The 57671-nt window shown below is 39.8% G+C and carries 56 protein-coding genes; 24 read left to right on the top strand and 32 right to left on the bottom strand.

The features are described from left to right. Position 1 precedes the first annotated feature (1 nt). From FTU34_RS11760 to FTU34_RS11725, 8 genes are all read left to right on the top strand, one after another. Positions 2-271, top strand: a complete 270-nt coding sequence (locus FTU34_RS11760) for a YARHG domain-containing protein (RefSeq protein ID WP_078188510.1) — start codon at positions 2-4, stop codon at positions 269-271. 31 nt (positions 272-302) lie between these two features. After that, complete coding sequence (locus FTU34_RS11755; protein ID WP_078188511.1) at positions 303-716, top strand: HIT family protein; 414 nt, start codon at positions 303-305, stop codon at positions 714-716. Positions 717-1026: 310 nt separating this feature from the next. Beyond that, positions 1027-2106: a porin gene (locus FTU34_RS11750; RefSeq protein WP_078188512.1), complete on the top strand. Its 1080-nt coding sequence runs from the start codon at positions 1027-1029 to the stop codon at positions 2104-2106. 522 nt (positions 2107-2628) lie between these two features. Further along, on the top strand, positions 2629-2820 hold the full coding sequence (gene cydP, locus FTU34_RS11745) for a cytochrome oxidase putative small subunit CydP (protein ID WP_078188513.1): 192 nt from the start codon (positions 2629-2631) through the stop codon (positions 2818-2820). Continuing rightward, entirely contained in the window at positions 2820-4406 is a 1587-nt protein-coding gene (locus FTU34_RS11740; protein ID WP_078188514.1) for a cytochrome ubiquinol oxidase subunit I, read from the top strand. Before cydP ends, FTU34_RS11740 begins: the two co-directional genes overlap by 1 nt. After that, on the top strand, positions 4403-5548 hold the full coding sequence (gene cydB / locus FTU34_RS11735; protein WP_078193913.1) for a cytochrome d ubiquinol oxidase subunit II: 1146 nt from the start codon (positions 4403-4405) through the stop codon (positions 5546-5548). The genes FTU34_RS11740 and cydB overlap by 4 nt, the downstream gene beginning before the upstream one ends. 24 nt (positions 5549-5572) lie before the next feature. Then, positions 5573-5674 carry a cytochrome bd-I oxidase subunit CydX gene (gene cydX, locus FTU34_RS11730; RefSeq protein ID WP_002120988.1) on the top strand — a complete coding sequence of 34 codons (102 nt, stop codon included), beginning with the start codon at positions 5573-5575 and terminating at the stop codon, positions 5672-5674. Positions 5675-5677: 3 nt separating this feature from the next. Further along, positions 5678-5980, top strand: a complete 303-nt coding sequence (locus FTU34_RS11725) for a cyd operon YbgE family protein (protein ID WP_078188516.1) — start codon at positions 5678-5680, stop codon at positions 5978-5980. 20 nt (positions 5981-6000) lie between these two features. Here FTU34_RS11725 and FTU34_RS11720 read toward each other — a convergent pair whose 3' ends face one another. The 7 genes from FTU34_RS11720 to FTU34_RS11690 form a co-directional block, all read right to left on the bottom strand. Next, the gene (locus FTU34_RS11720; RefSeq protein WP_373686498.1) at positions 6001-6675 is read right to left on the bottom strand and encodes a hypothetical protein; all 675 of its coding nucleotides are present in this window, start codon (positions 6673-6675) and stop codon (positions 6001-6003) included. Positions 6676-6738: 63 nt separating this feature from the next. Further along, positions 6739-7875, bottom strand: coding sequence for a rod shape-determining protein RodA (gene rodA / locus FTU34_RS11715; RefSeq protein WP_078193916.1), 1137 nt, complete (start codon positions 7873-7875; stop codon positions 6739-6741). Between the two features lie 85 nt (positions 7876-7960). Beyond that, a complete protein-coding gene (ispD, locus tag FTU34_RS11710) occupies positions 7961-8686 on the bottom strand; it encodes a 2-C-methyl-D-erythritol 4-phosphate cytidylyltransferase (protein ID WP_180035776.1) in 726 nt (241 codons plus the stop codon). Further along, positions 8649-9041, bottom strand: a complete 393-nt coding sequence (locus tag FTU34_RS11705) for a septum formation initiator family protein (protein ID WP_078188520.1) — start codon at positions 9039-9041, stop codon at positions 8649-8651. The genes ispD and FTU34_RS11705 overlap by 38 nt, the downstream gene beginning before the upstream one ends. Positions 9042-9057: 16 nt before the next feature. Then, positions 9058-10347 carry a phosphopyruvate hydratase gene (gene eno, locus FTU34_RS11700; RefSeq protein ID WP_078188521.1) on the bottom strand — a complete coding sequence of 430 codons (1290 nt, stop codon included), beginning with the start codon at positions 10345-10347 and terminating at the stop codon, positions 9058-9060. 64 nt (positions 10348-10411) lie between these two features. Next, positions 10412-11269, bottom strand: coding sequence for a 3-deoxy-8-phosphooctulonate synthase (kdsA, locus tag FTU34_RS11695; RefSeq protein ID WP_078188522.1), 858 nt, complete (start codon positions 11267-11269; stop codon positions 10412-10414). 31 nt (positions 11270-11300) lie between these two features. Further along, positions 11301-12941, bottom strand: a complete 1641-nt coding sequence (locus FTU34_RS11690) for a CTP synthase (RefSeq protein ID WP_078188523.1) — start codon at positions 12939-12941, stop codon at positions 11301-11303. A gap of 229 nt (positions 12942-13170) precedes the next feature. Between FTU34_RS11690 and FTU34_RS11685 the strand changes: the two genes are divergently transcribed. Then, on the top strand, positions 13171-13584 hold the full coding sequence (locus tag FTU34_RS11685; RefSeq protein ID WP_078193919.1) for an internalin: 414 nt from the start codon (positions 13171-13173) through the stop codon (positions 13582-13584). A gap of 110 nt (positions 13585-13694) precedes the next feature. Here the strand turns inward: FTU34_RS11685 and FTU34_RS11680 are convergent, their stop codons facing one another. Further along, positions 13695-14579, bottom strand: a complete 885-nt coding sequence (locus FTU34_RS11680) for a LysR family transcriptional regulator (RefSeq protein WP_180035798.1) — start codon at positions 14577-14579, stop codon at positions 13695-13697. Positions 14580-14689: 110 nt separating this feature from the next. Here FTU34_RS11680 and dkgB point away from each other — a divergent pair, with 110 nt between their 5' ends. Together dkgB and FTU34_RS11670 are read left to right on the top strand one after the other, a co-directional pair. Then, positions 14690-15496, top strand: a complete 807-nt coding sequence (dkgB, locus tag FTU34_RS11675; RefSeq protein ID WP_218950075.1) for a 2,5-didehydrogluconate reductase DkgB — start codon at positions 14690-14692, stop codon at positions 15494-15496. A gap of 1 nt (position 15497) precedes the next feature. Further along, positions 15498-16673, top strand: coding sequence for an MFS transporter (locus FTU34_RS11670; RefSeq protein ID WP_180035777.1), 1176 nt, complete (start codon positions 15498-15500; stop codon positions 16671-16673). 38 nt (positions 16674-16711) lie between these two features. On the opposite strand, the gene FTU34_RS11665 is transcribed toward FTU34_RS11670, so the two are convergent. The 3 genes from FTU34_RS11665 to FTU34_RS11655 form a co-directional block, all read right to left on the bottom strand. Beyond that, a complete protein-coding gene (locus FTU34_RS11665) occupies positions 16712-17803 on the bottom strand; it encodes a YheT family hydrolase (RefSeq protein ID WP_180035778.1) in 1092 nt (363 codons plus the stop codon). 203 nt (positions 17804-18006) lie between these two features. Then, positions 18007-18411, bottom strand: a complete 405-nt coding sequence (locus tag FTU34_RS11660; protein ID WP_078193923.1) for a nuclear transport factor 2 family protein — start codon at positions 18409-18411, stop codon at positions 18007-18009. 121 nt (positions 18412-18532) lie between these two features. Continuing rightward, positions 18533-20557 carry an NADPH-dependent 2,4-dienoyl-CoA reductase gene (locus tag FTU34_RS11655; protein WP_180035779.1) on the bottom strand — a complete coding sequence of 675 codons (2025 nt, stop codon included), beginning with the start codon at positions 20555-20557 and terminating at the stop codon, positions 18533-18535. Between the two features lie 181 nt (positions 20558-20738). On the opposite strand from FTU34_RS11655, the gene FTU34_RS11650 reads away from it, so the two are divergent. Together FTU34_RS11650 and FTU34_RS11645 are read left to right on the top strand one after the other, a co-directional pair. Then, positions 20739-21278, top strand: coding sequence for a PadR family transcriptional regulator (locus FTU34_RS11650; protein WP_180022122.1), 540 nt, complete (start codon positions 20739-20741; stop codon positions 21276-21278). Between the two features lie 25 nt (positions 21279-21303). Then, positions 21304-22215, top strand: coding sequence for an alpha/beta fold hydrolase (locus FTU34_RS11645; RefSeq protein ID WP_180035780.1), 912 nt, complete (start codon positions 21304-21306; stop codon positions 22213-22215). Positions 22216-22345: 130 nt separating this feature from the next. Here FTU34_RS11645 and FTU34_RS11640 read toward each other — a convergent pair whose 3' ends face one another. Next, on the bottom strand, positions 22346-23257 hold the full coding sequence (locus FTU34_RS11640) for a LysR family transcriptional regulator (RefSeq protein ID WP_078188530.1): 912 nt from the start codon (positions 23255-23257) through the stop codon (positions 22346-22348). A 279-nt stretch (positions 23258-23536) separates the two neighbouring features. Between FTU34_RS11640 and FTU34_RS11635 the strand changes: the two genes are divergently transcribed. Beyond that, a complete protein-coding gene (locus FTU34_RS11635) occupies positions 23537-24451 on the top strand; it encodes a LysR substrate-binding domain-containing protein (RefSeq protein ID WP_078188531.1) in 915 nt (304 codons plus the stop codon). A gap of 320 nt (positions 24452-24771) precedes the next feature. Here the strand turns inward: FTU34_RS11635 and map are convergent, their stop codons facing one another. Further along, complete coding sequence (map, locus tag FTU34_RS11630) at positions 24772-25566, bottom strand: type I methionyl aminopeptidase (RefSeq protein WP_078188532.1); 795 nt, start codon at positions 25564-25566, stop codon at positions 24772-24774. 349 nt (positions 25567-25915) lie between these two features. Between map and brnQ the strand changes: the two genes are divergently transcribed. After that, entirely contained in the window at positions 25916-27208 is a 1293-nt protein-coding gene (brnQ, locus tag FTU34_RS11625) for a branched-chain amino acid transport system II carrier protein (RefSeq protein ID WP_111884967.1), read from the top strand. Positions 27209-27766: 558 nt separating this feature from the next. After that, entirely contained in the window at positions 27767-28003 is a 237-nt protein-coding gene (locus FTU34_RS11620; RefSeq protein ID WP_078188534.1) for a hypothetical protein, read from the top strand. 291 nt (positions 28004-28294) lie between these two features. On the opposite strand, the gene FTU34_RS11615 is transcribed toward FTU34_RS11620, so the two are convergent. Then, entirely contained in the window at positions 28295-28756 is a 462-nt protein-coding gene (locus tag FTU34_RS11615; RefSeq protein ID WP_180035781.1) for a hypothetical protein, read from the bottom strand. A gap of 173 nt (positions 28757-28929) precedes the next feature. On the opposite strand from FTU34_RS11615, the gene FTU34_RS11610 reads away from it, so the two are divergent. Continuing rightward, complete coding sequence (locus FTU34_RS11610) at positions 28930-29790, top strand: alpha/beta fold hydrolase (protein ID WP_180035782.1); 861 nt, start codon at positions 28930-28932, stop codon at positions 29788-29790. 215 nt (positions 29791-30005) lie between these two features. Beyond that, complete coding sequence (locus FTU34_RS11605; protein WP_078188537.1) at positions 30006-30491, top strand: Lrp/AsnC family transcriptional regulator; 486 nt, start codon at positions 30006-30008, stop codon at positions 30489-30491. A gap of 85 nt (positions 30492-30576) precedes the next feature. Here FTU34_RS11605 and FTU34_RS11600 read toward each other — a convergent pair whose 3' ends face one another. From FTU34_RS11600 to FTU34_RS11555, 10 genes are all read right to left on the bottom strand, one after another. Further along, on the bottom strand, positions 30577-30732 hold the full coding sequence (locus FTU34_RS11600) for a hypothetical protein (RefSeq protein WP_218955513.1): 156 nt from the start codon (positions 30730-30732) through the stop codon (positions 30577-30579). A gap of 53 nt (positions 30733-30785) precedes the next feature. Further along, a complete protein-coding gene (locus FTU34_RS11595) occupies positions 30786-30998 on the bottom strand; it encodes a DUF4177 domain-containing protein (RefSeq protein ID WP_078193931.1) in 213 nt (70 codons plus the stop codon). Between the two features lie 202 nt (positions 30999-31200). Then, positions 31201-32058 (bottom strand): tetratricopeptide repeat protein, encoded by an 858-nt coding sequence (locus FTU34_RS11590; RefSeq protein ID WP_180035784.1) that lies wholly within the window; start codon positions 32056-32058, stop codon positions 31201-31203. Between the two features lie 94 nt (positions 32059-32152). Next, positions 32153-33376 carry a sodium/glutamate symporter gene (gene gltS / locus FTU34_RS11585; protein WP_180035785.1) on the bottom strand — a complete coding sequence of 408 codons (1224 nt, stop codon included), beginning with the start codon at positions 33374-33376 and terminating at the stop codon, positions 32153-32155. 206 nt (positions 33377-33582) lie between these two features. Continuing rightward, a complete protein-coding gene (locus FTU34_RS11580; protein WP_180035786.1) occupies positions 33583-33798 on the bottom strand; it encodes a hypothetical protein in 216 nt (71 codons plus the stop codon). A 139-nt stretch (positions 33799-33937) separates the two neighbouring features. After that, a complete protein-coding gene (locus FTU34_RS11575; protein ID WP_180035787.1) occupies positions 33938-34774 on the bottom strand; it encodes a tetratricopeptide repeat protein in 837 nt (278 codons plus the stop codon). A gap of 200 nt (positions 34775-34974) precedes the next feature. Next, entirely contained in the window at positions 34975-37614 is a 2640-nt protein-coding gene (locus tag FTU34_RS11570; RefSeq protein WP_180035788.1) for a bifunctional aconitate hydratase 2/2-methylisocitrate dehydratase, read from the bottom strand. Positions 37615-37911: 297 nt separating this feature from the next. Further along, on the bottom strand, positions 37912-38181 hold the full coding sequence (locus FTU34_RS11565) for a hypothetical protein (protein ID WP_078189189.1): 270 nt from the start codon (positions 38179-38181) through the stop codon (positions 37912-37914). Between the two features lie 298 nt (positions 38182-38479). Beyond that, positions 38480-38839: a hypothetical protein gene (locus FTU34_RS11560; RefSeq protein WP_078193938.1), complete on the bottom strand. Its 360-nt coding sequence runs from the start codon at positions 38837-38839 to the stop codon at positions 38480-38482. A 112-nt stretch (positions 38840-38951) separates the two neighbouring features. Beyond that, the gene (locus FTU34_RS11555) at positions 38952-39386 is read right to left on the bottom strand and encodes an I78 family peptidase inhibitor (protein ID WP_180035789.1); all 435 of its coding nucleotides are present in this window, start codon (positions 39384-39386) and stop codon (positions 38952-38954) included. Between the two features lie 298 nt (positions 39387-39684). Between FTU34_RS11555 and FTU34_RS11550 the strand changes: the two genes are divergently transcribed. The 4 genes from FTU34_RS11550 (at position 39685) to xseB (ending at position 43244) form a co-directional block, all read left to right on the top strand. Continuing rightward, on the top strand, positions 39685-40332 hold the full coding sequence (locus FTU34_RS11550) for a LexA family transcriptional regulator (protein ID WP_180035790.1): 648 nt from the start codon (positions 39685-39687) through the stop codon (positions 40330-40332). Positions 40333-40347: 15 nt separating this feature from the next. Continuing rightward, positions 40348-41643 carry a Y-family DNA polymerase gene (locus FTU34_RS11545; RefSeq protein WP_180035791.1) on the top strand — a complete coding sequence of 432 codons (1296 nt, stop codon included), beginning with the start codon at positions 40348-40350 and terminating at the stop codon, positions 41641-41643. Positions 41644-41779: 136 nt separating this feature from the next. Beyond that, positions 41780-43060, top strand: a complete 1281-nt coding sequence (gene xseA, locus FTU34_RS11540; protein WP_180035792.1) for an exodeoxyribonuclease VII large subunit — start codon at positions 41780-41782, stop codon at positions 43058-43060. Beyond that, positions 43050-43244: an exodeoxyribonuclease VII small subunit gene (gene xseB, locus FTU34_RS11535; RefSeq protein WP_078188551.1), complete on the top strand. Its 195-nt coding sequence runs from the start codon at positions 43050-43052 to the stop codon at positions 43242-43244. The genes xseA and xseB overlap by 11 nt, the downstream gene beginning before the upstream one ends. Before the next feature lie 71 nt (positions 43245-43315). On the opposite strand, the gene FTU34_RS11530 is transcribed toward xseB, so the two are convergent. Together FTU34_RS11530 and FTU34_RS11525 are read right to left on the bottom strand one after the other, a co-directional pair. Next, positions 43316-47836 (bottom strand): translocation/assembly module TamB domain-containing protein, encoded by a 4521-nt coding sequence (locus FTU34_RS11530; protein WP_180035793.1) that lies wholly within the window; start codon positions 47834-47836, stop codon positions 43316-43318. 21 nt (positions 47837-47857) lie between these two features. Beyond that, complete coding sequence (locus FTU34_RS11525) at positions 47858-50599, bottom strand: autotransporter assembly complex family protein (RefSeq protein ID WP_180035794.1); 2742 nt, start codon at positions 50597-50599, stop codon at positions 47858-47860. Between the two features lie 177 nt (positions 50600-50776). Between FTU34_RS11525 and FTU34_RS11520 the strand changes: the two genes are divergently transcribed. Next, positions 50777-52078, top strand: coding sequence for an MFS transporter (locus tag FTU34_RS11520; RefSeq protein ID WP_180035795.1), 1302 nt, complete (start codon positions 50777-50779; stop codon positions 52076-52078). A gap of 21 nt (positions 52079-52099) precedes the next feature. Next, complete coding sequence (gene coq7 / locus FTU34_RS11515; RefSeq protein ID WP_180035796.1) at positions 52100-52735, top strand: 2-polyprenyl-3-methyl-6-methoxy-1,4-benzoquinone monooxygenase; 636 nt, start codon at positions 52100-52102, stop codon at positions 52733-52735. A 69-nt stretch (positions 52736-52804) separates the two neighbouring features. On the opposite strand, the gene FTU34_RS11510 is transcribed toward coq7, so the two are convergent. The 6 genes from FTU34_RS11510 to FTU34_RS11485 all read right to left on the bottom strand — a co-directional run bounded on the left by FTU34_RS11510 (position 52805) and on the right by FTU34_RS11485 (position 57259). Beyond that, positions 52805-53485 carry a hypothetical protein gene (locus FTU34_RS11510; RefSeq protein WP_180035797.1) on the bottom strand — a complete coding sequence of 227 codons (681 nt, stop codon included), beginning with the start codon at positions 53483-53485 and terminating at the stop codon, positions 52805-52807. Positions 53486-53563: 78 nt separating this feature from the next. Continuing rightward, positions 53564-54061 (bottom strand): DedA family protein, encoded by a 498-nt coding sequence (locus FTU34_RS11505; protein WP_180035800.1) that lies wholly within the window; start codon positions 54059-54061, stop codon positions 53564-53566. 242 nt (positions 54062-54303) lie between these two features. Continuing rightward, positions 54304-54753, bottom strand: a complete 450-nt coding sequence (locus FTU34_RS11500) for a 2-amino-4-hydroxy-6-hydroxymethyldihydropteridine diphosphokinase (RefSeq protein ID WP_078193947.1) — start codon at positions 54751-54753, stop codon at positions 54304-54306. After that, positions 54710-55090: a dihydroneopterin aldolase gene (gene folB, locus FTU34_RS11495; protein WP_168377722.1), complete on the bottom strand. Its 381-nt coding sequence runs from the start codon at positions 55088-55090 to the stop codon at positions 54710-54712. Before folB ends, FTU34_RS11500 begins: the two co-directional genes overlap by 44 nt. Before the next feature lie 83 nt (positions 55091-55173). Next, entirely contained in the window at positions 55174-56472 is a 1299-nt protein-coding gene (locus tag FTU34_RS11490; protein WP_078193949.1) for an AarF/ABC1/UbiB kinase family protein, read from the bottom strand. 58 nt (positions 56473-56530) lie between these two features. After that, a complete protein-coding gene (locus FTU34_RS11485; protein WP_180035801.1) occupies positions 56531-57259 on the bottom strand; it encodes a HesA/MoeB/ThiF family protein in 729 nt (242 codons plus the stop codon). Between the last annotated feature and the right edge of the window lie 412 nt (positions 57260-57671).

Here is a 57671-nt window from a genome sequence, read left to right as displayed (position 1 = left end):
CATGAACAAATTTACCCTCGCAACTTTGCTAGGTGCTGTAACTTTAATCGGGGCTTCTACTGCTGTTTTAGCATCTGAGCAAGAATGCCAAAAGTTGAAAAATGACCATGACGTGATTTATGCATCGAAAGGTTTTTGCTTTAAAGATCCTGATGCTAAAGCGAAGTTCGGCAATGACAATTGCTACACAACTAAGCCTAAATTTTCAGAAAAAGAGCAACAACGACTTGACGCGATCAAAGATCGTCAGAAAGAATTGAACTGTAAATAATTACGATTCAATTCGCTCAAGGAATTTAGCAATGACTTATGATGATCAAAATATTTTTGCTCGGATTTTACGTGGAGAACTTCCTGCGTTTAAAGTCTATGAAGATGATCAAGTACTCGCTTTTATGGATGTCATGCCACAGGCCGAAGGTCATACGCTCGTAATTCCTAAAACCCCTGCTATAACGCTGCTTGATTTAGATCCAGAAGCGGCTGCTTATACCATTCAAGTTGCTCAAAAAGTTGCGAAAGCAATGGAAAAAGCCTTAGACGTGAAAGGTATCGTATTGATGCAGTTATCTGGCGCTGCTGCGGGTCAAACTGTTCCGCATGTGCATTTCCACCTAATTCCGACTTCAGTGCATGAATTAGGTAAACATGCCGCACAAATGGGCGACATGGAAAAAATCAAAGCCATTGGCGAAAAAATCAAAGCAGCACTTTAAGTTCAATTGAGTTTAAAGTGATGATCAATGGAGCTTCGGCTCCATTTTTTATGTCTCGAATATTATCCCAAGAACTTTTAGCTGCAAAATTTACTGTTCAATACAACACTAAGCATTTAATAAATATTCATTTTTATAAATATAACAGCAATTTAAACCAAAAATCACCTTTCACCGTTTTGAAATATTTCCTTAATAGAACTGTCTTATTTGTAATGAATACTTAGCGCCATTAGATAGCGAAATTACTTCTAGCCAAGCTACTGATAAAACATATTGATATGACTGGAAAAGTCTTCTGGAGCTTCAAATGAAAAAAACTCTATGTGCATTAGCAATCGGGGCAACAATTCTTACACCAATGATGGCATCTGCTGCAGATGTAAAAATTTATGGCCGTGCACATGTCTCTCTTGACTATCTAGATGATGGTAAAGATTACAACGAAGTTGGTCTTTCTTCTAACGCTTCACGCTTAGGCTTCAAAGTAGATCAAAAAATTAATGATGACCTCAACGTATTCGCTCAAATTGAGCAAGAAGTAAACTTTGCAAGCGGTAGCCAAGACAGCAAAGGCGTAGATTTTTCAACACGTGACACATTCGTGGGTTTAAAAAGTTCAACTTATGGTCAAGCACGTGTAGGTCGCTTTGACAGCCCATTTAAAGTTGCACGTAGCCCTGTGAACTTCTTCGGTGACATGGTTGGTGACGTTAGAAATGTAACACGTGTCGGCAACTTAAAATTTGATGAACGTAATGAAAACACCATTGAATATAAATCGCCAAAATTTGGCGGTGGTTTCAATGTATTAGCTGCAATGTCGATGCATTCAGGTACACAAATTGACCGTGAAGCAGATGGCGAAGGCAAAGATGACAACAAAGCCTATGACCTTGCTCTAACTTATAAAGAAGGTCCAATTGATTTTGCAGCAGCATACGAAAAGTATGATGAAAATGCAGCAAACGCAGCAGGTGGCGCAAGTCGTGATGCATTCCGTATTGCCGGTGCATATAAGTTAACTGAAGAATTTAACTTGGGTGCGTTATACCAAATTGCCAAACACGACAACGATACAGCGAACCCAGATGCTCAAGTTTTTGGTGTAGCTGGCGAATATAAAGTAACGCCTAAAACCTCAGTACGCGGTGAATATTTCTACCGTGACGTCGATGCTGATGATGCTAATGCAAGCTTGATCGGTGTGGGTGTAGAACATAAGTTAGATAGCACTTTACGCGTATATGGCAACCTAGCAACTGTGCTTAACGACAAAAACTCTAAACTCAACCCTTGGAAAGAAGGTCGTAGCTTCGGTAACGGTATTTCAGGGATCGGTGATGAAAATGCAACTGCACTTTCTCTTGGTCTGCGTTACGACTTCTAAGCTACAATATCTCCCCAAAAAGACATACTTCGGTATGTCTTTTTTTCACTCAAATAAAATGTCTCAGAACTAAAATAAGCTAATTTCATCATGTATCAAATATTTAAAAAGTATTTAAAAAACTTAGTCCAAACTCTTTAACATTAACCATATAGAGATCGTTTAACAGCACTACATCAATAGCCCCTTTATTTAGCAAAACTTAAACATAACAAATAAAAATCTTATTCACTCAATAAGGATTCTCATTATTAATAATGTAACTTTTAGTAAATATAGTAAATTAGTCAGAATTTAAAACATAAATATAAGCGTTTTAGTCGGATTTAAAATAATTAAACACAAGTGTTTTAGTCAAGTATTTAAAATAAAAAATTAGTTTATTTTTTAACTAATAAGTAATATAAGTAATTGTATTTAAATTACTTAATAATATATTTTTATTTTAACTGTTCAACCTATTTGCTTTTTGTATATATTTGTTAATAATATAGTACAAGTTTAAAGAATAGGCTTATCTCCATGAGCTTAAAATTCAAAGATTTAAATCGTCGTGTGGTCAGAGAAATAACCGCAATACTAATAATTAAAGTGATTATTTTAATGATCATTAAGAACATCTGGTTCGACGCCCCTACTATCCCTAAAAACTTTGACAATCAAGTTGCCGAGCATATTGCTGGCAGTCCTTCCCAAATCAAGGAGACACGTTGATGATTTCTGAAAGCGTGGTCGATCTTTCGCGGTTCCAATTTGCAATGACCGCGATGTATCACTTTATTTTTGTTCCACTGACTTTAGGTCTGGCTTTTATTCTTGCCATTATGGAAACCACCTATGTGATTTCTGGCAAAGAAATTTATAAAGACATGACTAAATTCTGGGGAAAACTCTTCGGTATTAACTTCGCATTAGGTGTTACTACTGGTTTGACAATGGAGTTTCAGTTCGGTACTAACTGGGCGTATTACTCACACTATGTCGGTGATATTTTCGGTGCACCATTAGCCATTGAAGGTCTGATGGCATTCTTCCTTGAATCAACATTTATTGGTTTATTCTTCTTCGGCTGGGATCGCCTATCTAAAGTTCAGCATTTGGCTGTCACTTGGTTAGTTGCACTTGGCTCGAACATGTCTGCACTATGGATTTTAGTGGCCAATGGTTGGATGCAAAACCCTGTCGGTTCCGCGTTTAACTATGAAACCATGCGTATGGAAATGGTGGACTTCGGTGCATTGATTTTCAACCCTGTGGCTCAGGTTAAATTCGTACATACCGTATCTGCAGGTTATGTGACTGGTGCTATTTTCGTACTGGCAATTTCAAGTTACTACTTATTGAAAAAGCGTGACTTGCCATTTGCGCGTCGTTCATTCGCTATCGCTGCTATTTTTGGTTTAGCGTCTACACTTTCGGTGATCTTACTGGGTGATGAATCTGGTTATGAAATTGGTGACGTACAGAAAACTAAACTTGCTGCAATTGAAGCTGAATGGGACACTCACCCAGCTCCAGCACCATTTACTTTGTTTGGTATTCCAAATAAAGAAACTATGTCTACTGACTACGCGATCAAAATTCCTTATGTCATGGGGATTATCGCAACACGTTCAACTGATAAAGAAGTAACAGGTATTAAAGACCTGATCGTACAACACGAAGCGCGTATTCGTAACGGTATGGTGGCTTACTCACAGTTAGAACAACTTCGTGCAGGCGACACTTCTCCTGAACTTAAAGCAGCATTTGCTGAGTCTCAAAAAGACTTGGGTTATGGTTTGCTTCTGAAAAAATACACAGACAAAGTTGTCGATGCTTCTGACGAACAAATCAAAGCTGCTGCAAAAGACACTATTCCACATGTTCCAAGCTTGTTCTGGGCATTCCGTGCAATGGTTGCTTCTGGTTTCTTAATGCTCCTTCTGTTCGTACTGGCTACCTTTGCTGTCGGTAAACGTAATGCAGAAAACAAGCCTTGGTTATTAAAGTTTGCCTTATTTGCACTACCGTTACCTTGGATTGCTGCACAAACAGGTTGGTATGTTGCCGAAGTTGGTCGTCAACCTTGGACTATCGGTGAAGTTCTACCTACACATCTTTCAGCTTCTAGCTTAAGTACAGGTGATGTATGGGGTTCTATCCTTGCATTGGCAGCGTTCTATACTGTACTGCTGATCATTGAAATGTACTTAATGATTAAATTCTCACGCCTTGGCCCAAGTTCTCTACATACTGGTAAATACCACTTCGAGAAACTTGAAGCTGCAAAAAAGGCAAATGAGGAGGCTCAAGCATGATCGAATATGAATTACTCAAAATCATTTGGTGGGTATTAGTCGGCGTCCTACTGATCGGCTTCGCCCTCACCGATGGCTTCGATATGGGCTCAATGGCGATCATGCCATTCGTAGGTAAAAAAGACGAAGAACGTCGTGCGGCAATCAATACGATTGCCCCACACTGGGACGGCAACCAAGTTTGGTTTATTACTGCCGGTGGTGCGCTGTTTGCAGCATGGCCGATGGTATATGCAACTGCATTCTCAGGCATGTACTGGGCATTGTTACTGGTACTCTTCGCTCTCTTCTTACGTCCAGTCGGTTTTGACTACCGTTCTAAACTTGAAAACACCAAGTGGCGTAATTCTTGGGACTGGGGTTTAGCAATTGGTGGTGCCGTTCCTGCCCTCGTATTTGGTGTTGCGTTTGGTAATATGTTCCTCGGTGTTCCATTCACTATGGACGAAACTGTTCGCTCAACTTACACAGGTAGCTTCTTTGCACTGCTTAACCCATTTGCTTTAGTTTGCGGTATCGTGAGTTTATCTATGCTTTGCGCTCACGGTGGTGCATGGCTCATGCTTCGTACAGACGGCGACCTCCGTGCACGCTCTGCAAAAGCGACTCAACTTATGGGTATCGTATTCTTGGTTTGCTTCTTACTTGCAGGCGCATGGTTATACTTCGGTAATATCCAAGGCTACACATTAGCTCAACCGTTTGACACTAATGGCGTTGCTAACCCATTGGCTAAAGAAGTGATCACCAATGCCAATCCAGGTTGGATGAACAATTATAGTATTTATCCTATTACTATGATTGCGCCAATCATGGCAATTTTAGGTGCTTTGATCATTATCCTTGCCGCAGGTAAAGGTAAAGCAGGTTTTAGCTTCCTTGGTTCAAGCTTGGCAGTCATTGGTGCAATCTTAACTGCTGGTTTTGCATTGTTCCCTTTCCTTATGCCATCGAGCATCAACCCAACTGTAAGTTTGACTATGTGGGATGCGGTATCAAGTAAAAACACCCTGACTGTGATGACAGTTGCCGCGTGTATTTTTGTCCCAATTATCCTGTGCTACACAACTTGGTGTTACTACAAGATGTGGGGCGTGGTCACTAACAAACATATTGAAGAGAATTCACACAGCCTATACTAAGGCTGTGTCTAAGGAGAAAAGACGATGTGGTATTTTGCTTGGATTCTCGGTATTTTGATGGCATGTTTTGCAGGTGTACTTAGTGCCCTTTACATCGAACATCATCAAGATCTAGATGAGGAATAACAAATGACTGATGCTGCTGTAGAAAAATCACTTGTAGAAAAGAAGCCAAATAAATTTGCAATGGTCATTTCCTGCCTGTTAGCTTTTCCTTTGGCAGCCGTGTTACTTGTACATCCTGCTGCCATGCTGGATGACAATGGTGGATATAGCCATCGAGCGCTGATGTTCATCATGATAGGTATTTCAGGTGGTTTTGTGCATGGTGTGGGTTTTACGCCACACCATTGGTTCTGGAAATGGCTTTTTAGCCCCTTTCTCGCTTGGCCACTCATGTTATGGGGCTACTACACATGGTTCCTACATTAATTAATATCTAAATAAAGCCCTCAATTGAGGGCTTTATTATATTTGCGATCAATTTCGGCTTTTTTTTCTGCTGTAATATCGTCTTGCATTTGAAAACAGTCTCTAAATTTTTCATGGATATGATGAATATATTTTTCTTTAGCTGCATGTCTTAGTAAAATTTGAGCTGCCATCACAATAAATCCATTGACTTGCTTTACTATTATTATGCGCTGAGCATCCGCCAACCCAGCTTTTCGCTGAATTAATGAGTTTCGACCAGTATGCACAATCGAATGCAAATGCTTTAACGAATAGAACTTAAACTCTTTAAACATTTCAACAATATGCTTAATTTCTACAACATTTTCTAACTTTGTAATCATTTCAGCTGCGGTAGGAATTTTCACATTCTGAAGCAACTCTTCTTCTCGTTGAATTTCAAATTTCTGAATTTCTATATTAGAGGCGACCATTAGTAACCAATATGCCCTCACCACAGCTTCAAATTGAATTCGAAATAATGCGAGTGCAGATATATCTTGGCGTGATTCTAAAAGTTGTAAAATGGCTTCACCATGCTCCATGGATAATTCACAACATTCATAGACCAAATCAAGTCGCTGCACGCCACCAATAAATGCTGAATGATTTAACTCGTTATATAGCTCATCCAACATCGATTCAGAATCACGAAAAATATCTATCAAAATCACCTTCCATTTCTTAAGTGCCAAAATTTAAAATAAAAAAAGCTGGATTAATTCCAGCTTTAAAATTTAACGATGCGTATGAATCGACATCACAATCCCCATCCCTGCGAGCATCGCAATTACGGCTGTACCACCATAACTCATCAACGGTAGTGGATCACCTGTTACCGGTAAAATCCCACTGACCATACCCGAGTTTAAAAATACAAAAAAGAAGAAAGTTAATCCTATCGCTCCTGCATAGAGTCGTCCAAAATTATGGAAGCAATTTAGTCCAATAATCAAACAGCGAACGATAATTGCTGTAAATAAACTAAATAAAAGAAATACACCAATAAAGCCAAATTCTTCTGCATAGGTCGACATAATAAAGTCAGTATGATGCTCTGGTAGATAACCCAAGTGCGACTGCGTCCCTTCGGTATAACCCTTACCCATTAAACCACCTGATCCAATGGCAATTTTAGATTGAATAATGTTCCAACCTGCACCAAGCGCGTCAGATTCAGGGTCAAATAACGTCAGTACACGTTTTTTCTGATATTCCTGTAAAAAAAACATCCAAAGTACAGGTGCTGCAATTGCAAAGGCGGTTAAAGCACCTGCAATTAAACGCCAAGACATACCACTTAAAAATAAAACAAAAATACCCGGAATAATCAAACCGATATTCAAGTCAGGCTGTAAAGCGACCAATGCAAATGGAATCAATAATAAAATTAATGCCCCGACAATTTGTAAAAATTTCGGTGGAAAAGGTTTTCGCGCAAAATACCACGCCATCATGAGTGGCATGGCAAATTTCATAAATTCACTCGGCTGCATACTGCCGATACCCGGTAAGCTAATCCAGCGTTTCGCCCCCATCCTTTTTTCACCAATAACAAGAACCAACAACAGTAAAAATATACCGATGGCATATAAGTACGGACTCATAGATTGGTAAACTTTGGGTGGAATTTGCGCGCAGATCAACATCACAATAAAGCCCACACCAAAACTTGTGGCTTGGCGTAGTACCATTCCCGAATCTTCCGCGGTCGCACTATAGACAACCATCAGCCCCAATATTGCATTGAGTACCAAGAAGCAAAGTAACCACGGGTCTAAATGAAGTTTAGCCCATCGAGAAGAATCGTGTTTTATACTGCGGCCATCACGTAATGACTGACGTAAAAAACGATACTGTTGAGAAGGGATCATTGCGAAACAGATCTAAAAAGGATGCGGGAATTATAGATTAAAGCGACAGTAAAAATCACTGTCCCTTAAATATTCCTTGAAATAATCATCTATTAACTTGAGACGCTAAAATTAAACGTGCCAATTCCAAGTCATCCGGATAGGTAATTTTAATATTGTCCGAACGACCCTGCACGACATTGACATGCTCACCGACAAATTCTAAAGCACTAGCCTCATCTGTGATGGTCGCACCAGCGGCAAGTGCTTGCTCGACGGCATTTTTAAGCACACCCAATTTGGCAATTTGTGGCGTCTGCGCTTGCCATAAAGTTGAACGATCTACCGTTGTTGATATAAGTGGTGCCGTTTCAACACGTTTTAAGGTATCGCGTACAGGGATGGCGAGAATCGCACTTTGCTCAGAATCGACTGCCGATTGAACTAAATCTTCTAAGCTCAACTGCGAGACACATGGTCTTGCTGCATCATGAACAAATACCCAATCATCATCATTGGCAATCCTAGATAGATATTGCAATGCATTGAGTACAGAATGCACACGCTCTGCACCGCCTAAACAAAAATGTGCCTTATCTTGATTTGCTAGTGCCAAAGTCTGAGCAATATTATCTTGCTCGCCTATAGCCAATACATAGCCTGTTAAAGGTAATTGGTTAAGACGCGCAACTGTGTGTTCAAGCACAGTTAGACCCGCAATGTTTTGATATTGTTTTAGTTCAGTTTTAGAAAATCGACTTCCTGAACCAGCAGCAGGAATAATAGCCCACAATTTAAGGTTCGGGTGGAAGTTCGGCTGGTTCTGACTCATTGGTACGTAGGTCTACTTTTGCGTTTGGATCAATATAAATTGGTTTGTACTGAGTACTAATCGTACTCATCTGTACGAAAGTTTCATGCGGTTTAATTAAACCTAAATCTAGACGAGCATGCTCTTCAATAGCTTCAACGCCATTTTTTAAATCGTATACTTCAGCGGCAAGCACGCGATTTCGTTCTTTTAATTCGTCATTGAGTTCGACTTGTTGTTGTATTTTCTGACTCAGTTGTTGATGTTGATGATAACCACCTTCACCGAACCAGTATAAATATTGAAACCCTGCGATCAAAAAGATCGCAAGGCCCAACAATGCTTTACTCGCTTTGGAGTCAAATACATTTAACATAGATAGCATGATCTGCTTAGTTCAAACCTTTGAACTCAGCTTTACCGCGATATGCAGCATTAGTCAATTCTTCAATACGAAGTAATTGGTTATATTTCGCTACACGGTCAGAACGGCAAAGTGAACCAGTTTTGATTTGACCCGCTGCTGTACCCACTGCAAGATCTGCAATAGTTGAATCTTCAGTTTCACCAGAACGGTGTGAAATTACTGTAGTGTAACCATTTGCTTTCGCAAGATAGATTGCATCTAGAGTTTCAGTCAACGTACCGATTTGGTTGTATTTGATCAGGATAGAGTTACCCACTTTTTCATTGATACCACGTTGAAGAATCTTAGGATTCGTAACGAATAGGTCATCACCAACCAATTGGATTTTGTCGCCGAGGATTGAAGTGAGGTAAGACCAACCTTCCCAATCAGACTCGTCCAAACCATCTTCAATTGAGATGATTGGGTATTGTTTTGCAAAACCAGCAAGGTAGTCAGCAAATTGGTTGCTTGTGAATGCTTTATTGCCTTCACCTGCAAGGATGTATTGACCATCTTTGTAGAATTCTGAAGATGCACAGTCAAGCGCAAGCATAATGTCTGAACCAGCTTTGTAGCCAGTTTTTTCAATTGCTTCAAGAATTACTGTAATTGCTTCTTCGTTAGAACGAAGGTTCGGTGCAAAACCGCCTTCATCACCAACTGCAGTATTTAAACCTTGTTTCTTTAAAACTGATTTTAAAGAATGGAAAATTTCAGCGCCAGCGCGTAAAGCTTCAGAGAATGAAGTGAAGCCTACTGGCTCAATCATAAATTCTTGAATGTCTACGTTATTGTCTGCATGTGAACCACCATTTAGGATGTTCATCATTGGAACAGGCATAGTCAAAATGCTGTTATTACGAAGGTCTGCGATGTATTGGAAAAGTGGAATTTTCTTTTCGTCAGCAGCAGCGCGTGCAGCAGCTAGCGATACCGCTAAAGTTGCGTTCGCACCTAATTTTTCTTTGTTTTCAGTACCGTCAAGCGCGATCATTGTGTTATCAATGTCTTTTTGTTCGAATACTGATTTACCCAACAATGCATCACGAATTACTGTGTTAACGTTGTTAACCGCAGTTTTAACGCCTTTACCTAAGTAACGAGCTTTGTCGCCGTCACGAAGTTCTAAAGCTTCACGAGAACCAGTTGAAGCACCAGATGGTGCACATGCACGGCCTACAACGCCAGAGGCTAAGATTACGTCTGCTTCGATGGTAGGGTTACCACGAGAGTCCAAAATTTCACGTGCACGAATGTCAACGATTTGGCTCATGAACAATTCCTCAGTTGATTAATAAAAATGATGCGTCAAAAGTGACGCATCAATGTGTATCGAATTAGTGTGTGTCTAACTTTGCGAAACCTTTGACTAAGGTATCGAGTTCTTTTAACTGTGCCAAGAAAGGTTCCAACTGTGACATGCGTAGCGCACATGGACCGTCACATTTGGCATTTTCTGGATCTGGATGAGCTTCTAAGAACAATCCTGCTAAACCAGTCGCCATACCTGCACGTGCCAGTGTCGTGATTTGCGCACGACGACCACCTGCAGAATCCGCACGACCGCCCGGTGTTTGAAGCGCATGCGTAACATCAAAGAACACAGGGACATTCATTTCTTTCATGATGTCAAAGCCCAACATGTCTACAACTAAATTGTTGTAACCAAATGCCGAACCACGTTCACAAAGAATCAGTTTGTCATTTCCTGCTTCCAAACACTTATGCAAAATATGACGCATTTCGTGTGGTGCGAGGAACTGTGCTTTTTTAATGTTGATGATGGCATCAGTTTTCGCCATCGCTTCAACAAGGTCTGTCTGACGGCTTAAAAATGCAGGAAGCTGGATAATATCCGCAACTTCAGCAACAGGCGCAGCTTGGTATGGTTCATGTACGTCGGTAATAATCGGCACATTAAAGTGTTTTTTAATGTCAGCTAACCACTCGATTCCTTTTTCCAGGCCTGGGCCACGGAAAGAGTTCAAGCTTGAACGATTGGCTTTATCAAAACTTGCTTTAAACACATATGGAATATCCAAGCGTTTGCAGATATCCACATAGGTTTCAGCAATTTCAAAAGCAAGGTCTTTTGACTCAAGTACATTCATGCCGCCGAATAGTACAAATGGCAAATGATTTGCCATTTGTATATCGCCTAAACGTACAATTTCCTGTGGTTTTAATTGTGACATTTAAACTCTTCCTGGTTTAGTCAAAAACACATTATTTCGCTTTTTGGTACTGCTTTTTAGCAGCATCAATAAAGCCTGCGAATAATGGGTGTCCATCACGTGGTGAACTTGTAAATTCCGGATGGAATTGTACAGCAATAAACCAAGGATGTTCAGGAATTTCAACAGTTTCAACAAGACGCTGTACTGGAGAATAACCTGAAATCTTCATGCCTTTTTCTTCAAGCACTGGGATATAACGGTTGTTCATTTCATAACGGTGACGATGACGTTCAACGATCTCTTCAGAACCGTAAACTTGTGCAGTTTTTGTTCCTGCAACCAATTCAGATTTTTGAGCACCAAGACGCATTGTGCCGCCTAAGTCAGAATCTGCATTACGTTGTTGAACTTCGCCGCGCTCATCTAACCATTCAGTGATTAGACCAATCAATGGTGATTTTGTAGAACGGTTAAATTCAGTTGAAGTTGCATCACTAATACCCGCAACGTTGCGCGCATATTCGATCACAGCCAACTGCATACCTAAACAGATGCCAAGGAATGGCACACCGTTTTCACGTGCAAAACGAATCGCTTTCATTTTGCCTTCTGTACCACGTTCACCGAAGCCACCCGGCACTAAGATTGCATCCGCGTCTTTTAATACGTCGTTTACATCTTGGCTTTCAAGTTCTTCTGCATTGACATAATCAATTTGAACTTTCACACGGTTTTGAATACCCGCATGTAAAAGCGCTTCGTTTACAGATTTGTATGCATCTGGAAGTTCAACGTATTTACCAACCATCGCTACACGAACTGTGTATTCAGGGTTCAGTAATGCATCTACAACGTTATCCCAGTCTGTAAGATCAGCTTCTGGAAGATCGTTATAACCAAAACGTTCACAGATTAAATCATCAACGTTTTGTTCATAGAAAGTACGTGGAATTTGGTAAATTGAACGCGCATCTTTACATACCACAACTGCACGCGCTTCAACGTTCGTAAATAACGCAATTTTACGTGTAGTGTCAGCATCAACATCATGTTCTGTACGGCAGATCAGAATGTCTGGTTGAATACCAATCGACAAAAGCTCTTTTACAGAGTGTTGAGTTGGTTTAGTTTTTAATTCAGCAGCTGACTTAATGTATGGGAGTAAAGTTAAGTGCATTAACATTGTGCGCTTATGACCTAGTTCGACCATAAGTTGACGTACAGATTCCATGAATGGGAGAGATTCAATGTCACCTACTGTACCGCCGATCTCAACGATCGCAACGTCATAGCCTTCACCTGCGCGAAGAACACGTTCTTTAATATTGTCAGTAATATGTGGAATAACTTGAACTGTACCACCGAGGTAGTCACCACGACGTTCTTTATTCAAGACATCTTGGTACACTCGTCCTGAAGTAAAGTTGTTCAGTTTGGTCATTTTCGCACGACGCAAGAAACGTTCGTAATAACCCAAGTCTAAGTCAGTTTCAGCACCATCCTCTGTGACAAAAACTTCACCGTGTTGGAATGGACTCATAGTCCCTGGATCGACATTAATGTATGGATCCATTTTTACCATGGTTACTTTTAAACCACGGGCTTCTAAAAGCGCAGCCACTGATGCAGCTGAAATACCTTTACCTAGTGATGATACAACACCACCAGTAACGAAAATAAAATGGGTCATTAAGTTTCTCGTACAATGGAGCCTAAATTGGCCTACAATGTTGTGCGATTTTACTTTACTCTGTACCAAGAAAGCAAAGTCATTCCGCATCAATTCATAGAACAATTAACAATTGGCTATTGTAACAGCAATTATCATAAAAATTTAGAGTAAGTTCTTATCATTTCTATATTCTTATTTGCTGTTATAATGCAGTTATCCAATCCACACTTTTTTGTTTTGTGTAATTATGAATAAGAAACTTTTAATCTGCGGTGCAATCGCAACAGGTCTACTTCTTACAGCATGTGTAAAAAAAGAAGCACCAAAAGAAGAAGAACAGGAACAGGTTGAAGTTGCAGCATCTGAACCAACAGCATCTGTACCTACACAATTAGAACCAGTTGAAGAACAACCAGTTGTTGAAGAACCGACTCAGCAGCAAGTTGAAGTGATTCGTGAAGAAACACCGAATACAACAACTGAAATTCGTCGTGAACCTACTCCTCCTGCAGAAACTCCTGCTCCAAAAGCAGAAGCGCCTAAAGCTGCAGAAAAACCTGCACAAGCTGCTCAACCTAAACAAAACTCAGGTTCTGCTCAGTCTGAAGATGACGCCGTGGCTGCTGCCATTGCTGCTGCAACACCTGCTTTAGAGAACTAAGATCGAAGTTTTATCAAACAAATGATCAAAAAACCCGACAAAAGTCGGGTTTTTTATTGTTTCTATGTAAATAAAAAGCTGCACAAAACGATGCACAGTTTTTCTCACAACTATTCTTGTAATTTTTCAGCTAAATATTCAATAAATAAACGAACACGTTTCGGCAAATGCTCTTGTTGATAATAAACAGCATGAATAAGCTGTTCATGTGGCTCAATTTGATGGTCTAAAAGTTGTACCAATCGTCCTTCTGCAATATCTTTTTCTAACATAAAAATCGATAGACAAGCGATGCCCATCCCATGAATCGCAAGCTCACGAATGGTTTCACCATTTGATGCCTTGATGTTGGGTTGGATCGTCAAAGGTTTCCCTGCGACTTGGATCGGCCAAGTATTCATATGGGTAATTTGACTAAATCCAAGTAAAGCATGTGCGGTTAGCTCTTCAGCATTTTGCGGACGTCCATGCTGCTGAAGGTATTCAGGACTCGCCACCAAACACAGTCGACTCTTGTAAATAAGTTTTGCATGCAAACTGGAGTCGTTTAATTTCCCAAAGCGAATTGCGACATCCGCTTTATGCTCTAATAAGTCAATCACTTGATCATGATTCACCAATTCAATCTGTATATGCGGATAACGCGCATTAAATTCTGGAATCAAGGGAACGATCATATGCAGAATAAACGAAATCGCAGAATCGACTCGCACCAAACCCGAAGTATCTGCATCTAATTTCAGCAAAGAATCTTCCGCTTCGCTTAAATCATTCAATATCCGCCGTGTTTTAGCTAAAAATAATTGCCCCTCTTGCGTCAGCTTAATTTTGCGGGTTGTTCGTTCCAACAGGGTTACATTTAATTTAGATTCCAGACGCTGTAATGCGCGGCTGACACCAGATGCTGTTTGATCCAGCCTTTCTGCTGCTTTGATAATAGAGCCGCTATCTACAATAACAGTAAAAGCCTGCAGCTCCTCAATGGTCGATTTCATTGCATATTCTAATTCGTGATTTTTAATCAATAATATATTCCAAACTCATGCATTTTTCTTCAATAAAATTAGCAGCACAATAGCATCAATTCAAAAAAAGAGAATTCCTGATGATTGTTCCTCCATTTGGTGTCGGCACCTTCCGTTTGACAGGTGACACTGTCATTCATTCTGTTAAAACTGCCATAGAAGTTGGATATCGTGCTGTAGACACCGCACAAATCTACGGTAATGAAGCAGAAGTAGGCCAAGCAATCGATGAAAGTCAGGTCAATCGAGCTGATATTTTCTTAACCACGAAAATTTGGACTGAAAATTATGCTGCCGACAAACTGATACCCAGCCTAAAGGACAGCTTAATTAAATTAAGGACGGATGCAGTTAACCTCACACTTATTCATTGGCCTGCACCTGCACTTGGAGTCAATATTCCAGAATTAATGGGACATTTACTTGAGGCAAAAAAACAAGGTTTGACTGAACATATTGGTGTATCTAATTTTAATATTGAGCTCACTCAACAAGCCATTGATCACATCGGGCTGGAAAATATTGCAACCAATCAAATTGAACTGAGTCCTTATCTTCAAAATGAACGACTTGCGACTTACTTAAAACAGCAAAATATTGATGTCACCTCTTATATGACCTTGGCTTATGGCAAAGTGCTAAATGACCCAATACTTTCTGATATTGCAGCACAACACCAAGCTTCAGTTGCACAAGTGACACTCGCTTGGGCGCTGCAAAAGGGTTATGCCATAATTCCATCGTCAACCCAACGTGAACATTTAACCAGTAACTTAAAAGCTCAAGACATTCATTTAACATCAGAACAAATGCAGGCCATTGCAACACTAGACAAAAATGCACGTGAAGTAAGTCCACTTGAACTTGCTCCAGTTTGGGATCTATAACATGAAAATTAATTTTACCCTGCTCGCTCTCGCAATTGGTGCATTTGCTATTGGTACCACTGAATTTTCACCCATGGGCTTCTTACCTGAAATTGCAGAAGATCTATCGGTATCAATACCGCAAGCCGGTTTGTTGATTAGTGCCTATGCTATCGGTGTCATGATTGGCGCACCCGTTATGACTTTATGGCTTGCACGTTTTTCAAAACGTACATCACTCATGTTATTAATGACAATTTTCACCCTTGGCAATCTGCTTGCCACAGTTGCGCCAGATTATTTAGGTTTAATGGCGGCACGCTCAGTCACCAGCTTAAATCATGGTGCATTTTTTGGCTTGGGTTCTGTGGTTGCAGCGAGTGTTGTGCCGAAAGATAAACAAGCCAGTGCTGTTGCCATGATGTTTATGGGCTTGACCATTGCCAATATTGGCGGTGTACCACTCGCAACGTGGGTAGGACAAAATATCGGTTGGCGTATGTCTTTTGCCGCTATTACCTTATTGGGCATCATCACCATGTTGGCATTATGGAAAGCACTACCCCATCAGCAACAGACCGAAAAACCTGATGTACGAGCAGAGTTAAAAGTATTAACACGCATGCCTGTTGTTTTAGCACTACTCACCACGGTCATGAGTGCTGGAGCTATGTTCGCGCTCTATACCTATATCGCACCAAGTTTAAAAGTCTTTACTCATGCAAGCCCTGAACTTATCACTTTCATGTTGGTCCTAATCGGGATCGGATTTTCAATTGGTAACCATTTCGGTGGTAAGTTTGCCGATCAATCCTTAGATAAGACCTTGATTGGCTTTTTAGTCTTACTGATGCTGATGATGCTGTTATTTCCAATTTTAGCAACCACCACCATTGGCACAGCAATTGCATTAATCATCTGGGGAGCAGCAGCCTTTGCCGTCGTACCACCTTTACAAATGCGTGTTATGACAGTCGCTCACGATGCACCAGGCCTCGCTTCTTCAGTGAATATTGGTGCATTTAATCTTGGAAATGCATTGGGTGCAGTCACAGGTGCCGCAGTGCTAAATCTTAACCTAAGCTATGCTGCGGTGTCTTATGCAGGCGCTACACTGAGCGCTATAGCGTTGATTTTAGTATTGATACAGATGAAGCTTAAACCTCAAATTACCGCATGTTGCGCACAAGCTGAGTAACACATACTTAAAATAGCCTACCCAAAGTAGGCTATTTTTTAGTTCGCATATAACTTTAAAAAATCTGCCATCAATTTGGTTGCCCATGAATGGGTTTCCACTAGACCTTCATAATAACCACAGTGACTGCCTTTTTTAGTGGTCACCACCACTACATTCGGCAAAGAACGGATTAATTCTTTATAGGGTTCAAAGTTTTGAATGTGGCAAATAGGATCGTCTTCGGCATTTAAAATCATCAAAGGAATTTTAAGATTTTCAAATACATAAATTGGGTTGGTGGATTTTGCATAACTTTCATAATCGGCAAAACCCGCCATGTGGAAATAAGCACGTTCAAACTGTGCCAGATTTTTACTTTTTAGGACTTCTATTAAAGATGGTGTTGTTGACCATGTTGCAGAATAGGGTTCTACAAATTTCTGAAAGAGCTTTTTCGTCATCATTTTACTGTAAAAAGGGTGGACATTTTTAAAGCCAAGCTCAGTGTCATAGCCCGGACATAAAGCAAAAGCCGCTTTAAGTGGTGTTTCATCACCTTGTTCGCCTAAATAGCGGACCAATAGCCCCGTTCCTGCAGATGAACCGACGCCATACAAACTCGATGCGGGAAATTTCTGCTGAATAAAGGCAATCTGTTCACGTAAGTCATCGGTTGAACCAAATAAGTTTATTTTGGCAACAGGCATAGGTAAATTGGCATGACCGCGTCTTAGACAAAGTGCAATACGCCAACCTGTATATAGATGAAGATCCCGAACCACTTCCCGCATACTTTCAGGCGTTCCCGTAATCGTATGCATGAGCACCACAGTTGGCACATCCGCAGGTAAATCCAAACCCAACCATGCAATGGCTGTTACCCCTCCATCAGCCATGGTCAGCTGCTCTATAGCATCATATTTAAGCTTCACTTGACGCTTTTTAATGACATCAAAATATAGTAAATGTGCGTGGGTATTCGACAGCCAAGGCGTAGGGCGATATTTTTCATGTAGTTGCTTTAACTTCGGCAGCACATGTTTCATTTGCCCTTCAGGATGATAATAAAGCTGTGGTAATTCTGCACCGATTGCATGATCTACAAAATTTAAAAGAGCCTGACGCCCTTTATGAATCACATTATTCATTGACCTTACCTTCACCTCGCTTCGCACCACAGCAAATCATTTCAATCTTTTCACTTTGACTAACAATGCCCATTAAAAAAATGTATCTACAAAACCGTATCTCGCTAGCAATATTTGTTTGCTTAAGCCTCATAAGCAAAAAGCATGACAATATTCATCATGCTTTTTATCATTCTGTGATGAGCATTTAAAAATCAGCAGAGTTAAGGCTGATATTGCATAATGCGCTCACCCATTTTCGCCGCCAATGCTTCCAAGCCACTTTTTGGACGAAGCATGACTTCAAAATCAATCATCTGACCTTGTTCATTAAACTGAATCATGTCGATCCCTTTTAACTTTTTCTCGCCAACATTGGCAGAAAACTCAAGTACAACATTGAGGCCATCCTCACTATAAAACTCACGGTGGTAAGTAAAATTTTCAAAAATTTGAATCACATTGGTCAAAATAAAAGTTACTACAGGCTTACCTGGATATGGGTTAAACGCGACAGGTGAACGAAACACCACATCCTCTGCCAAGAGTTCATTTAAAATATTCATATCCCGTGTGTTAAGCATTTCGTGCCAACGTGCAACAGATTTTTTTGTTGTTTCAATAGTCATGTTTATGTCTTTTTTTTGATGAATCATTTCCCTTTCCTCAAACTCCTCTCCCAAATGGAGAGGAAGCACGACAACTGCATATTAAATTGAATGAAGTTGTCGTGGTTTAGTATGAGGCTGATTAAATCACCGCAGCCAAATCTGCACCTTGACGAATGGCACGTTTAGCATCTAACTCACCTGCTTCTTTCGCACCACCAATCAAATGCACATTTTTCCCATCTGCTTGTAGCTGTTCATACATCGCGGTATAGGATTCCTGACCTGCACAAATCACCACATGATCAACATCTAAAATACGGGATTGACCATCAACGGTAATATGCAAACCTTGATCATCAATTTTGTCGTAGCTTGCACCCGCAATCATTTTCACATCGCGGTGTTTCAAACCGGTACGGTGAATCCAACCCGTGGTTTTACCTAAGCCAGCACCAACCGATTTAGCCTTACGTTGCAATAAATACACTTCACGCGGCGATTCTTCGACGTCTGGATGTTTCAAGCCACCGACTTGCGCATAAGTGGTATCAATACCCCATTCATCATAAAATTTCTCAGGATTGAGGCTACCGCTTTCACCTTCATGCGTTAAATATTCAGCCGTATCGAAACCAATACCGCCTGCACCAATGATTGCTACACGTTTGCCAACAGGTTGACGTTCACGTAAAACCTGTAAATAACTCAATACTTTTGGATGATCAATACCATCTATATCTAACTGACGCGGTGTTACACCCGTCGCCACCACGATGTCATCAAAATCAGACTGAGCTAATTCTTCATAAGTTGCCGTATGATTCAATACCAATTTAATCTGAGGTAATAATTCTATTTTGCGTTTGAAATAGCGTAGCGTTTCATAAAACTCTTCTTTACCAGGAATCGTTTTCGCAATATTAAACTGCCCACCAATTTGGCTAGAAGCTTCAAAAATAGTTATGTTATGACCACGTTCTGCTGCATAAGTTGCAAAGCTTAAACCTGCAGGTCCCGCACCAATCACAGCGATATTTTTCACCTGCGCAGATTCTTTAAAAATCAGTTCAGTTTCATAGCAGGCTTGAGGGTTAACCAAACATGTTGCAATTTTCATCGAGAAAATATGATCTAGGCAGGCTTGGTTACAACCAATACAGGTATTGATTTCATCACTACGACCTTGTTCTGCTTTTTCTACAAAACGTGGGTCAGCCAGCATTGGACGTGCCATGGACACCATATCTGCATCACCCGAAGCAAGTACGTGCTCAGCCATTTCAGGAGTGTTAATACGGTTTGAGGTGATCAAAGGAACATTCACAAGACCTTTTAATTTCTTGGTCACCCATGTAAATGCAGCACGTGGCACTTTGGTTGCAATGGTCGGAATACGCGCTTCATGCCAACCAATACCGGTATTGATAATAGTTGCACCGGCTTTTTCAATGGCTTTTGCAAGTTGCACAACTTCTTCGAAAGTCGAACCACCTTCAACCAGATCCAGCATAGAAAGACGGTAAATAATAATAAAATTTTCACCGACTAATTCACGCGTACGACGCACGATCTCAATTGGAAAACGAATCCGGTTTTCATAACTGCCACCCCATTCATCATCACGGTGGTTGGTACGTGCAGCAATAAACTCATTAATTAAATAACCTTCTGACCCCATGACTTCTACACCGTCATAACCCGCTGTCTGTGCTAACTGAGCACATTTGGCAAAATCATTGATCGTGCGTTCGACGTCTGCTGTGCTTAAAGCTTGCGGTTTTACTGGGTTAATTGGTGCTTGAATAGATGAAGGTGCAACATTATTGGCTTGATACGAGTAGCGACCTGTATGCAAAATCTGCATCGCAATTTTACCGCCAGCATCATGTACCGCCTGCGTAATCACTTTATGTTTTTCTGCTTCTTCTAAAGAATCTAATTTTGAGCCACCAGCAAATGTCACACCATCATCATTGGGAGAAATACCACCGGTTACAATCAGACCTACACCACCTTTCGCACGTTCTGCATAAAAAGCAGCCATGCGTTCATAGCCACCCGGTGCTTCTTCAAGGCCGATATGCATAGAACCCATCAATACACGGTTCTTTAGCGTTGTAAAACCTAAATCTAGTGGTGCCAATAAATTTGGATAATTTGACATTTTTTCTCCTTAGCGTGCTGAAAAGCTGGCTATTTTTATCTTCGCTTGTATACGAGCTTTCTATTTCCATCTACGCATACAAGATTTTTGCAACTTGTTGCACTAATTTATATGCGAGATTTGATTTTTATGCAACATGTTGCATAATAAAAAGTACAAAACTATTTTGACTGAGCCATATATGTCTTTAGCCCATGTTTTACTCACGAGCTTACTTGAAAAACCGAGTACAGGAATTGACCTTGCACGCCGTTTTGACCGCTCTATGGGCTTTTTTTGGAATGCAACACATCAGCAAATCTACCGTGAACTCAGTGGCATGCAGCAAAAAGGCTGGATCAGCACCATTGAAGATGAGCACAGTACAACTCGTAAAAAAACTTACCAAGTTGAACAGCTTGGACGTGTTGAATTAGCCAATTGGATGGTTGAACAAAGCCCTCCGGCTCAATTACGCGAAGAGTTAATGGTCCGTTTACGTGCAGAAGCTCAGCTGGGTACAAATGGTGTATTACCCGAATTAGAGCGCCATCTTGAAATTCACAAAGAAAAACTAAAAGTGTACCAGTCTATTTTTGCAAAAGACTTTGCACATGCGCATGATGAAGATCGTACTTTGTACATTCATAAAATGATTTTACAGCTTGGGATTGATTTGGAAATCGGTTGGATCAAATGGCTTGAAACCATCATTCCACAGTTGCATAAATTTAATCGCTAAAACAAAAAAATAAATAGGAAGCCGCATGCCGCACTATACAATGCCCGATCAGCAACAACTGTATGTTCGTGAATATGGTCAAGGAGAACCCATCCTGGTTTTATCTGGACTCGGCATGCAAAGTTGGCAATGGCACCCTTTTCTATATCAACACCGAAAACACTTTAAATTTATCATTCCAGACTGGCGTGGATTTGGCGGCTCTAAACATTGTCAAATTCCAAATATGGATACCATTTCAAGCCATTGGCGAGATATTGACAGCTTAGTTTCCCAACTTGGTTACGATAAAATCACGGTCATTGCCTACTCCATGGGGGCAACGACCACCATGCACGGTTTAAAATACGGTCAGTTTGCTGAAAAAATTAAACGTTATTTGCACATCGATCAAACGCCTAAAATTAGAGTAGATGAAGATTGGCAATATGGTTTATATGGCAAACGCTACACTGAGTTTTTGAGTATTTTAGAAGACATATCGAAGGTACTTGCAACTAACCTCTCCGTGCCATTTGCACACCAGATGAATAAACATGACCGTCAAGGTCTGGTCGACGCTTGGTTAAGATTCATAGACTTACAAAATAGCAATCCTTATGCTTTATCCGCTTTCCGTTTTGCATACCAACAACCAACTTTACAGAAGCTGATGTTACCCTCACAAAGTGTGGCCTATTTATATTGGTATATTCAAAATTATTTGAACCATACTGAAGATTATCGTGAAGCCATTGCAGCACTCACCGCACCGACGACTTTTTTCACAGGTGCAAAATCGATCCTCTATCCTGCCCAAGGTCAAAAAATTATTGCTGACAGCCTAACCAATGCAGAGCAAATCATTTTTAAGAAATCGGGGCACACGCCATTGCTCAGTGAACCGGTCAAATTTAGCCGTGAAATCACCAAGTTTTTAAAACAATCGATCCAATAAGACTGAATAAAAAAATAGGCTCAATACTTTCAAGAATGAGCCTATGTTTTATGCAGAATGGTGTTACTTAAGCGTTTGCTTCAAAATTGAATTTCAAATTTAACGTTATTATTACTTTTTAAAATAAGCACTAGAAAACCCGACGATCGTATTCAATTGCTTCCAAATCATATACTTGGTAAACACAATCAAATAAAGGACGTGCCAATTCCCCTTCATCATCATTCCGCACAATCAAATAAATTTGGCTAATGGCAGCACTATCCGATAATTTCACATAATTCACATGCCTAAACTGCATAATTTGTACAGATTCAGGAACAATACAAATGCCTTCGCCTGCGGCAACCATGCCTAGTGATTGTTGCAAATCTGCTTGAGTATTAAAGCGTTTCGGCTCCATACCATATTCTAAAAACAACGACTTGATCAGCGTTGCATAACTTTGACCATCCGTTGCTGGATAGATAAAAATCTGCTCATCTTTGAGATTATTCAATGCAATCTGTTGTTGTGAAGATAAAGGATGGCTTGAATGCACCGCAACAATCAGAGGCTCTTCACGCAATAGCACACGTTTAACCGCCTGATCCGACACACGAACTCGGCTAAAACATGCATCAACCCGACCTTCTTTTAATGCCTGAATCTGATCAACTGCACTCAGTTCAATTAAATTTACATTTAAGTGTGGATATTGCTGGCGGAACAAATAAACAATTCGAGGTAATAAACCACAGAGTAAGGAACCGCCATACCCAATATTAATCGTACGTTCTGTAGCACTGGCCCGCTGCGTAATGAGCTTAATTTCTTCTGCATTTGAAAGTAATTTCACGGCTTGCTGATAAAAGAAACGTCCAATGGTGGTGGTTCTCAAAGGACGGCTGCCACGCTCAAAAAGCTGCGCACCCAACTCTTCTTCTAAATTTTGAATTTGACGACTTAAAGGAGGTTGAGCAATAAATAGCTTTTCAGCAGCCTTCGTAAAACTCTGTTCTTCTACAACGGCGACAAAGTAACGTAAATGTCTTAATTCCATGACATTGTCCTTTAATGTCGAATTTCTTTCATAATGGTCTTTTATTTGAATATATCAGGACGACACTCAAATCACATCCTTCAAATTCGGTTATTTAAAAGATGTATACACCACATTTATTGTTTGGTCATGCTAATGTGAAACGATTATAAGGTTAACCCGACTTTAGTCTTGGCAATTTTGCTCAATCTTCTCACATGAAAAACTACAAAACGTGATTGACTTCATGAAACAATTCAAGTTAATTAGCAAAATCGTTGCAAATATGGAATAAGACCAGTGCTGAGTGATCTAGATGATTTTTATTGTTTTGCCCAAGTGGTCGAACATGGTGGTTTTAGTGCAGCCGAACGTGCAACAGATATTCCAAAATCAAAACTGAGTCGTCGGGTCTATAACTTAGAAGAACGTTTAGGTGTCCGCCTGATTCAACGTAGTTCACGACATTTTGCTGTTACAGATATTGGTATGAATATCTACCGCCATGCACAAGTTATGATGAATGCCGCTCAAGCCGCACATGATTTGGTTGATCATCTCAGTACGCAGCCGCGCGGCTTAATTAAAGTCAGCTTACCTGTTTCCATCGCGCAAAATGAAATGACCAAAATATTGCCTGAATTTTTAAAGCAATATCCAGAAATCAAAGTGCAAATGATGGTGACCAATCGGCGCGTAGATATCATTAATGAAGGCTTCGATCTTGCGCTACGTGTACGTTCAAATCTAGACGATGACCCCAATTTAGTCATTCGTAAATTTGAAACGATTGAGCAGCACTTATTTGCTAGTCAGGCGTATCTGAATAAATTTGGTGAACTCAAACAACCTGAAGATTTATCTCAGCATCAAATATTAAGTATGGCGGATGAGCATCTCGATCAACATATTATTGTGACCGATGCACAGCATCATCAGAAAAAAATCAAAGTTAACCCAACCGTGATGGGCTCTGACCTGTCTATGTTAGCTGCACTGGCCTGCCAAGATTGTGGCGTGGTGTTATTACCCGACAGTATTGTGTCCGATCACGTGAAATCAGGTGCTTTGGTTCGTGTACTACCTGAATGGAAAGCTGCACATGGTATTTTCCATGCAGTTTATCCATCTCGTCGTGGCTTACTACCTGCTGTCCGTGTATTCATTGATTACTTAGTTGAAAAACTCAGCCAACATGAACACGCTAAATTTTAAGCAAAAAAAAGCTTACCCATGTGATGGGTAAGCGAAAACTTAAAAACTAAGTAAAATCAGAAACTACAGCAGAATCTGTAGGGCTATTGTATAAATAAAATACATCTTTATTAAATCGTTAATAGCTCTAACTGATTTTTTAAGCTATAGGCAAAGTCTTATAAATTAAGGCTTAGATAAATCCAGTTAGTCTTAAAAACGATAACGCCCATAACCACCACGAACTCCTAGACTAAAGTCAAAAAATATACAAATGTATAATTTTATTTAACTTCAATCATTTAGACACAGCAAATATGGCATTAACATCACTACAGAGCTTAGATCGCGGGATATGCGCCTGTACCCTCTGGCCATGGAGATAACAACTCAAAACCAGTATCGGTTACAACAACCATATGTTCCCACTGTGCCGATAAAGAACGGTCAGCGGTAATTACTGTCCAACCGTCTTTTAACTCTTTAGTACGAGCTTTACCGCTATTAATCATCGGTTCAATGGTAAAGACCATGCCTTTTTTCAGAATGACACCTTGACCCGGTTGACCATAGTGTAAAACACTTGGTTGCTCATGATAAACCTTACCAATCCCGTGACCACAGTATTCACGTACAATGCTGTAGCCTTCACGATGAGCAACTTGTTGAATGGCATAGCCTACATCACCCAATGTTGCTCCCGGTTTAACAGCATGAATCCCTGCAACCATCGCTTCGTAGGTAGTTTCGACTAACTTTTTAGCCGCAGGCGAAACCTCACCCACATAGTACATACGACTGGTATCACCGAAATAACCATCTTTAATGATGGCAACATCAATATTGATAATGTCACCATCTTTCAATACGGTTTCTTTCGAAGGAATACCATGACAAACCACTTCATTCGGTGAAATGCAGGTGGTTTTGGTATAGCCATAGTAGCCAACGTTGGCAGGAATCACTTTAAGTGTGTTGACGATAAAATCATTACAAATATCGTCGAGATATTCAGTGGTCACGCCCGGCTTGACATACTCCCCGATCATCTCTAAAACCTGAGCAGCTAAACGACCTGAAATGCGTAATTTTTCAATATCTTGCTCGGTTTTAATCGTGATTTTGGAAGCTTTCATCTGAATATCCTCAAATTTGAATACACCGAATTATAGACCTTTTAGATTTTTTTTGTTTTATTCAGCCAATATTTCTGCATTTATTCGGCTTATAGCATCCTATTTAGTGCTGAAAATTAGAACAATTGATTTATATCTGATAAATCTTAATAGCTAAACTTATTCCTATAAAAATTTTATATACAATAAATTTCTTATATTTATCATAAATATAAATAAAACATTATTTTATCTGTCAATATATTCATGATTCGTATTATAAAAACTATCTATACGATTTATAAATTTTGCTCCAAAAACGAGCTTAATTGCACTAAAATTGCCTTTTTTCACAGTTCATCTCCCCTTTATGACAAGTCTTCGTACACGGGATATTGTTGCCTTAGGTTTTATGACCTTCGCACTGTTTATTGGTGCAGGTAACATTATTTTCCCACCAATTGTCGCACAGCAAGCGGGTGAACATGTTTGGTTAGCTGCATTTGGTTTCTTGATCACTGCAGTTGGCCTACCTGTCATCACGATTATTGCTTTGTCGCGTGTAGAAGGTTCTATTCAAGTTCTAAGTTCACCTCTGGGTAAAGCAGCCAGCATTATCCTTACTGTCGCGTGTTACTTAGCTGTTGGACCTTTATTTGCAACACCTCGTACAGCTACCGTTTCTTATGAAATTGGTTTCTCTTCTTATTTTGGTAACAGCGCAAACAGTCTGCTGATTTATAGCGTGATTTATTTTGCATTGGTGACGATTGTTTCACTTTACCCAAATAAAATTTTAGATACCGTAGGTTATTTCCTTTCACCACTCAAGATTTTAGGCCTCGTTATACTGGGTATCTCTGCGTTCTTTATCCCTGCCGGTGTGATTCCACCTGCAATTGATAACTACGTAACTGCACCAGTTTCTGAAGGTGTAGTAAATGGTTATTTAACCATGGATACATTAGGCGCTTTAGTTTTTGGTATTGTGATCGTCAAAGCCATTACTTCACGCGGCGTAACGGATAGTAAGCTCGTCACCAAATATGCTGTCATTGCCAGTATTATTTCTGGTATTGGTCTTACCCTGGTTTATATCAGCTTATTCAAACTCGGTATGGGCAGCCATGATATTGCTCCAAATGCAACAAATGGTGCAGTGATCCTGCATGCATATGTACAACATGCTTTTGGTGATATGGGCGCTTATTTCCTATCTGCAATGATCTTTGTTGCATGTATGGTGACCGCGATTGGCTTAACCTGCGCATGTGCTGAATATTTCTCAGAATTGACTAAAATTCCATACAAAGTTTTTGTGTTCATTTTAGTTGGTTTCTCACTGCTGATTTCAAACTTAGGTTTAACCAAACTCATTGCCGTTTCAGTGCCTGTTTTAAGTGCGATTTATCCACCTGCGATTGCAGTTATCCTACTTAGCTTCTGCTCTAAATGGTTTATTTCACCATCAAGAGTTATTGCGCCTGTTACCGCATGTGCGTTTATTTTCGGTATTTTTGATGGTTTAAAAGTGGCTGGTTTCGAAGATGCACTTCCAAGCGTTATTGCCAATCTACCACTTGCTCAACAAAATTTAGCATGGCTGATGCCATCAGTGATTGTGCTGATTATTGCTGCTGTAATTGATAAAGTTAAAAAATAACCTTTTTTGACCTGTCTAAAATCGGAGTTTTACCCGAATGACGATTTTACCTGTGACCAATAATTGTCGAGTTTTACCCAAACTGACATTTATTTGTCCCACTACAGCGCAAAAATCCTAAGTCATTGAACTTTTAAATAAAGTTTTATTTTCATGATGAGAAAAAAATCCAGCCCTTTGGCTACAAAATATAATAATAGTTAAAATACAAATACTTTCTGCAAAATACACCGTACACAAACTCCATGATTAAACCCGATTCAGACTGTAAGCTAGGCGGTTTCGTGTCATAAAGCCGATATACCCGTGTTGGTATATATATTGCTTATTCATACATAGATATTATGCATCGACCATTTTACTCACCAGTCAACACCTTTAGATTCATAATATTTAGTATATGAATAAAATGATTATTCTTATACGATGATCTAACATAGTTTTATGACAAAATAATGACATTTACTATTGAAATACTTCTAGTTTCGAAGTACAACAGTAGTTCAAACCTGACCAAAATCATGGGTTTTGGCTAAACAACAACACGGAGGGGTGGAGATGTTATCAGTACATTTCAAAAAGCAATTCTTCATTAACGCTCTGAAGGCAAATAAGAACATGGTGACCTATACAAGCACCACTATTGCTCTCATGCTGACACTACTTATTCAAGGCTTAATACAAGGAAATTTAAGACCTGAATACTTTGCTTATGCGCTTATTGTCTCGGTGGCCTTTTATTTATGGGCAGTCATTGACCACAAATATCGAAAGCAAAAATCAACAGAATTTTAAGTTAGAAGATGGATGAGGCATCATCCATCTTGAAAAAAGAAAAGATGCCAATCCCTACCTTCTCGATCATTTAATCCTTTTTAAATAACAATAAAAATAATCCTTAAAATAACCAGAAAATCATCAGCCTTTTCTCATAAATTTTCAATTCTGCAGAACTTAAAATTTTGTTTATATAAATTGTTCTACCGAACAATCGTCTGCACTTTAAAAGCTTTTATCTCCTGATTAGCCTCCAATCTAATTGGTACTATTTCTAATTGGTACTATTTATGATTGATACTACTTTGCTTAAAACCAAAATTTAATGATGACTCCAAAGAGCAATCCGAGTGTTGCAATTAACTCACCAATCACCAATCCAAGCATTGCCATACTCATCATCCATTTAGGTAAATGCCATTTACCCAAGACGTGAGGGACTTTAAATTGATTGGTGGTATCAGCTAAAAAGCCATGCAGTATATAGCTTAAAATCGAAAAGCTAAAAAAGAACAGATTGATGATTACAAAGAGTAAATTGAGCGTATGTGGAAGTGCTGAAAAATAGGCCAATACCGCCAAAATGAGTGTCGCTGGGGCGTATAACAAACTGCTCCGATGTGCTATATCGACATAATAATGCGCACGTGCCAGTTCAGACTGTCTTATTTGTGCATATTTCCACACACCCGTGAGCATACCTACCCATAAATAAATCCCACTAAAGACTATCGCAATTTTTACTGCACCCGAAAGTTGAAGCATGTCCATTTTAATTTACATCCATTGTTCAATTACACGCATTATTTTTATCTGTATTTCTTCTGCAATAGTACTTGCTTCAAACCTGTTATGACATGACTTTAGAGTCATACTCTTTTCAGGTTTCTTTTTGGAACTTGTGTAAATTAAAGTCATCGGAACACACCCATGAAGTTTGAATCATGTCATCATCTGAAAAACTCACGATTCACTGCCAAGATGGCTATCCACTGAGTGCGCGCTTTTATCCACACCAGACAGAGCTCAAACAGGCTTTACCTGTGTTGATTTGTCCAGCCACAGGCATTACCAAGCAATTTTATAATAGTTATGCAACATGGTTAAGCCAACAAGGCTATGACGTTTTAGTTTTTGATTTTCGTGGTATTGGTGAGTCGCTACACGGCCCTTTAAAACAATCGACAGCAAGTATTGTGCAATGGGGGCAGCTTGATATCCCTGCGGCAATCGACGCTTTGATCAGTAAAACGCAGGCGCCTAAAGTCATATTACTCGGTCATAGCGCAGGCGGACAACTATTAGGCATCGTGCCAAATTATGACAAAGTTGCCAAAGTGGTTGCTGTTTCTGGCTCTACGGGGCATGTCAAAGATCTTAAAGGTCGTACCAAGCTTTTAGCTCCAGTGATGTTTAATGTGATCTTCCCAATTGCACGCCATACCATTGGCTATGGCCCGACCAATGCAATTGGCATGGGTGAAAATTTGCCAAAAGATGTAGCTCGTGAATGGGCTGAATTTTGTAGCAAACCCGGTTATGTCATCAATGCCTTAGGCAAAACTGTTCAGCATGATTTTCATCAACAAGTGAGCTGCCCGATCACTGCCGTATGGAGCTCTGATGATGAAATCGCTACGGAAGCCAATGTCAAAGACTTGCTGCGTTTATACCCGAATGCTTCGACTCAAATGATTGAGTTAAAACCGAAAGAAACAGGTCATAAAGCTATCGGACATATGTTGATGTTTAAATCGTCACATCAAAACCTATGGCCGATCATTGAACAACAGCTACACGCTTAAGTTTTTGCCACTCAGTCAGTAATCCGGCTGAGTGGTCTTTTTATAGTCTGCACAATAATTTCTACTTTTAGATTCATTCAAACTGCCTGACAGCTTACATATTCTATTTTCTATCTTTAAAATCTACACTGAACGTCCAAGTGTACTTATTTTCATCAGCCGACTATTGCAAAAAATGATATAACTATTTTTTCTCAATTATATTCTATTTTGGCATGAGTGAAGCACGACACAACCTCGACAGAATTGATCGTTTAATATTATCCGCATTAAGAGAAGATGGACGACTCACCATAGCCCAGCTTTCTGAACGTGTTGGTCTCTCCTCTTCGCCGTGTTGGACACGCTTAAAGCGTCTAGAAAATTTAAAAATTATCGACGGCTATACAGCCAACATCAACCCAAAATCGATTGGGATCAATGAATTATTCTTTATTGAAATCACATTAGAACGTCACGACGATGAAATTTTAGATCAATTTAGTGAAACTTTAGCCAATATGCCAGAAGTAGTAGAAGCACATTTAGTCACTGGCGATTATGATTATTTGGTGAAAGTTGCAGTTAAAAATGCTGAACACTATGAGCGTTTTTTACGTAAAAATTTATATTCTATGAAAGGTATACGCCATACCCGCTCTATTTTTGCGCTACGACAATTAAAATCTGCCAGCAGTGCTGACCTCATGATGATTGAGTAATGAGCCAATATAGATCTAATCTATAAGATGACTTTAAAATTTAAGGGCAATAGAGTTCAGCACTCAATTGCCCTATTTATGTGTTCTAATCTATATAGCCATCTTTTTTCATTTTTTTATCTGTCAAATACTCACGTATGACCAATGTTGCAATAATAATTATGGCTTCTAAGATCGCTACTGTGACGGTTAGTTTGGTAAATACTTCGACACTGAGCAACTTAGACCATAATTGAGCCATGGCTAATAAACCCCATAAAACTGAAATAATAAGTGCACTAAAGACACCGTATTTCATTTTTCTCTCTCCAAAACAACTACATAAGCTTCGCGCTTCCAAAAAAGCAGCATACGACGGATATCCTTTTCCATCGTAATCACAGCCCAGCCTTGCTGTGCATTTTGATTTAAAAAATTGGTGAATTTAACAGGATCAACTTTTGAAGAGCCAAGCAGCAAAGATCCCAGCATACCTTCTTGATAGATAACAACTTTATATTCTTTCATCAATATAGTTCTTTATGGTTATAGTGAAATGAACAAATGTTCATGGCAAAGTATAGCGATCGCTTTTTCCTAAAACAACAAAGTTTTAAATGTCAATTTACTCAGCATTTTTTTCAATTTTATGCTTTAATATACACAGTATGAGATGAGCCTTATATGAGTATCACGCGAGTGATACGACTAGCCCCAACCATGGGGCTTTTTATTGTTTTCTACTCAGCTCACATTGTTGTGTTTCATTGTTCAATTCTGACAAAACAAGACTGTGAATTTCACATGTTTTCACAGGGTCTTGCTCATAAGCCGAATTAAACCATGCAGCAGCTTTTTCAAAATCTCGCTGTACGCCTAGCCCACCTAAATAAAAACTTGCTACGCTAATTTTTCCGTTCAAATCATTTGCTTCCGCAGCCTTTAAAAACCACGGATAAGCCTTTTTATAATCAGGCTTTGCGTCAATACCTTGATAATAAATCATACCCAAACGGGACTGATATTGAGCCAAGCCTTGTTCAGCCAACAACATCGTTGGCTTTTCAGCAAGCTGCATATTTTGCTTCGTATAGTAATAATAGTCGGCCAATTGTTCGATATCTTCTTGTTTGCCTTTATTTGCAAATTCAATTAAAAGACTTTCCAATTTTTTCTCATTCCTTGGAATGAGTTCATATTTATTCATGATCAAAAGCATACGCTTTGAATCATCTAAATTTCTTTCAGCACCAATCTCAAACCATTTTGCAGCTTCTACATAATCTACTTTTACTCCTACACCTTTGTAATACATCAATCCCAAATTTTGATTTGCTGAGCGATGCCCTAAGGCAGAAGCACGCTTATACAGCGCTATGGCTTCAGGCAGATTAATCTCCACACCTTCTAGCCCCATATGTTTCAGTACAGCCAAATCATAAAGCGCCTGTTTATCGTTATTTTGCGCTTGAACTATGGTCTTTTGGACATCAATTTCGGCTGAATAGGTTATGGAAAATGGAAGTACTGTTAATACAAATAGCATGCACAATTTGATGTAAGGCAACTGATATTTTAAAGCTTTCATTGTTAATTATTCTTGATCAATAAGATGGTGAAAAATGAAATGCTGAAGCACCCTCTCTAGATGCTTTAGCATTTTTTAAGCAGTATATACAGCTTTAACCGAAGAAGCCTATCGTTATCTGAATGACCACAGCATTGACAATGTCTACAAAAAACGCCCCTGTCAAAGGTATGATCAAAAAGGCTTTATGTGAAGGTCCATAGGTATTGGTCACCGCCTGAATATTGGCAATCGCTGTAGGCGTCGCACCGAGGTTTACGCCGCACTGCCCTGCACAAAGTACCGCTGCATCGTAGCTTTTTCCCATGATTCTAAAAGTTACAAAGTACAGATACAGTGCTAAAACGAGGGTTTGTACCAGTAAAATAATCACCAGTGGGCATGCAAGATCTGCCAATAACCAGAGCTGCAATGACATCAGCGCCATGGATAAAAATAATGCCAAGGATGCGTTACCAAATACATCGATACAGCGGTCAAACATTTCTATTTTAAAGCCAAGTTCAAGGGTGTTTCTTAAAAATACACCACACGCTAAAGCCCAAACGAAGGTAGGTAATTCAAACCACTGTCCACGAGCAAACTCTGTCATGAAATAAGCAAAGCTGATACAGATGGCAAACATCCCCATCGTTTTGACGGCATCATCTGCGGTAATTAAACGAGTTTTTTCAGGATATTCGAAAGGCGCCGTTTCAGATGCAGGCGGTGCTTCATTACGTCCTGTTGTCGGTACAAGTTCTTCTGCCAACTGAAAACGGCGGATGAGGAATTTCGCCACTGGCCCGCCCATCATGCCTCCAATCACCAAGCCGAAGGTTGCACTTGCCATACCGAGTACGACTGCACCTTGTATACCATGATCTTGTTCAAAGACTGTACCCCATGCGCCTGCTGTACCATGACCGCCAGTTAATGTGACTGAGCCTGTAATTAAGCCGATGAGCGGATCTAATCCTAAAATTTTGGCTAAACTGATACCAACGATGTTTTGCAGCATGACAAAAACAATCACGCAACCTAAGAACAATACGAGCGCCTTGCCGCCTTCTTTGAGTTTTCCAAGACTTGCACTCAAGCCAACAGAGGTAAAGAACATCAGCATGAATATTTGCTGAATTTTGGCATCAAAATTTACGGTGATATTAAAATTTTTAAATAATATAAATGTGATAATCGCAGCGACCAAACCGCCTGCTACAGGTTCAGGAATGTTGTATTTTTTCAGGATTGAAATTTTGTGTACGAAGAAATAACCGATAAATAAAACCAATACCGCCACGACAATTGTCAAAAAAGCATCTAGCTCATAATTCATAATTTAATCTTAAGTGCTGAATTTTATTTACCTTTTTACATAATCATTGGAGTTTTTTCAGCTAGAAAAATGTAAATAAGCTATTTACCCCCCTTCTTCTACTACACATTTTTGAAGCCTAATAAGTGAAATAAATAAAAATGCTCAGCGCATGTGATGTGCTGAGCATTGGCTATTTATGACTATAAAGAAAGATTTTTGAGATATTATTTGATGTCGAATACCCAGTTATGCGCTTCTTTATCACTGGTGGTTTCACAGACATAGTAATCTTGATCCCAAGCATCTTGGTTAAAGATTTCTTTTTTGAAGTAGGTCACCTGTTTACCATTTTCGACACAGACAAAGCTGTCACCTTGGTCTTTGACTTGGGTTCCGTTGAGGAAACCACCGATGCAGAGGAAGCGGGATTGTTTGGGCATTTTCACATCATCACTTAAATCACTAATATTTTACCGAAATCTACACCCAATAGTAAATTCTTGATTGAAACTAGTATGAGCTAAATCATCTAGATTTTTAAATAAATTTTCACCCTATCGCTTCTAAAAAAATTTAAAGTCAAATATCACAATCATGGGTTTTTTTACATACTTTATCCCAGTATTCATAATCTTTTGAATTACTTAGTTTTTTATAATAAAGTCTTAAGTTATAAATAGCATCTGGATGGCCATCTATTGCTAATGGCTTTATTATATTAATAGCTGTATTAATATTAGCTTCCACACCATATCCTTTAAAATATAATGTTGCTAATTGGATTTTCGCTAGAGAATAATTTTGATTTGCTGACAAAGTATACCATTTGAAAGCCTCCTTAAAATCCTCATTACCGCCATTCCCTTTAAAATACATTTGGCCAATATTAAACTGCGCATCTGGATTACCTAGCAAAGCAGCCTTCTTATAATATTTCAGCGCATTTTCCAAATCTACATCATAATTATAGCCATAATTATACATCACACCTATTAAATTAAGAGCTGGTGCGAAATTATCATTTTCAATCGTCTTAAAAATTGATGCTGCTTCTGCATAATATCCTTGTTCTAATCGAACTCTTCCTACATTATAAATAGCTGGAATATAATTTTTATTACTAGCTTCAACGTAATATTTTAATGCTAATTCTAAATTTTTATCGACATAAATTCCATTCTCATAAAAATTGCCAATCTCATTTTTAGCATAGCTACTGATATTATTTACATTTTCTAAAATTAATAATTTTTTATATGCTTCTTCATACTTTTTCTTTTCCAGCATATCTTTATATTCATTCAAAGTATTTTTCTCTTGCTGTTCGGATAAAATTAATGGTTCAGATGAGCTTGAGGTACAAGAGTTTAAAAAAATTATAATAACTAAAGGTAAAAAATACATTCTAAAGTTCATAACTAATCCGTGAATTTAATATCATTTATTTCTTAATATTTTCTAAAAGTAATTTAAACCTAGTGACAGAAGTCAACTTACAATATTCTAATTAACTAAATTTAAACACGTATAAAGTTCGGAATATACTTTTAATAATAAAATAAGGGCTGATTACTCAGCCCTCATTTTTAACTCAATTTAATTTATTTTTCAACAAATTAGCTTAATTGAGCCGCAGCAATTTTCTTAGTATCAACATCTTTAGAAGCGTCAGTATAGTCGCTCATTTTGTCGAAGCTTAAGTATTGGTAGATGTCTGCAGACATGCTATCAATTTGAGCTGCGTATTCTTGGTACTCAGCTGGAGTTGGTAATTTACCAAGTACAGCAGCAACAGAAGCAAGCTCAGCAGAAGCTAAGTAAACGTTCGCACCTTGACCTAGACGGTTCGGGAAGTTACGAGTAGAAGTCGATACACAAGTAGTGTTCGGAGCTACACGTGCTTGGTTACCCATACATAATGAACAACCTGGCATTTCTGTACGAGCGCCAGCTTTACCATAGATGTTATAGAAACCTTCTTCCATCAATTGACGTTCGTCCATACGAGTTGGAGGAGCCAACCATAGACGAGTAGATAAAGAACCACCAGGAACTTTGTCTAGAAGTTTACCAGCCGCACGGAAGTGACCAATGTTAGTCATACATGAACCAACAAATACTTCGTCAATTTTTGTACCAGCAACGTCAGAAAGCAATTTAGCGTCATCTGGGTCGTTCGGGCAGCAAAGAACTGGTTCAGTAATTGTAGAAAGGTCAATTTCATACACTTTAGTGTATTCAGCATCTGGATCTGCTTTGATTAGGCTTGGGTTAGCCAACCATTTTTCCATGTTCTCAACACGACGAGCCATAGTACGCGCATCGCCATAACCTTCAGAAATCATCCACTTAAGCATAGTGATGTTTGAACGAAGGTATTCAGCAACTTTCTCTTCAGAAAGTGTGATAGAACAACCAGCAGCTGAACGTTCAGCAGAAGCATCAGAAAGTTCGAACGCTTGCTCAACAGTTAAGTCAGTTTCCATTTCTGTTAAGTCGATTTCTAGAATACGGCCAGAGAAGATGTTTTTCTTACCTTTTTTCTCTACAGTTAAGTCGCCTTCTTGGATCGCAACGTAAGGAATCGCATGTACTAGGTCACGTAGAGTGATACCAGGTTGCATTTTACCTTTGAACTTAACAAGAACAGATTCAGGCATATCTAGTGGCATAACACCAGTCGCTGCAGCGAACGCTACAAGACCAGAACCCGCTGGGAACGAAATACCGATTGGGAAACGAGTATGCGAGTCACCACCAGTACCAACTGTATCTGGAAGAAGCATACGGTTTAACCAAGAGTGGATAATACCATCGCCTGGACGTAGAGAAACACCGCCACGGTTCATGATGAAATCAGGAAGCGTGTGCTGCATTTGAACGTCAACTGGTTTTGGATACGCAGCTGTATGACAGAAAGATTGCATAACTAGGTCAGCAGAGAAGCCTAGGCAAGCAAGATCTTTAAGTTCGTCACGAGTCATTGGACCTGTTGTATCTTGAGAACCAACAGTAGTCATCTTAGGTTCACAGTAAGTACCTGGAAGTACACCTTGACCTTCAGGAAGACCACAAGCGCGACCAACCATTTTTTGAGCTTGAGTGAAGCCTTTACCAGTAGCTGCAGGTTGAACTGGAGTACGGAATAAAGTTGAAGGTGCAAGACCAAGAGCTTCACGAGCTTTAGTTGTTAAACCACGACCAACGATAAGGTTGATACGGCCACCAGCACGTACTTCATCTAAAAGAACTGGAGTTTTAAGTTCAGATTCAGCGATTTGAACGCCGTCTTTGAACGCAGTTACTTTAGCAGCAGCGTGGTCGATTTTAAGCGTGATTTCGTCGCCCATGTTCATGTTTTGAACATCGATTTCTACTGGCAATGCACCAGCATCTTCCATAGTGTTGAAGAAAATCGGAGCGATTTTAGAACCTAAGCAATAACCACCATCTTTTTTGTTCGGAATGTGAGCAATTTCGTCACCAAAGAACCAAAGTACAGAGTTAGTTGCTGACTTACGAGAAGAACCAGTACCAACAACGTCACCTACGTAAGCAACTTGGTTGCCTTTCGCGATAAGCTCTTTGATTTGGCTAAGTGGACCAACTTCGCCAGGAACTTCTGGATTGATACCGTCACGTACGTTTTTAAGCATTGCGTTAGCATGTAACGGAATGTCTGGACGGCTCCACGCGTCTTGTGCAGGTGACAAGTCGTCTGTGTTCGTTTCGCCAGTTACTTTGAAAACTGTAAGTTTGATTTCTTCAGGAACGTCTTTACGGCTAGTGAACCATTCAGCATCTGCCCAAGATTGCATAACTGCTTGTGCATTCGCATTGCCCGCTTTTGCTTTATCAGCAACGTCGTGGAAGGCATCAAATACAAGAAGAGTTTTCTTAAGTGCGTCAGCAGCTAATTCACCAAGCTCTGCATCATCAAGAAGTGCAACTAAAGGAGCAACGTTATAACCACCAAGCATAGTACCTAGTAGGTAAACCGCACGTTCTTTAGTTACTAGTGGAGAAGTCGCTTCACCTTTTGCCAAAGCAGCTAAGAAAGCAGCTTTAACGTATGCAGCTTGGTCAACACCCGCTGGAACACGGTTTTCTAGTAAATCAACTAAAAATGCTTCTTCGCCAGCTGGTGGGTTTTTTAATAATTCAACTAATGCAGCTGTTTGAGCATCGTCAAGTGGCTTCGGTGGGACTCCGAGTGCGGCACGTTCTTCAACGTGTTGGCGGTAAGCTTCTAGCACGGTGTTATTCCTCTTTTTTAAAAAATTATTTACGCATTCCTGCTTTAAATAAAGCTACGCAAATAATATGGACTGCTAAATTTTACTAAAATTCCAGTTAAAAGTTAATGCACTACAAGTGTTTCTTCGTGATGCCCGTTATTTTATAAATAAATGATCCTCATATCGTTTATACATTAAGCAAAATCAATACTTAGAACACGCTTTTCTTGCGCATATTAACTTTTGACTAAAATTAACCATCAAAAAAAAGGCAACTAAATGTTGCCTGTTTTTATCTGTATTGGATATTCCACCTTAGTGGACAGTGGTTGCAGTGATATATTGCTGAAGTTCTGCTCGATCGCCTGTAAATCTGAGGCACCATTCGTCCTGACATGTGGTTTGATGTTGATTACTTGCAAAGCTGATATCGACCAAATAACGCTGAGAAAATTCATCTACTTTTTGGCGTAATGTAACTTTATCTCCAATGCTGAGCACATAGTTCCCACCACCGATAATTGCTACGCCTTGTTCATCTTCTAGGAGTAGATCTGAGTGATGCATATAACCTATAACGTCCATATTCTGCTCCTCTACTGTTTTTTTATTCTCCATTTCATTATTCATTAAAAAGATTTGCTTTTCTATATTTATGATTTAGCAAGTTGTCACAATTTGTATTTCGCTTTGCTTAGGCTATTTTTAAATCTTTAAGCATCTCATGCTCCAAGTAACCCGAAGAGAAATATGCATTCGCGAAATAAGTATGAACTCAATCATATGGCTAAACGACGGATAGTTGCCCCGTTGTAACTACTCGCTGATGAATACAGCCTTTAGGTTTTGCTTTACGCTTTTTCTCGCATAAAAAAACCGCTCCTTAGAACGGTTTGTAATCTGGCATTTCAGTATGCGGTGTTGCGATACATTTTTCAGTAAACTCAGCACGAATTTTTTCACGTGCTTTTTCAACATCAGTATTAATCTCAGCTTGCGGCAAGGCATAAACTTCATCAATGATGTTCAGGATAAATCCTTTGGTGGTTTCATCCTCAATTTTGTTGGCATGCTCAACTGCTTTGTCTTTTTCAATTGCATTTTGACGATCTAACATAATCGTACGTGCAGCATTACCTACACTGCGGCAGTAACCCTGCCACTGCTCTTCAGGGGTTAATGGTTTTTTTTCAGCACAGCCGACCAAAGCCACCATAACGGATAAAGCAAATAACTTTTTCATGAACTTCTCCTTACGAGGGGCAATATAAAAGATCGTAATGGATTTGTCATTTAAATTAGTCATAGCCGAACAAACAAAAAAAGCCCTTTCGGGCCTTTTTTATGCGTTTAAATTAACCACAAGTTGCTTGAATAATCTTTTTATTGATTGGATTTACAGTGACGGTGACGCGCTCTACACGATAATCCATTGTTACTGGCTGCCCAGGTTTTACTAAACGGACAATTTGAGCTTGGCTAATCGCCTTGATCTGATCTTCAGTCAATTTTGCTTGACCAATCAGCGTCTTAGCCTTATCAGCTACACATTCAGTTTGGCTACTACGGAATAATGCCCACTCTTCAACCACTTGTCCGTTTGACAGATGGCAATACCCGACCTGAGCATTTGCTTCATCACGAATTTCAAGTTTACCTTTTTGTTCTACACAATACTGGCTGGCTGGATTTGCCATACCAATTTTTTCTGATGTAGTTTCAGTTTGCTGTGTTGTGCTACAACCCGCCATACATGCTGTCAGTGCAGCTAAAATCCATATATTTTTCATCAAGTCTATTTCTGAATATAAAAATTTAACTTACCAAGTTTGTGCCAAATAAACGAGTTGTTTATTGAAATTTTTAGTTGTCATTCCACTTTCTGTAATTAGGCAGCAATGTGCCTTATGTTCAAAATACAGAACGTCATTTTCTTTGAACTGATGATGATTTTTGCAATATTTAAAACGACTAAACTTGTCGCAGCTTTGATTTTAAAGGTTTTATAAATTTGAAAAATGACCTGCTCAACGCGTATGCTAAAAAAGTACTTTTCTTCAAACACGCCACGTTGCGTAGGAGCAAAATATGTCAAAAAAACTGCCGATTTATTTTTCGGACGAAGCTTGGTCGTCTTTGCAACAGCTCATGGGCGCAGATGGCAAACCCAGTCCCACCATCAATGCCCTGCTTGAAAGGCAATCTCAAGAACTATCTATGGATCCATTTTTGGATTCTTCGCTCAATGTTCAGCCTGTTCAGAAAAATACCCATATTGAACTTCCCGTTGCCTTGGAACGTATTCCTGCTGGCCCAGCTTTCGCCAATAAAGATGTTTTTGAAAAAGTCTTAGACCTAAATGATTATTTGGTAATTAACCCGCTCGCTACATTTATTGCGCATGTCGATAGCGAGTCTTTACTCAATGCCGGCTTTGAAATTAATGATACTTTTTTAGTCGATCGTAGCTTAGAAGCCAAACATGGCGATATCGTGGTTGCACTGATTGATAATCGTGAAATCACCTTAAAGCGATTGATGATCACCGCAAAAATGTCAAAAGAAGAAATTGCCGACATTTTTGGTGACCCCAATAAAGTCTTACCCAAAATTTGGCTAAAAGCAGAAAATCCAGCCTATGCGCATATTATCCCTTCAGATAGCGAATCTATCATTGTTCAGGGTGTTGTGACCTTTAATTTAAAGCAATTTTATAAGCGCTCATCACACACCTAAACACAAGAATTCACAATGAAAGCTGCAAATAAAATATTTGCGTTAGTTGACCTTAACAACTGCTACGTCAGTTGTGAGCGTGTCTTTAACCCAAAGCTGAATAATGTCCCTGTCGTCGTGCTGTCCAATAACGATGGCTGTGTTGTATCTCGAAGTCAGGAAGCCAAAGACCTCGGGATTAAAATGGCTGTGCCGGTCTATCAAATTCAGGATTTAATCCAACAGCATCATGTTCAGGTGTTGTCGAGTAACTATGCTCTCTACACCGAAATGTCTAATCGATTTATGAATATTTTAGGCCTGTATGTCGGCCCCGAAGACCGTGAAGTTTACTCGATCGATGAGTGTTTTTTAGATTTCACTGCCTATCAAGAACTGTTTGATTTGAGCCTATATGCCAAAGAAATACGAGATACGATCCTAAAATGGCTAGGTTTAACCTGCTGTGTCGGGATTGGTCGCTCTAAAACGGAAGCCAAAATGGCCAACCATTTTGCCAAAAAAAATGCTTATTTGAACGGTGTGTGCAATTTAGTTGAAATGGACCCTTGTTCCTCAGAACAACTCCTTGCGCAGACACCAGTCAATGAAGTTTGGGGCGTCGGTCGGAATCATACAAAAGCCCTGAATCAGCTTGGCATTCATTATGTTTTAGATCTGATCAATGCACAGCCTAAAGATATTCGAAAAAAATTTAGTGTGGTGATGGAAAAAACCGTCTTGGAACTGCAAGGTCTATCTTGTCTGTCTATTGAAGAAGAAGCACCGAGCAAACAGCAAATTATCAGTAGTCGTTCCTATGGTCAGCCAGTCTACGAACTGGAAGATATTAAAGCCTCTATTCGTGTATATATCGCGCGAGCCGTCACACGTTTAAGAGCAAATCATTCTCTATGTCGTATGGTGGGAGTGTTTATTCAAACGAGTCGCTTTAATTCTACTGAAAAATACGCACCTTATCTGGCCATTACACTGAATGAGCATACCGATGACTTAATTAGTATCACCCAAGCAGCAACGCGTGCCGCCGAAAAAATCTTTAAAGCGGGATTTAAATATAAAAAAGCCGGTGTGGTGTTATTAGAAATCATTCCAAAACAAAACTTTACCCCAGATTTGTTTTGCGATATGGCGTTAAGACAAAGCCGTTTGAAACTGTCCGACACCATCGACGATATTCAAAAAAAATATGGGCATCATTTTGTCTCGATCGGCTTAGCGCAGGACGATGCTGCAACATGGCGGATGAAAAAAAATCTGTGTTCCCCCGCTTACCTGAGTAATTGGAACGAACTGCTCCGTGTGAAATAAAACGTTTGATTGAAACGCTATGTTGTAGCGCCGCTTAGTCCTTCTATTGTTTTAACCGAAATGATCATTTGCAATTGCTGAATATTTATTTAGTATTTAAATGAATATTCATTTTTATATTCTCCTATTTTAAATTATGTCTGATGTTCAATTAACGCTGAGCGAATACCTATCTGCGGTCAAAGAAGTCATTCAATTGGCTTTTAATGATGCCGTGTGGGTCAAAGCCGAGATTCGAAATTTAAACATCAAAGGTGGACATTACTATTTAGAATTGGCTGAAAAAGAACAAGAAAGTGATAGAGTCATTGCCAGTTGTAAGGCCACAATTTGGAAATTTACTGCAAATAAAGTTGTCGGAAAATTTGAACGTGAAAGCGGCATTGAGCTCAGTCGTGACTTAAATGTCTTGGTTAAAGTGCGTGCCAAATTTGACCCGCAGTACGGCTTTTCAGTCAATATCGAAGAAATTGATTCGAGTTTTACTTTGGGTGATCTGGCTCGACGCTATCAACAAATTTTAGAAAAACTCACCAGCGAAGGTCTGATTCATAAAAATCGAAACTTGCCTGCGCCATTTGATATTCAGCATGTCTTGGTTATTGCGCCTGAAAATGCGGCTGGCTTAGGTGACTTTAAAAAAGATGCAGATGCGCTACAACATGCTGGCGTGTGTGAATTTGTCTATCATGCTGCAACCTTTCAAGGAAATACCGCAGCACAAAGTATCCGAGATGCTTTAGCACTGGGTTTAAGACAATGGGCCAATGACTTTCAAACTGCGCCAGATTTGATCGTGATTATTCGTGGTGGTGGTGCCGTTAACGATCTTGCTTATCTGAATGATTATGATTTGGCTGCACTTCTATCTAAGCGTAGCGTGCCAATTTGGGTCGGTATCGGCCATGAAAAAGACCGTACGATCTTAGATGAAATTGCACATCGTTCTTTCGACACCCCGAGTAAAGTGATTGGGGGTATTCGTAATCATATTGTTGAGCGAACTCAGGAAGTTTTAGAGGCATTACAAAGCATTCAACTGCGCTCTCAACATCAAATTGCCCTGTATCAAAGTCAAAATGATCAGTTACTACAGGTCATAAAGACCTTGTCTCAAAGTCAAATCAATGACTCAACTCGGCTCTTACAGCAATACCAAGATAACACTGCTTATTTTGCTCAGTTACAACTTAAAACAGCTGCACAGAATATTGAAATACTCATGCGTGAGACTTTACTGCAAAACCCTGCTCATGTGCTTTCCAAAGGTTATGCCATCGTCCGGCAGCAAGGTCACGCCATTCGCGCAACGAAAAATCTTCAGCCTTCAACGCATTCACCGATTGAAATTGAAATGCAAGACGGCATCATCACGGCTGACATTCAACATATACAGGTAAAAAATCATGACGACTGATACTCTAAGTTTTAAAGAAGGCTATGAAGTTTTAAAACGTAATGCTGAATTACTCGAATCTCAGCAAGAACCCGATATTGATAATCTTATGAAAATCGTTGAAGAGTCGATGCAAGCCTATAAAGCCTGCAAGACTCGTGTTGAAGCGGTACAACAGGCACTGAATGATACGTTTAAAGATTGATATCTCAGCTCATCATTTGTATAAAAAACGCAGCCTAAGCTGCGTTTTTTATACTCAAATTTTGACTTCTCTTAGAAGCGCCAGTTATAGAACAAGTCGATTGCACGCTCTAAAGACTGACTCGCTTCCAAGTACAAACGTTGATTCATTTGATAACGTAAGGTCAATTTATTCACAGGTGTAAATACTCCGACGCCATAACGAATGAATAAGTCAGGTGTGATATAACCCGTCACAGAAACCTGAGTATCATCCCCTGTTCCTTGAGCATCCAATGCCAAACCACTCAAACCAAATGTACGACCAATTTGATTGGTCAATGCACGTGTACCACCCAAGCCCATACTAATACCGGCTGCAGCAATCGTGTTGTTCACATCAGAACGGAAACCTTCCGCCTGACTTAAACCTGAACTTCCTTCATTGATACGACCTGTAATTAAGGCATTTAAGGCTTCTTGTTCAGATAGACCTGCATCGTTATACACCTGAATTGCAGGGCTTGATGCTGTACCTGTCACACGAACACCAACAGTACTGCCTTGCACGGCTTTATTGGCATCAATATCTAAAGTAGGGTTCGCCAATGGTCCATTAAAACGGGCAATCGCACGGTTCAAGTCCAGACTTTGACCATAAGCTTCGATTTTCACACGCTGAGAAACACCAATTGCACCATTGGCACGCATTGCTGTTTCTAAACCACGTTGTGTCAAATTCAAACGACCAATCAACGGAATTCGGCTATCAAAACCTTGAAAAATCACTTGATTACCAATATTTACCTGTACGTCAGCGCGAATATCCCAAGGACGTGCTGATTTTAAGATTTCAAGTTGATTATCACCTTCATGTACCACACGTACATCTGAAGATACCCCAACCACTGTTGCAGACGATTCTGGCATCGAAATCAATGCGCGCGGCACATCAATTTTACCTTTTAAGGTTAATTTCTTACTGAAAGGCAGCACATCTAAAGATAAATCAGGCGTTACAACAGCGGTGATCAATGGCGCTTGACGGACTAACATTTCATTACCCGTTAAATTCAACTGGATACGTGGATCATTTTTCCAGTCAATATTTCCGGTTAATTTGCCTACACCACGCCCACTGTTAAATGCACCATCAATCGTCGCGTAGTTTTGACGCACAGCAGAATACAACTGAATATTGGTCAAGTTTACAGGCAATGAAATCATGCTAATCGAGCCATTTTTCACTCGAATCTCACCATCCATTAAAGGCTGAGACAATGTTCCGCTAATTTTTGCCGCATAAGACAATGTACCGCCCATTGAACGGACATCTTGTATAAATGGTTTTAAGATTTTTAATTGAACTTGGTTAAAGGCCACTTCACCGCGGATCGGTTTGTTGGCTTTATACGGATCAATAATAATATTGGCATAACCTGTACCAATATCAGGAGCTTTGGTATCGAGTCGAATTTGTAGCCCTTCAGCGACACTTTTCGCAATCAAACCTACTTCATCATATTTTAAAGTGGATGCTAAATACTGTGGGTCTTCTGCTGCTAAACCGAGTAAACCGTCACGAGTCACTAATCGTGCATCAATTTTAGGTTTTGCACCTTTCGCCCAAGACGCTTTTGCATAACCGTTCACTTTACCCGTAATCGCCAGGCCTTCAGGCATAAAGGCAGCAAAGTCGTTTAGGTCTAAGTTTTTTGTCACAAAAGATACATTGCCGCGGTTTTTATTCACACGGATCGGCTGATCAAAACATAATTCGCTTTGCTGACTCATCCAACAATGCGCGCCAACAAATAAGTCAGACTGTGCAGTGTTGTAAATAATCGATGCATTTTGACGCTGCACAAGACGTGTACGCAAGGAGTCAAAATCGCCTTTTTGAATCTGACCGAGCCAATTATTTTGTGCGTTGAAACCACCGGCTAACTGCACATAAAATTTTGATAATTTATTTTCAGCACTGACTTTTAATAAATGCGCATTACGTGTACCGGCCAGTGAAATTTGACCTTTCACAATCTCACGGTTGTTACTGCGTAAATTATCCATCGTTGCCGTTAATAAACTTGGTGAAGTCGCAGAAGTTGGCAACTCGCCTTGCACCCGTATTTTTTTCACACTGAATAAATTATTAAATGCAAAATCATCTATTGCGATATTGGCAGATGCTTGCAGTCGTGGCTGTGCTTGAACATTTAAGTAGCCATAAGCACGTCCACGTAGGCCTGCATAAACTTCATATAACGCTGGTGCATTAATTTTCAATTGTAAATTTTGTGCATTACCAGTGGCTTGAATTTGGTTATTGGCATAAGCCAACAGTAAATTATTCGCTTCAAACTGTTTTGGCATAAAGCCAGATTGATTTGAATTAATCACCATCGCCAAGTTACCTTGACCACGGACAGGTTTGTTATTGATCATACCTGCCAAATTCAGACGTTCAATTTGAATACGTTTTAGCGCATCTGACCACACACCACTGGTTTTTAAATTTCCAGATAATTCACCCCGTACATTTGAGGCAAAATAATGCGGCTTAAAATGCACCAGTGATGCATTGATATCCCAACCAATGGCTTTTTGTAGTAAAACTTGTCCATTGGCAGAAATTTTACCTGCCACGCCATCATGACGCAGCTCGGCTATTTTAATTAATTCAGGTGTGCCAGATACTTTGAAAATCAAACTGCCTTTACTTGCGGCAACTTGGCTTGCATTGAGGCCACCATCATAATTCACAGCAAAAGCTTTAAAGCCTCCCCCTTGTTTCTCATCATGGAAAGTCAGCGCAGCAGTAGATTGACCTGTTAAGTGAACCGTTTCATTTTGCTGTGCTAGTCGGCCTAATAAATCAATATTATTCAGCTGAATAATCTGTTGATTTGGTTTTGCATAACCATTGGCTTTTAATGACCCTGTAATTTGATCGACAGGCGCAGCAGCCACGATGGTTTGTGGATTGAACTGCTGTGCTTGTACATTGGCTTGCCATTTCAGCATACGTTTTTGATCAGGCAATTCTACAACTGCGTTACCTTTGAGCTGACCTTTGTCGGCCACATAACTAAAGGCAGGGACATTGAGATTGTTATTTTTCAAATTCAGTTTGGCTTGATATTGTCCAGCAGGCAGAGCACCTTTTTCATGTCGTGACACGGTGGTCGCCACATTAATGTTCTGCTGACCTTCTGTAAGCGCCAATTGCACATTGCCCGAATCACTACTCAACCATCCAACATATGGCACTGCACGGTCTATATTTTTCCAAGACACATCCATCAGCATCGGCTGAGCTTTATTATTTTTGGCAGGCGCTTGATCGAGTTTTAAATTCCAAGTTTCATATTGATCAAAATCTACCAAAGCCGTCAGGTGCATGCCTTTTTCAAGGGTGCCTTTGGACGCAATATTACTGTTTAAACTCACAGGTAGAAAATCTTGAACCACCTGCGGAATCAACTTATGTTTTGGATTAATTTTATCTAAACGACCGCTTACATCCCAAGTAACCTGATCTTTCCAACTCACCACGCCGCCCAAATTGACAGCGCCGCCCATCACTTGACCATTTAGGTTAGTAATATCAAGTTGGTTGACCAAGTCCGTACTCATGAGCGCAGTATATTTACCTTCAGGAATATTGGCCCCGCTCAGGTCCGTGTCTAAATCTAAATTGAGACGCTGAATATCCCCATTGAATTTTGCCAGACCATTTTTAGCAAAGAGCTTTTGCTCAGTCAGTAAAGGTAAATGATAGTTTTTAAATTTGAGTGCACCAAACATCGGAACATGTGGACGCATCGGATGGACCACAGCCCAACCAGTTAAAAGATCTGGGGTATGTGTTGCCACACCGGCTTGAATTGTATCCAACGATCCTTTAGCCACCACTTGAATATCATGAATATTCAAGCTTTCACGTAGTGAAGGTAAATTGACAATCCCCACAGCATTTAGCGGATACTTGTCTTCAAACTTCATATTCCCAGACGCTTGGCGCACAGACAAATACCCCATATCCATACGGGTATCTTCGAATTTTAATTCCGTCCCTGACCAAAGCGCTTCATTTAATTCAATGTCATAAAAATCCACACCTGAACTATGCGTTTTAATCAGCATATGATCTAAATCTGCATGATCGACACGAAGTACGAACGGCAGACGGATTTCACTAAATGCAAAAGGTTTATCGCTAGGTGGGGTCTTGGTAATAATTTGCAGATTTTTAACATCTGCTTTATTTAAATGAATTTCTTTATTAATAATGGCGCGCCAACCGAGTGTAATATCGGCACGGTCAATTTTTACATCGACAGGTTTTAGCGTAACGAGGACATTTCGTAAAATAATGCCCCGCCAAAGGTTACCACCTTCATATTCATAGTGAATGATTTGCTGACGTTCCAGAACACGGTCAAGTAAAAACTTACTGCCTTTGTCTGTAGAGAACATGACCGCCAATGCAGCCACCAAAAAGATAAGCACGAACACGAAGGTCAAAATGACACTTCGAAGAATACGACGCTTCTTCGGCAGTTGCTCTACCGGCGTTTCGTTTTCTGGTTCTTGCTGTTCTTGTTCAGTCATAAAAAACACATCACCTAAAAATTATAATTGTGAACCAATAAAGAAATGTAAACGAATTGGTTTGCTGTCGTCAGAAAGTCCGGTAGCGACATCTAAACGAATTGGGCCAATTGGAGAAGCCCAACGTATCCCCACACCGGCGCTATATGCAGTCGGTGTATTGAAGTCTTTATCGTACGCATTACCAAAGTCACTAAAGACCGCAGCACGCCAGCCTTCTTTAAATTGGTAGTTATATTCTAATGAACCCGTTGCCAAGACTTGACCACCAATTTTATAGCCATTTTCTTCGGCCGCTAAACTCTTATAGTCAAAGCCGCGAATGGTTTGGTCACCACCGGTAAAGTAGCGTAAGTTATAAGGAACTTTATCAAAGTTCTCTGTCAGAATATAACCTAAATCACTGCGCCCCACGAACTGGTGATTATCATTTTCACCCAATGAATAAATAAAGCGCCAGCCCGCATTCAAGATCGCCATGTCAGCATCTGAAAGTAAGCTTTCACTTCCGACTTCAACTTTATAGGTTTGCTTAATCCCTTTACTCGGATTCACACGTTTATCAGAGTCGGTTCGAGAAATTTCATAGCCAAACATCAAAGACTGCTGTTCATTGTTGGTATTTACCAAGAACGCATCTGGAATGTCATCACTAGGACTTAGGCCGTCATCGGTAATACGGTCCAAACGGTAACGTAAACCAAAGGTATGCTGCCAACTGCCACGTGGGTTTTTAATAATCCGGTCAACCCCAGCTACAGCAGATTCAATCGAAAGATTGACGCCTTGACCGACATCGTCACGTTCTTCACGCTCATAACCACCGACCAAGCTGACATAGTCATTTAATGGATGGTTATATGGAATGTTATAGCGACCATCAATCGATTGACGGATTTTGGATACTTCCATGTTGGCGTCAAAAGAATGACCACGTTTGTTTACAATGGCACGACGATACTGGCCACGAACACGTGTACCAGTGTCGGTACCAAAACCAGCACCAATTTCTGCACTATTCAACTTGTCTGCATTCAGCGTCACGATCACAGGGACTTTTTTATCTTCACGTGCTTGCGCTTTTAAACGTTCTTGTTCTGCTTGTTTGGCATCTTGCGTATCTTGCAAACTGCGTAATTTAGATGATTGCTCTGCATCATTCACCCCCGCAAATTGGTCTTCATCAACCACTTTTTGCGTGACTTCCTTATTCGACATCACTTCCGTTTTGTCTTTCACTACTTGTGAACTTTCAGACAACTGATTTTGATCGACCAAGGTCTGAATATCTGGTGGCAGTTCAAGCGGCTTTTCAATTGGGTCTGGTCGAATCGCATCAACTAAGGTGTAGTTAAAATAGCGAGAGTTGGTCAGGTTGTTAGCCAAACCATTCACACGCCAGAAAGTATAGTCAGCACCGTCTTTCCACGTCACTAAGCTTTCTAAAATATCGCGATCCAATGGAAACTCTGCATTCGGATCACTCATTCGAAATTCGACTTCGCCAAGCTTATAACGCTCACCCGTTTCAAATCGCAAATTGATATCGGCTGTATTTTGTGGTTGAGCCACTCTTACATCGTGCAAACGCCAGTACGAGTCGAAATAACCGTTATTAGTTGCTGCATCATTAATTCGGCCTTTCGTCGTTTCGTATTCACCATGATTAAGAATGTCACCTTCTTCCTGATCTGGTAAAACACCAATCACCTGAAACTGAGCTTGATTTGCTCCAGCCCCTGAAAATTCAATATTTTGCTTTTGAATTTGCACAGGCGTATTTGGTGTAACCAATACACGAACTTTACTATCAGACACTTTTTCAAATTTGAATTCAGACTGATAGAAGCCCACAGCTTGTGCAGCTTGATTGGACAAGCTGCGTAATTGAGGCAAAGCCGATGGAAAATCGCTAAAAGACTCTTGAGTAAAACTTGAAAGCTTGCCTTTAATATTGGCTTTGAGATCTTCCAGCGCCGCACCGTAAGCCTTACTCGAAGTCTGACTGGTATTATGTGCTGAGGTAATTTCAACATCCGCACTAATTCGTGGCACTTTTGCCGTATTCATCTGACGTGGCGGACGCACTTTATATAATAAGCGCTTGAAAATACCCGACTCTGCATCATCTTCCACAGTTGGATTATTCAGCTCTTGCAGAGTACTGGCATTTTCATTTTGTGTTGCACTAATTTCATTATCAGAGCGAATTTCACTCATGAGCTGATCAATATTGACTGGCGCTTGGTTAATTTCCATTAACTCTTTTTGGGTAATGTCCGCAACAGCAACTTCTGTTTGTTGTGTCGCACGGTACTCCTGCGCCTGACGTTTGGCTTCTTCAGCAACTTGGAAGATTTCATTCGCCATGTTTTGATCAACAGGTGTCACGGGTAAGTTTTCTAAATCTTCAAACTCAATGGGTTTAAATTCTTGTAGTTGTGTTCCTGCTTGCTGCTGTTCTTGCAGCATTTTCATGCTATCAACAGATTCTTCCGGCTCATTTATATTTTCAATTTTTTCAATTGCTTCAGGCGTCGACAGCCCTTGCTTTACAGCCTCATCCTTGATTTCAGTAACAATCTCTGCTTTTGTATCTGCAGAGGTTGGAACAGTTTCCGCGGGAGTTTGGGCGAAACTATGCTGAGCACACAAGGTCAAAAAGATGCTCATATATAGACTTTTATTGCTATGATGCTGTCGTATGCAGTGAGCCATACTGTGATGAAGCATTGTTTTTTTAAACTTGATTTTTGCAGGCATAGCAAACTCTAACAAATTTCATTATGTAATGGACTTAGTCAATCAGATGTAGAGCTAAAGATCTTATATCTATTGGTTTTTCGCCATCCCCAAACTCAAAAACATATTACATGATTTTTTTAGAGATTTTACCAATCACTCACATTTCTTAATAAAACTTAATGTAGTAAGACGCTTATGAATAACAACGAACATCTGCTAGGTACACGCCGTTTCCTGCCTATGTTTTTGACCCAATTTTTTGGGGCGCTCAATGACAATGTCTATAAACAGGCTTTACTACTCGTTATCACTTATGGACTAATTCAACAGCAAGCATTTCAAGTAAGTACGCTTACAAATCTAGCTCAATTACTTTTTATTTTACCCTACTTTATATTTTCAGCGACAGCGGGACAGATCGCAGATCGGTTTGAACGTTCACAACTTATCCGTGGTATCAAAATTTTAGAAATTATCATCATGATGATTGGGAGTTTGGGCTTCATTACGGGACATATTTGGTTATTGTTATTGGCACTCTTTATGATGGGAATCCATTCCACCTTCTTTGGTCCAATCAAATATGCCATTTTGCCTGAAATTTTAAAGCCAAATGAACTCATGTCTGGAAATGCCTTATTCCAATCTGGTACATCCATGGCAATTTTGATCGGTATGATTTTAGGTGGAACTGTCATTGCATCTTCAAATGGCAATCTCACTTGGATCAGCCTGACAGTCTTAAGCATTGCTATTTTGGGTTATATCTCAAGTCGTTTTATCCTTAAGCAAAATGTGACTGCCCCAGATTTAAAGATCGACTGGAATTTTTTTCGAACAAGTTATCAAACCATCAAATACGCTAAAAGCTTGCCTTTAGTCTTCACAATTTTACTCGGTAATTCATGGTATTGGTTTTATGGTGCAACCTACCTCACCCAAATTCCACAAATGACTCAGCAAAATCTACATGCCTCTGAAAATGTCGTTAGCTTGCTATTGACCTTTTTCTCTGTCGGTGTGGGCGTAGGTTCATTGCTTTGTCGTAAATTGGGCGGCACTCAAGTCAATATTAAGATGGTTCCCATCGGTGCTGTCGGTTTAACGGTATTTGCACTGTATTTAGCGTTTAGTTTGACCCTCGTCCCGACTCAAACTGGCCCACTTATTACCCTTTCAGAAGTATTTCACCAAGGGTGGAGCTATTACCATGTAATGATCGCAGTGACTTTATTAGGTATTAGTGGTGGTTTTTACATTGTTCCACTATATGCCATGATGCAAGCCTATTCGCCTCGCTCACATCGTGCCCGTGTAGTTGCAGCAAACAACATTTTAAATGCGGTATTTATGGTATCTTCTGCTTTATTCTGTATTATTATTTTGAGCATATTACAGATTGATATTAAAATACTTTTCTGCACGACTGCTGTACTTAGCGCCATTTTTTGTATTTGGCTGTTAAAACGAATCAAACCTTTGCTTAAAACTACGTAAGTCTCTTTGGAGGATTAATCCATGCGTCAATTTACAGGTATCGACAAACTTATTCATTCTTTTGATCAAGCCTTACGTAGTTTAGTTCCCGGAGCAACAGCTGCACATCGTGAAAATCCGTCTGTTGCTGAAAAAACCCAACTTGCAGTCAGCGAAGCACGCCATGTGGCAGGTCTAATGCGGGTCAACCATAGTGGTGAAGTTTGTGCCCAAGCGCTTTATCATGGCCAAGCCCTCACCGCAAAACTGCCTAATGTACGCCGCGAAATGGAACAAGCAGCGATTGAAGAACAAGACCATCTAGCATGGTGTGAAGACCGCTTAAAAGAATTAGACAGCCATACTAGCCTGCTCAACCCTGTTTGGTACGGCCTTTCTTTTGGAATGGGCGCATTGGCGGGTATTGCCGGTGATAAATACAGCCTAGGTTTTGTCGCTGAAACTGAGCGTCAGGTGAGTCTGCATTTAGAAGACCACATCCGCCAACTTCCTGAACAAGACGAACGTTCACGTAAAATCTTAGTGCAAATGAATGAAGATGAGCTTCATCACCGTGATACAGCACTCAATGCAGGTGGCGTAGACCTTCCTGTTCCAGTTCGTATTGCCATGACTGGTATTTCAAAGCTGATGACCAAAACCAGTTATTACATTTAATGCTTTTCTAACGATTGTCGCTAAGTTTTATAAATAGTGAACAAAAAGCCTGCAATGATGCAGGCTTTTTCATAAGTAATGTTTTGACTCTAATACAATAATTCCTTCGCCATCAAAACAGTTTATAGGCTGCCATCGACTTGGTGTAAACCAATCAAAATTCAAACTATAAAGTTGCTCAGTGGACGGATAACCTGATCCACCTAATTCAAGCAGCCATCCTGCCGGACAAATTTCCTTTTGGTTATTAATCACAACAGTATGATCATGTGCCAATTCCAGCAATAAATGACGATGAAGCTCAAAAGCAATCACATCAAATCCAGCTATTTGAATAAGCTCTGGAAAACGAGCCGAAGTCAGACCTTGACGAATATCAGTCATCTGTTCCAGAGTATAGTCGGTTTCAAATGATCGGTTAATCCACGTGCCTTCAGGCAGTACAACCTCTCCAAATTTTAAGGGTTCCTGCAACTGTATATAAATTTTCTTTTGATACTGCCACTCTACATAGTCAGAACGAAGACCTGAAATCACGAACAATCCAAGCGTTACTGCAACAAATAAAGGAAAAAACAATACGCCAGATAAGCCAATTTTAAGTGCCGCATTTACTTTATATGGTCGATTTTTTTGCTTTTTATACCAATTATTCCAACTCAACCAAATCGCAATGACGATAAATAGCACCAAAATCGCAAAGCAAATAATAAGGAAACCTCCCGCACCTGCACCATAACCTAAGCCCATATTGCTCTCACTAAATATCCCTTTAAATCTTTTAATTATGTTTTGACGACTTTATCAGATCAACCAACGTTCACCTTATCAATGTTGATGATGCTTACGCCACCACTTCAACACCGTATAGAGCACACGGAAGAATACGATACATAAAATAACGGCAATAACGATGTAAATATCTTGATGATAAGGCAGCATTTTCGCCCAAAATAGATGTAAATAATGACTGATTTGGAAGCCAATCGTTGCGACCAACATCGCCCAAATAAAACAGGCAACTAGATTAATCAGCACATATTTCCAAACAGGATAAGCACGCACACCGACTGCAATAGGTAAAATAGTTCTAAAACCCCAAGCAAAGCGCATAAATAAAATGGTCAAAATAGGATAACGTTCAATAAACTGGCTCGCACGATCAAATTTTTGTGCAAATTCCGCATTTGATTGGATAAGTTTTTGCCCATAGCGAGCGCCCATTTGATAATAAAACTGATCACCAATAAAACTGCCTAGTATCGCCACCGCAATCAACATTGGAAAATGAAGTATGTGTTGATGTACAGCATAGGCGCCAATCATCAGCACTGTTTCTCCTTCAAACTATGTGCCAATAAAAATCGCAATATAGCCATAGTGCTGAATCAGATCCGTCCAGTTCATATCATTATTTTGAAGCTAAAAAGATAATGTAATCCTGCGACAGCCTATACGCTAGCGCATACCATGAAAGGATTTGAATATTTTTGTTATTGTTTATCTAGCATAGTTAGGTCAGTTTGAAATATCACTCATGTGCATTGAAAACATTTCGTTTCATTCGCTCAATCCACTAAAACTTTTTGGCAACTCACCATAGGAAATTGATGTGCTGGATGTTCAAACATCTCATTTTTCCAAATGTCGAACATTGGTATTTTAACATCGAGTGCTAAAGGCAGTTTTTTCGGATTAAATTGCATGTGCGCTAAGCTTTCGCCCCACGCGATCAGATCCAGATCCAAAGCGATATTATGAGACGGACGAACACGACCTGAGTCTGCTTCCATTTTTTTCAGTAAGGTGCTGATTTCATCTACAGATAAACTGCTTTTCACCAAACAAGCTGCATTCCAATAATCCGCCCCAATGCCATCACGACAAGGAATCACATAAATTTTGGAAAATTCAACATGACCCAAAGCCTGAATTTGACGTAAAGCCTGTTGAAAATGCGGTTTGGGATTGAAATTACTCGCCAGAGCTAGGGCGAAAATCGTTTCGGTGGCGTTCAAGACGAATTCCTACAGAATTGGCTTGCGCGATAATGGCAGGCTTCCGGATGCTAATCATAATAGATTCAATGCTGTCATAGGTAGCAAAAAGTGCATCAATCACCAGTTTTGCTGCATGTTCGATCAATTTAGGTTGAGCAGTTTGAATGACTTTGGCTGATATTTCGCAAATTTCAGCATAATTCAAGGTATCTTCAAGCTCATCTGACTGAGCCGCCTGCGCTAAACTGGTTTGAATATTGAGGTCGAGCATCAAAGGCTGAATAATCTGACGCTCCCAATTGAAACAGCCGATGACAGTCTCAACTTTCAAACCTTCAATGATAATTGCGTCCATTCTTAAACTCAAAATAAAATCTTAAACATCGATAAAATCCTCCTGTTTAAGCAAGAGGATTTTATTTATATCTTGCGGCTAAATTATTGCTTCAACAATAAATTAGGGTCCATAGTCTGCACCATTTGAATACGCTGGTCTGCATAAATATCGGTATATGGCGCAAGGATGCGCATAAAGCGATCGAAGTACAACATTTGTTTGAATAATAAAGCGAAGTCACGTGGGAAGCGAATACCATGACGCTCTCCGACTTGTACCATATCCATCATGATGTCATTCAAATCGGCAGGATTCGAGGTTAATAATTCCTGTGGATCAGCTAAAAGCACACCGCTAAATAAGCGCTCTAAGTCGGCAGCTAAGACTTGTGTATCAATTTTGACAGCCGTCATGCCCATTTTCAGCATATTTTCAGCCATCAAGTTGTAGTCAGTTTTTTGTAGGGCATCCATAAACGCAATACATGCTGTCCACACTTCAGGTTTCAACTGGCCCACGATACCAAAATCGATGAAGCCAACTCGACCATCTTCTAGCAGCATCAGGTTGCCTGCATGTAAGTCTGCATGGAAACTATTACATAACATCAAGCTGCCAAACCATGTATTCATCGCTGTCACCAAAACTTGCGATGGATCTTTAGCGACTTTTTTAACCACATCAAAATCAGTCAATGGTACGCCGTATAAACGCTCCATCGTTAAGACACGACGTGTTGAATATTGGTGATAAACTTTTGGTGCAGTCGCGGCTTTGTTTTGAGTTACATTCAGATAGTTCACAAAGTCATCAAGATTTTGAGCTTCTTCAATAAAGTCCACCTCACGTACCATGCGAACTTTAATTTCTTCAACGATATCTGCAAGTGAAGCAAATTTAACTTTAGGTACAGCTTTTTCAACCAGTTTGGTTGCCCAATGTAAAACGTTTAAATCTGTATAGAGAATCGTCTCGACACCCGGTTTTTGCACCTTAATAACAACATTTTCACCACTGACCAATTTAGCAGCGTGTACCTGTGCTATCGATGCAGAAGCTAAAGGCTTTTCATCAATTGAAGCAAATATTTCATCTAAATTACGACCAGCAAATTCTGAAGCCAATACCTGCTGCACATAACTAAACGGCAATGACGGTGTCTGATCTAAACAGCCTTGGAACTCTTCTACATATTCACGCGGAAATAAAGAAGGTGTACTGGCAATAAATTGACCCAATTTAATATAGGTTGAACCTAGTGATTCAAAAGTTTCACGCATTAATTTTGCGTTACTTGGTTTTTCAGTTGCATATTTAAAGCCGGCTTTTGCCGCAACGACAGCGGTCTCACCCATGCGGGCAACCGAGCGAATTCCATCTAACCAGATATTGTTTTTCATAATGTCTTAGAAAAAAATAATTAACGTGAGTGTAGCAAAAAAATAAGGGCTTGCTGCTTTATCTTGCCTGACAGATTGGACAATCGGGATCTTTTTCAAAAGCGAGAATTTTTTGTTTCATTGACAGACCATCCCACAACAAAAGTTTTTGTTTCAATACTGTCTTTCCTAAACCCAAATAAAGCAAAGCATGATGAGCTTGCAAACTTGCCATAACATTTGGTGTGGTTGCAAGCACACCCGAGTCTGCACAGCGCAAACTTTCATTGGCTTGTTGTTCTTTTGGAAATAGACATTCATAACATGCCGCGTTTCCTTCGACCATAAACAGTTGCCCTTGGAAACCAATCGCTGAAGCACTAATCAGCGCCACATTATTTTCTACGCAGCTCACATTGACCAAATAACGCGTGCTGAAATTATCACAACCATCGAGAACCAAATCTTGCTGTGAAATCAATGTCTTTGCGTTGCTTTCATCTAATTTTGTGGTATAGCTTTGCACTCGGATATGCGGGTTAATCGCTTTTAAGCGTTTAGCCAAAATTTCTGATTTATAAAAACCCACATCGTCTTTGGTATACGCGATTTGTCGTTGTAAATTACTGATTTCAATTCGATCTGCATCGATTAAAGTGATTTGTCCGACGCCTGCACGTGCCAATAATTCGGCTGTGGTACACCCAATTCCACCACACCCTACGATGAGTACATTGGCAAGTTTTAGCTTCTCTTGTGCATCGATGTCCCATCCATCAAGCAATATTTGACGGCTATATAAATGCATTTCATCATCACTTAATTCAAATTCAGATGTTGATTCATTCGATTTAAACGTAGACAAAGTATTTCCTTATTAAAATTCGTCAAGCATAAAAAATGGGCGAGTTTATATCGCACGCAAAAGATTAAAACATCGATATCCATCAAATGTTGTTCGAGTACAAACCCGAAACAGTGTAAAAACACCCTGCTATTTGAGCAAGACAATATACAGCTTAAAGTTAAAATAAATGCTCTGTAGACATGGCATTTTTCTCAGTTAGCGTATCTTCAATTACATTATTTAAAAGGCTTTGTTGCACAAAGATTTATAATTTGAAGCATCCGCCAACTCACTCAAATTTAAGTTACAACTCGGGTATGAGGACGACCTAACTCTGTAAATCTATTCAGCACGGCCACACGTGCATGAATCT

Source organism: Acinetobacter sp. YH12094 (assembly GCF_013419295.1).
In the GTDB taxonomy this organism is placed as follows: Bacteria; Pseudomonadota; Gammaproteobacteria; order Pseudomonadales; family Moraxellaceae; genus Acinetobacter; species Acinetobacter amyesii.
Note: the sequence above shows the minus strand (reverse complement) of the source record. Positions and strands in the feature narration are given on the sequence as shown.

Coding starts and splice junctions, on each gene's coding strand:
- FTU34_RS11555 (WP_180035789.1), bottom strand. CDS start 39,386: ATGAAAAATATATGGATTTTAGCTGCACTGACAGCATGTATGGCGGGT.
- FTU34_RS11655 (WP_180035779.1), bottom strand. CDS start 20,557: ATGTCAAATTATCCAAATTTATTGGCACCACTAGATTTAGGTTTTACA.
- eno (WP_078188521.1), bottom strand. CDS start 10,347: ATGAGCCAAATCGTTGACATTCGTGCACGTGAAATTTTGGACTCTCGT.
- FTU34_RS11645 (WP_180035780.1), top strand. CDS start 21,304: ATGCCGCACTATACAATGCCCGATCAGCAACAACTGTATGTTCGTGAA.
- cydX (WP_002120988.1), top strand. CDS start 5,573: ATGTGGTATTTTGCTTGGATTCTCGGTATTTTGATGGCATGTTTTGCA.
- xseA (WP_180035792.1), top strand. CDS start 41,780: ATGTCTGATGTTCAATTAACGCTGAGCGAATACCTATCTGCGGTCAAA.
- kdsA (WP_078188522.1), bottom strand. CDS start 11,269: ATGTCACAATTAAAACCACAGGAAATTGTACGTTTAGGCGATATACAA.
- FTU34_RS11560 (WP_078193938.1), bottom strand. CDS start 38,839: ATGAAAAAGTTATTTGCTTTATCCGTTATGGTGGCTTTGGTCGGCTGT.
- FTU34_RS11605 (WP_078188537.1), top strand. CDS start 30,006: ATGAGTGAAGCACGACACAACCTCGACAGAATTGATCGTTTAATATTA.
- ispD (WP_180035776.1), bottom strand. CDS start 8,686: ATGAGTCAGAACCAGCCGAACTTCCACCCGAACCTTAAATTGTGGGCT.
- FTU34_RS11660 (WP_078193923.1), bottom strand. CDS start 18,411: ATGACTATTGAAACAACAAAAAAATCTGTTGCACGTTGGCACGAAATG.
- FTU34_RS11620 (WP_078188534.1), top strand. CDS start 27,767: ATGTTATCAGTACATTTCAAAAAGCAATTCTTCATTAACGCTCTGAAG.
- FTU34_RS11600 (WP_218955513.1), bottom strand. CDS start 30,732: ATGGCTCAATTATGGTCTAAGTTGCTCAGTGTCGAAGTATTTACCAAA.
- dkgB (WP_218950075.1), top strand. CDS start 14,690: ATGATTGTTCCTCCATTTGGTGTCGGCACCTTCCGTTTGACAGGTGAC.
- FTU34_RS11705 (WP_078188520.1), bottom strand. CDS start 9,041: ATGTTAAATGTATTTGACTCCAAAGCGAGTAAAGCATTGTTGGGCCTT.
- FTU34_RS11545 (WP_180035791.1), top strand. CDS start 40,348: ATGAAAGCTGCAAATAAAATATTTGCGTTAGTTGACCTTAACAACTGC.
- FTU34_RS11590 (WP_180035784.1), bottom strand. CDS start 32,058: ATGAAAGCTTTAAAATATCAGTTGCCTTACATCAAATTGTGCATGCTA.
- cydP (WP_078188513.1), top strand. CDS start 2,629: ATGAGCTTAAAATTCAAAGATTTAAATCGTCGTGTGGTCAGAGAAATA.
- cydB (WP_078193913.1), top strand. CDS start 4,403: ATGATCGAATATGAATTACTCAAAATCATTTGGTGGGTATTAGTCGGC.
- FTU34_RS11580 (WP_180035786.1), bottom strand. CDS start 33,798: ATGCCCAAACAATCCCGCTTCCTCTGCATCGGTGGTTTCCTCAACGGA.
- FTU34_RS11490 (WP_078193949.1), bottom strand. CDS start 56,472: ATGAAAAACAATATCTGGTTAGATGGAATTCGCTCGGTTGCCCGCATG.
- FTU34_RS11575 (WP_180035787.1), bottom strand. CDS start 34,774: ATGAACTTTAGAATGTATTTTTTACCTTTAGTTATTATAATTTTTTTA.
- folB (WP_168377722.1), bottom strand. CDS start 55,090: ATGGACGCAATTATCATTGAAGGTTTGAAAGTTGAGACTGTCATCGGC.
- FTU34_RS11525 (WP_180035794.1), bottom strand. CDS start 50,599: ATGCCTGCAAAAATCAAGTTTAAAAAAACAATGCTTCATCACAGTATG.
- FTU34_RS11680 (WP_180035798.1), bottom strand. CDS start 14,579: ATGAAATCGACCATTGAGGAGCTGCAGGCTTTTACTGTTATTGTAGAT.
- FTU34_RS11740 (WP_078188514.1), top strand. CDS start 2,820: ATGATTTCTGAAAGCGTGGTCGATCTTTCGCGGTTCCAATTTGCAATG.
- FTU34_RS11640 (WP_078188530.1), bottom strand. CDS start 23,257: ATGGAATTAAGACATTTACGTTACTTTGTCGCCGTTGTAGAAGAACAG.
- FTU34_RS11690 (WP_078188523.1), bottom strand. CDS start 12,941: ATGACCCATTTTATTTTCGTTACTGGTGGTGTTGTATCATCACTAGGT.
- FTU34_RS11615 (WP_180035781.1), bottom strand. CDS start 28,756: ATGGACATGCTTCAACTTTCGGGTGCAGTAAAAATTGCGATAGTCTTT.
- brnQ (WP_111884967.1), top strand. CDS start 25,916: ATGACAAGTCTTCGTACACGGGATATTGTTGCCTTAGGTTTTATGACC.
- FTU34_RS11550 (WP_180035790.1), top strand. CDS start 39,685: ATGTCAAAAAAACTGCCGATTTATTTTTCGGACGAAGCTTGGTCGTCT.
- FTU34_RS11610 (WP_180035782.1), top strand. CDS start 28,930: ATGTCATCATCTGAAAAACTCACGATTCACTGCCAAGATGGCTATCCA.
- rodA (WP_078193916.1), bottom strand. CDS start 7,875: ATGATCCCTTCTCAACAGTATCGTTTTTTACGTCAGTCATTACGTGAT.
- FTU34_RS11520 (WP_180035795.1), top strand. CDS start 50,777: ATGAATAACAACGAACATCTGCTAGGTACACGCCGTTTCCTGCCTATG.
- FTU34_RS11755 (WP_078188511.1), top strand. CDS start 303: ATGACTTATGATGATCAAAATATTTTTGCTCGGATTTTACGTGGAGAA.
- FTU34_RS11760 (WP_078188510.1), top strand. CDS start 2: ATGAACAAATTTACCCTCGCAACTTTGCTAGGTGCTGTAACTTTAATC.
- FTU34_RS11670 (WP_180035777.1), top strand. CDS start 15,498: ATGAAAATTAATTTTACCCTGCTCGCTCTCGCAATTGGTGCATTTGCT.
- FTU34_RS11505 (WP_180035800.1), bottom strand. CDS start 54,061: ATGATTGGCGCCTATGCTGTACATCAACACATACTTCATTTTCCAATG.
- FTU34_RS11510 (WP_180035797.1), bottom strand. CDS start 53,485: ATGGGCTTAGGTTATGGTGCAGGTGCGGGAGGTTTCCTTATTATTTGC.
- FTU34_RS11685 (WP_078193919.1), top strand. CDS start 13,171: ATGAATAAGAAACTTTTAATCTGCGGTGCAATCGCAACAGGTCTACTT.
- coq7 (WP_180035796.1), top strand. CDS start 52,100: ATGCGTCAATTTACAGGTATCGACAAACTTATTCATTCTTTTGATCAA.
- FTU34_RS11565 (WP_078189189.1), bottom strand. CDS start 38,181: ATGGACGTTATAGGTTATATGCATCACTCAGATCTACTCCTAGAAGAT.
- FTU34_RS11595 (WP_078193931.1), bottom strand. CDS start 30,998: ATGAAAGAATATAAAGTTGTTATCTATCAAGAAGGTATGCTGGGATCT.
- FTU34_RS11530 (WP_180035793.1), bottom strand. CDS start 47,836: ATGACTGAACAAGAACAGCAAGAACCAGAAAACGAAACGCCGGTAGAG.
- gltS (WP_180035785.1), bottom strand. CDS start 33,376: ATGAATTATGAGCTAGATGCTTTTTTGACAATTGTCGTGGCGGTATTG.
- xseB (WP_078188551.1), top strand. CDS start 43,050: ATGACGACTGATACTCTAAGTTTTAAAGAAGGCTATGAAGTTTTAAAA.
- FTU34_RS11650 (WP_180022122.1), top strand. CDS start 20,739: ATGTCTTTAGCCCATGTTTTACTCACGAGCTTACTTGAAAAACCGAGT.
- FTU34_RS11665 (WP_180035778.1), bottom strand. CDS start 17,803: ATGAATAATGTGATTCATAAAGGGCGTCAGGCTCTTTTAAATTTTGTA.
- map (WP_078188532.1), bottom strand. CDS start 25,566: ATGAAAGCTTCCAAAATCACGATTAAAACCGAGCAAGATATTGAAAAA.
- FTU34_RS11485 (WP_180035801.1), bottom strand. CDS start 57,259: ATGCATTTATATAGCCGTCAAATATTGCTTGATGGATGGGACATCGAT.
- FTU34_RS11750 (WP_078188512.1), top strand. CDS start 1,027: ATGAAAAAAACTCTATGTGCATTAGCAATCGGGGCAACAATTCTTACA.
- FTU34_RS11725 (WP_078188516.1), top strand. CDS start 5,678: ATGACTGATGCTGCTGTAGAAAAATCACTTGTAGAAAAGAAGCCAAAT.